The organism is Bacteroides salyersiae WAL 10018 = DSM 18765 = JCM 12988 (genome assembly GCF_000381365.1).
GTDB lineage: Bacteria > Bacteroidota > Bacteroidia > Bacteroidales > Bacteroidaceae > Bacteroides > Bacteroides salyersiae.
On sequence record NZ_KB905469.1, the window covers coordinates 1 to 57,671 of the forward strand.

At 39.8% G+C, this 57,671-nt stretch carries 44 protein-coding genes, 1 tRNA gene and 5 pseudogenes (1 of these 50 running past the window's edge); 35 read left to right on the forward strand and 15 right to left on the reverse strand.

What is annotated here, in order from left to right:
* The first annotated feature begins 994 nt into the window (after positions 1-994).
* From HMPREF1532_RS21395 to HMPREF1532_RS19130, 8 genes and pseudogenes are all read left to right on the forward strand, one after another.
* Entirely contained in the window at positions 995-1,162 is a 168-nt protein-coding gene (locus tag HMPREF1532_RS21395; RefSeq protein WP_153881790.1) for a hypothetical protein, read from the forward strand.
* A gap of 386 nt (positions 1,163-1,548) precedes the next feature.
* Positions 1,549-2,061, forward strand: coding sequence for a ferritin-like domain-containing protein (locus HMPREF1532_RS19100; RefSeq protein WP_025819276.1), 513 nt, complete (start codon positions 1,549-1,551; stop codon positions 2,059-2,061).
* 211 nt (positions 2,062-2,272) lie between these two features.
* Positions 2,273-4,051: a signal peptide peptidase SppA gene (gene sppA / locus HMPREF1532_RS19105; RefSeq protein ID WP_005933906.1), complete on the forward strand. Its 1,779-nt coding sequence runs from the start codon at positions 2,273-2,275 to the stop codon at positions 4,049-4,051.
* Between the two features lie 10 nt (positions 4,052-4,061).
* Positions 4,062-5,192: a tetraacyldisaccharide 4'-kinase gene (gene lpxK / locus HMPREF1532_RS19110; RefSeq protein ID WP_005933908.1), complete on the forward strand. Its 1,131-nt coding sequence runs from the start codon at positions 4,062-4,064 to the stop codon at positions 5,190-5,192.
* Positions 5,131-5,940, forward strand: a complete 810-nt coding sequence (locus tag HMPREF1532_RS19115) for a purine-nucleoside phosphorylase (protein ID WP_005933910.1) — start codon at positions 5,131-5,133, stop codon at positions 5,938-5,940. The genes lpxK and HMPREF1532_RS19115 overlap by 62 nt, the downstream gene beginning before the upstream one ends.
* A 40-nt stretch (positions 5,941-5,980) precedes the next feature.
* Entirely contained in the window at positions 5,981-7,012 is a 1,032-nt protein-coding gene (thiL, locus tag HMPREF1532_RS19120; RefSeq protein ID WP_005933911.1) for a thiamine-phosphate kinase, read from the forward strand.
* Positions 7,013-7,278: 266 nt separating this feature from the next.
* Positions 7,279-7,351: transfer RNA gene (locus tag HMPREF1532_RS19125), tRNA-Phe, on the forward strand.
* Between the two features lie 251 nt (positions 7,352-7,602).
* Positions 7,603-8,817 (forward strand): annotated as a pseudogene (locus tag HMPREF1532_RS19130) (site-specific integrase).
* Between the two features lie 92 nt (positions 8,818-8,909).
* On the opposite strand, the gene HMPREF1532_RS19135 reads toward HMPREF1532_RS19130, so the two are convergent.
* From HMPREF1532_RS19135 to HMPREF1532_RS19145, 3 genes are all read right to left on the reverse strand, one after another.
* The gene (locus HMPREF1532_RS19135; RefSeq protein ID WP_005933917.1) at positions 8,910-9,851 is read right to left on the reverse strand and encodes an AbiTii domain-containing protein; all 942 of its coding nucleotides are present in this window, start codon (positions 9,849-9,851) and stop codon (positions 8,910-8,912) included.
* Between the two features lie 68 nt (positions 9,852-9,919).
* Positions 9,920-10,201, reverse strand: a complete 282-nt coding sequence (locus tag HMPREF1532_RS19140) for a helix-turn-helix domain-containing protein (RefSeq protein ID WP_005933920.1) — start codon at positions 10,199-10,201, stop codon at positions 9,920-9,922.
* Between the two features lie 5 nt (positions 10,202-10,206).
* A complete protein-coding gene (locus HMPREF1532_RS19145) occupies positions 10,207-10,494 on the reverse strand; it encodes a helix-turn-helix domain-containing protein (RefSeq protein WP_005933923.1) in 288 nt (95 codons plus the stop codon).
* Positions 10,495-10,837: 343 nt separating this feature from the next.
* On the opposite strand from HMPREF1532_RS19145, the gene HMPREF1532_RS19150 reads away from it, so the two are divergent.
* The 6 genes and pseudogenes from HMPREF1532_RS19150 (at position 10,838) to HMPREF1532_RS21405 (ending at position 14,771) form a co-directional block, all read left to right on the forward strand.
* A complete protein-coding gene (locus HMPREF1532_RS19150; protein ID WP_005933926.1) occupies positions 10,838-11,143 on the forward strand; it encodes a helix-turn-helix domain-containing protein in 306 nt (101 codons plus the stop codon).
* Positions 11,124-12,112 (forward strand): annotated as a pseudogene (locus HMPREF1532_RS19155) (VapE domain-containing protein). The gene HMPREF1532_RS19150 and the pseudogene HMPREF1532_RS19155 overlap by 20 nt, the downstream one beginning before the upstream one ends.
* Positions 12,113-12,445: 333 nt before the next feature.
* Positions 12,446-13,414: pseudogene (locus HMPREF1532_RS21975) on the forward strand (toprim domain-containing protein); the annotation flags it as partial.
* Positions 13,388-13,719 (forward strand): annotated as a pseudogene (locus HMPREF1532_RS21400) (MobC family plasmid mobilization relaxosome protein); the annotation flags it as partial. The pseudogenes HMPREF1532_RS21975 and HMPREF1532_RS21400, both read left to right, overlap by 27 nt.
* On the forward strand, positions 13,685-14,602 hold the full coding sequence (locus tag HMPREF1532_RS19170) for a relaxase/mobilization nuclease domain-containing protein (RefSeq protein WP_005933937.1): 918 nt from the start codon (positions 13,685-13,687) through the stop codon (positions 14,600-14,602). The pseudogene HMPREF1532_RS21400 and the gene HMPREF1532_RS19170, both read left to right, overlap by 35 nt.
* Before the next feature lie 4 nt (positions 14,603-14,606).
* Positions 14,607-14,771 carry a hypothetical protein gene (locus HMPREF1532_RS21405; RefSeq protein ID WP_005933939.1) on the forward strand — a complete coding sequence of 55 codons (165 nt, stop codon included), beginning with the start codon at positions 14,607-14,609 and terminating at the stop codon, positions 14,769-14,771.
* 65 nt (positions 14,772-14,836) lie between these two features.
* On the opposite strand, the gene HMPREF1532_RS19175 is transcribed toward HMPREF1532_RS21405, so the two are convergent.
* The 5 genes and pseudogenes from HMPREF1532_RS19175 to HMPREF1532_RS19195 form a co-directional block, all read right to left on the reverse strand.
* Entirely contained in the window at positions 14,837-15,163 is a 327-nt protein-coding gene (locus tag HMPREF1532_RS19175; protein WP_025819287.1) for a helix-turn-helix domain-containing protein, read from the reverse strand.
* 130 nt (positions 15,164-15,293) lie between these two features.
* A complete protein-coding gene (locus tag HMPREF1532_RS19180; RefSeq protein WP_005933942.1) occupies positions 15,294-15,713 on the reverse strand; it encodes an RteC domain-containing protein in 420 nt (139 codons plus the stop codon).
* A pseudogene (locus HMPREF1532_RS19185) lies at positions 15,667-15,906 on the reverse strand (hypothetical protein). The gene HMPREF1532_RS19180 and the pseudogene HMPREF1532_RS19185 overlap by 47 nt, the downstream one beginning before the upstream one ends.
* Positions 15,907-15,950: 44 nt before the next feature.
* A complete protein-coding gene (locus HMPREF1532_RS19190; protein ID WP_005933944.1) occupies positions 15,951-16,589 on the reverse strand; it encodes an HAD family hydrolase in 639 nt (212 codons plus the stop codon).
* Positions 16,590-16,593: 4 nt separating this feature from the next.
* Positions 16,594-17,190 (reverse strand): sugar O-acetyltransferase, encoded by a 597-nt coding sequence (locus tag HMPREF1532_RS19195; RefSeq protein WP_005933946.1) that lies wholly within the window; start codon positions 17,188-17,190, stop codon positions 16,594-16,596.
* 110 nt (positions 17,191-17,300) lie between these two features.
* On the opposite strand from HMPREF1532_RS19195, the gene HMPREF1532_RS19200 reads away from it, so the two are divergent.
* The 3 genes from HMPREF1532_RS19200 (at position 17,301) to HMPREF1532_RS19210 (ending at position 20,432) form a co-directional block, all read left to right on the forward strand.
* Positions 17,301-18,140 (forward strand): AraC family transcriptional regulator, encoded by an 840-nt coding sequence (locus tag HMPREF1532_RS19200; RefSeq protein ID WP_005933949.1) that lies wholly within the window; start codon positions 17,301-17,303, stop codon positions 18,138-18,140.
* Positions 18,141-18,217: 77 nt separating this feature from the next.
* On the forward strand, positions 18,218-19,618 hold the full coding sequence (locus HMPREF1532_RS19205) for an ATP-binding protein (RefSeq protein ID WP_005933953.1): 1,401 nt from the start codon (positions 18,218-18,220) through the stop codon (positions 19,616-19,618).
* A 283-nt stretch (positions 19,619-19,901) separates the two neighbouring features.
* Positions 19,902-20,432, forward strand: a complete 531-nt coding sequence (locus HMPREF1532_RS19210; protein ID WP_005933955.1) for a phage integrase SAM-like domain and Arm DNA-binding domain-containing protein — start codon at positions 19,902-19,904, stop codon at positions 20,430-20,432.
* A 247-nt stretch (positions 20,433-20,679) separates the two neighbouring features.
* On the opposite strand, the gene HMPREF1532_RS19215 is transcribed toward HMPREF1532_RS19210, so the two are convergent.
* Together HMPREF1532_RS19215 and HMPREF1532_RS19220 are read right to left on the reverse strand one after the other, a co-directional pair.
* Positions 20,680-21,432, reverse strand: coding sequence for a LytR/AlgR family response regulator transcription factor (locus HMPREF1532_RS19215; RefSeq protein ID WP_005933957.1), 753 nt, complete (start codon positions 21,430-21,432; stop codon positions 20,680-20,682).
* Between the two features lie 3 nt (positions 21,433-21,435).
* Positions 21,436-22,464, reverse strand: a complete 1,029-nt coding sequence (locus HMPREF1532_RS19220; RefSeq protein ID WP_005933959.1) for a sensor histidine kinase — start codon at positions 22,462-22,464, stop codon at positions 21,436-21,438.
* A 144-nt stretch (positions 22,465-22,608) separates the two neighbouring features.
* Here HMPREF1532_RS19220 and HMPREF1532_RS19225 point away from each other — a divergent pair, with 144 nt between their 5' ends.
* Positions 22,609-23,511, forward strand: coding sequence for a DUF6268 family outer membrane beta-barrel protein (locus HMPREF1532_RS19225; protein WP_005933961.1), 903 nt, complete (start codon positions 22,609-22,611; stop codon positions 23,509-23,511).
* A gap of 79 nt (positions 23,512-23,590) precedes the next feature.
* Here HMPREF1532_RS19225 and HMPREF1532_RS19230 read toward each other — a convergent pair whose 3' ends face one another.
* Positions 23,591-24,238 carry a DUF4840 domain-containing protein gene (locus HMPREF1532_RS19230; RefSeq protein ID WP_005933964.1) on the reverse strand — a complete coding sequence of 216 codons (648 nt, stop codon included), beginning with the start codon at positions 24,236-24,238 and terminating at the stop codon, positions 23,591-23,593.
* A 427-nt stretch (positions 24,239-24,665) separates the two neighbouring features.
* Between HMPREF1532_RS19230 and HMPREF1532_RS19235 the strand changes: the two genes are divergently transcribed.
* A complete protein-coding gene (locus tag HMPREF1532_RS19235; protein ID WP_005933967.1) occupies positions 24,666-25,268 on the forward strand; it encodes a TetR/AcrR family transcriptional regulator in 603 nt (200 codons plus the stop codon).
* Between the two features lie 147 nt (positions 25,269-25,415).
* Here the strand turns inward: HMPREF1532_RS19235 and mdh are convergent, their stop codons facing one another.
* A complete protein-coding gene (gene mdh, locus HMPREF1532_RS19240; protein WP_005933970.1) occupies positions 25,416-26,357 on the reverse strand; it encodes a malate dehydrogenase in 942 nt (313 codons plus the stop codon).
* 257 nt (positions 26,358-26,614) lie between these two features.
* Between mdh and HMPREF1532_RS19245 the strand changes: the two genes are divergently transcribed.
* The 5 genes from HMPREF1532_RS19245 to HMPREF1532_RS19270 all read left to right on the forward strand — a co-directional run bounded on the left by HMPREF1532_RS19245 (position 26,615) and on the right by HMPREF1532_RS19270 (position 33,285).
* Positions 26,615-27,487 carry a hypothetical protein gene (locus tag HMPREF1532_RS19245; RefSeq protein WP_005933974.1) on the forward strand — a complete coding sequence of 291 codons (873 nt, stop codon included), beginning with the start codon at positions 26,615-26,617 and terminating at the stop codon, positions 27,485-27,487.
* A gap of 581 nt (positions 27,488-28,068) precedes the next feature.
* Complete coding sequence (locus HMPREF1532_RS19255; RefSeq protein ID WP_005933976.1) at positions 28,069-29,538, forward strand: TolC family protein; 1,470 nt, start codon at positions 28,069-28,071, stop codon at positions 29,536-29,538.
* 199 nt (positions 29,539-29,737) lie between these two features.
* Positions 29,738-30,730 (forward strand): HlyD family secretion protein, encoded by a 993-nt coding sequence (locus HMPREF1532_RS19260; RefSeq protein ID WP_005933978.1) that lies wholly within the window; start codon positions 29,738-29,740, stop codon positions 30,728-30,730.
* Positions 30,731-30,850: 120 nt separating this feature from the next.
* Positions 30,851-32,032: an ABC transporter permease gene (locus tag HMPREF1532_RS19265; protein WP_005933980.1), complete on the forward strand. Its 1,182-nt coding sequence runs from the start codon at positions 30,851-30,853 to the stop codon at positions 32,030-32,032.
* Positions 32,032-33,285 (forward strand): ABC transporter permease, encoded by a 1,254-nt coding sequence (locus tag HMPREF1532_RS19270; RefSeq protein ID WP_005933982.1) that lies wholly within the window; start codon positions 32,032-32,034, stop codon positions 33,283-33,285. Before HMPREF1532_RS19265 ends, HMPREF1532_RS19270 begins: the two co-directional genes overlap by 1 nt.
* A 164-nt stretch (positions 33,286-33,449) precedes the next feature.
* Here the strand turns inward: HMPREF1532_RS19270 and HMPREF1532_RS19275 are convergent, their stop codons facing one another.
* The 3 genes from HMPREF1532_RS19275 to HMPREF1532_RS19285 form a co-directional block, all read right to left on the reverse strand.
* Positions 33,450-36,179, reverse strand: a complete 2,730-nt coding sequence (locus tag HMPREF1532_RS19275) for a family 78 glycoside hydrolase catalytic domain (protein WP_244266448.1) — start codon at positions 36,177-36,179, stop codon at positions 33,450-33,452.
* A gap of 42 nt (positions 36,180-36,221) precedes the next feature.
* Positions 36,222-37,283, reverse strand: coding sequence for a glycoside hydrolase family 88 protein (locus tag HMPREF1532_RS19280; RefSeq protein ID WP_244266449.1), 1,062 nt, complete (start codon positions 37,281-37,283; stop codon positions 36,222-36,224).
* A 158-nt stretch (positions 37,284-37,441) separates the two neighbouring features.
* Complete coding sequence (locus HMPREF1532_RS19285) at positions 37,442-40,147, reverse strand: glycoside hydrolase family 2 protein (protein ID WP_025819297.1); 2,706 nt, start codon at positions 40,145-40,147, stop codon at positions 37,442-37,444.
* Positions 40,148-40,712: 565 nt separating this feature from the next.
* Here HMPREF1532_RS19285 and HMPREF1532_RS19290 point away from each other — a divergent pair.
* The 11 genes from HMPREF1532_RS19290 to HMPREF1532_RS19340 all read left to right on the forward strand — a co-directional run.
* Complete coding sequence (locus HMPREF1532_RS19290; protein WP_005933996.1) at positions 40,713-42,851, forward strand: glycoside hydrolase family 97 protein; 2,139 nt, start codon at positions 40,713-40,715, stop codon at positions 42,849-42,851.
* A 246-nt stretch (positions 42,852-43,097) separates the two neighbouring features.
* Positions 43,098-44,294, forward strand: coding sequence for a glycoside hydrolase family 130 protein (locus tag HMPREF1532_RS19295; RefSeq protein WP_005934000.1), 1,197 nt, complete (start codon positions 43,098-43,100; stop codon positions 44,292-44,294).
* A 102-nt stretch (positions 44,295-44,396) separates the two neighbouring features.
* Positions 44,397-45,455 carry a glycoside hydrolase family 26 protein gene (locus HMPREF1532_RS19300; RefSeq protein ID WP_244266450.1) on the forward strand — a complete coding sequence of 353 codons (1,059 nt, stop codon included), beginning with the start codon at positions 44,397-44,399 and terminating at the stop codon, positions 45,453-45,455.
* A 46-nt stretch (positions 45,456-45,501) separates the two neighbouring features.
* A complete protein-coding gene (locus HMPREF1532_RS19305) occupies positions 45,502-46,911 on the forward strand; it encodes a T9SS type A sorting domain-containing protein (RefSeq protein WP_227096950.1) in 1,410 nt (469 codons plus the stop codon).
* A gap of 173 nt (positions 46,912-47,084) precedes the next feature.
* The gene (locus HMPREF1532_RS19310; protein ID WP_227096949.1) at positions 47,085-50,150 is read left to right on the forward strand and encodes a SusC/RagA family TonB-linked outer membrane protein; all 3,066 of its coding nucleotides are present in this window, start codon (positions 47,085-47,087) and stop codon (positions 50,148-50,150) included.
* Positions 50,151-50,161: 11 nt separating this feature from the next.
* Positions 50,162-51,970 (forward strand): RagB/SusD family nutrient uptake outer membrane protein, encoded by a 1,809-nt coding sequence (locus HMPREF1532_RS19315; RefSeq protein ID WP_227096948.1) that lies wholly within the window; start codon positions 50,162-50,164, stop codon positions 51,968-51,970.
* A 31-nt stretch (positions 51,971-52,001) separates the two neighbouring features.
* Positions 52,002-52,391 (forward strand): hypothetical protein, encoded by a 390-nt coding sequence (locus HMPREF1532_RS19320; RefSeq protein ID WP_005934010.1) that lies wholly within the window; start codon positions 52,002-52,004, stop codon positions 52,389-52,391.
* Between the two features lie 44 nt (positions 52,392-52,435).
* Entirely contained in the window at positions 52,436-53,533 is a 1,098-nt protein-coding gene (locus HMPREF1532_RS19325; protein ID WP_005934013.1) for an SGNH/GDSL hydrolase family protein, read from the forward strand.
* A gap of 57 nt (positions 53,534-53,590) precedes the next feature.
* Entirely contained in the window at positions 53,591-54,997 is a 1,407-nt protein-coding gene (locus HMPREF1532_RS19330) for a glycoside hydrolase family 28 protein (RefSeq protein WP_005934016.1), read from the forward strand.
* Positions 54,998-55,014: 17 nt separating this feature from the next.
* Positions 55,015-56,310 carry an acetylxylan esterase gene (locus tag HMPREF1532_RS19335; protein WP_005934019.1) on the forward strand — a complete coding sequence of 432 codons (1,296 nt, stop codon included), beginning with the start codon at positions 55,015-55,017 and terminating at the stop codon, positions 56,308-56,310.
* A gap of 27 nt (positions 56,311-56,337) precedes the next feature.
* Positions 56,338-57,671: the 5' portion of a glycosyl hydrolase family 28 protein gene (locus HMPREF1532_RS19340; RefSeq protein ID WP_244266451.1), read on the forward strand. Its footprint extends 1,378 nt past the window's final position; 1,334 of the gene's 2,712 nt are visible here — the first part of the coding sequence; the start codon lies at positions 56,338-56,340; its stop codon lies off the right edge, out of view.

Sequence of the window (57,671 nt, forward strand, 5' to 3'; positions counted from 1 at the left end):
CTATAAGTATTGACGGTTCTAAATTTTAATCTGTCATAACTTAATAAGACAGAATCGTACTACTTGTATTGTTTATCAATATTTCAAAGAACTATGGTTGCTTTGTTTTCAAAAGCGGGTGCAAAGGTAAGGGGTTTATTTTAAACTGCCAAATATTTCGGAAGTTTTTTTTCGGGTTGCGGATTTTCTACTCTAAGACTCTCTTGCGAAAGGGAAAGAAAGAACCGACACACCAAACCGACCTTTTTTTTTGCGAACCGGACTGCAAAGATAACGAATTTATTGTTTTACTTCCAAAACTTTCAGGGAGTTTTTTTGTTTAAACCGTTAACTTGGAGAATGCGCTTTCAATATGTCAAAGAAACAGGCTCAGGCTCTTCAGCTAAGCGGATGCAAAAGTAGGCCTTTTTACGATACAAGCAAAAGATTTCAATGTTTATTTTTGAATAAAATGAAAATAAATATGTAAGGGGCTGATTATGAAACATGTTGTAGAACATAAAAACAGAGAAAGGGAAAGGAAGGGAAAAAGGGCTACACATTATAATATATATACGCGCGTGAAAAGGGAAAAATGAAGGAAAAAAGGGGACGATGAAGAAAGAAACGGATTGAAAGGAAGGGAAGGTTTGTGGAAAAGAATCCGTTGCCGCATGGAGAAGCATTTATCATTACACAAGGAGAAAGGGAAAGGAAGGGAGGAAAGAGGGGGATGTAACGGATTAGAAACAAGGGAAGGAAGACTCTACGGGAAAAGGACGGAAACCCGTAGAGGAAGGAAGGGAGACTCGTAGAGGAACGGGGAGATTCTCTACGGGAAAAAAGAAGAAAAGGCAAGAGGTTGGTAAACAGCACATTAAGAAAGAAGACGGATGTATCTATTTTTCAATAGAGAAAAGGAGCCTTTCAGGATGGAGAAAGGAAGAAGCCTTGTGACAAATATTGACAGGAAGGGGAAATGAAGGCCGGATACAGAAGGGGATAAAAGGAAGGAATGGGAAAAGAAAGGGAAGGCGTGCTTTTACCGGGAAAATACCATAAAGGAGAAGAAGAGCGGGAGTTTAAGTTGACGAATGGACAAATACGGGCAAAAAGGCTCCGGAAACAGGAAAGGCCGAATGATTCCGAAAAGAAGACAAAAGGGCATATATCAATCATATAAGGGAGAATTTCAGCAAGAAAAGGGATACGGATAGCCAAGGACAAGGAATGGATTTTAAGGCCATGTTAAAATCAATTCTCTACGCGCAAGAATACGTATTCCTGCAATCAGGAAATTAATTACTTAGAAGAGAGCAAAGAATATCAGGAAAAAGAAATTAACTATGTTAAAAAAAGAAAAGGATAGAAGAGGAAGTAAAAGATATGTTGAATGCATTGGAAACAGGTAAGAGAAATTTAATCTGTTCAAACAAACAAATTATCATCCAACCAACCACAGCCATTCTTCGACCATTTACTTTTGTTAAATCAGATTTATCCCAAAACAAAAGATTTTCGGCATTGTTGAATAACCAACTTAATATTTATAACCTAAACTTTAAAATTATGGCTAAAGAAAGTGTGAAAATCCTGCAAGGTAAGCTCGATGTAAAAAGTTTAATTGAACAGCTTAATGCTGCATTGTCTGAAGAATGGTTGGCATACTATCAATATTGGGTAGGCGCATTAGTCGTTGAAGGTGCTATGCGTACCGGCGTACAAGGTGAATTCGAAGAACATGCCGAAGAAGAACGCCAACACGCACAGTTAATCGCTGATCGTATTATAGAATTGGAAGGAACTCCAGTTCTCGACCCAAAACAATGGTTCGAATTGGCCAGATGCAAATATGACACCCCAACTCAATTTGATACGGTAAGTTTACTCAATCAGAATGTAGCATCCGAACGTTGTGCAATACTTCGTTACCAAGAAATAGCAAAATTCACAGAAGGAAAAGACTATACCACATGTGATATTGCCAAACATATCCTGGCCGAAGAAGAAGACCACGAACAAGATTTGCAGGATTACTTGAATGACATTGCCAAAATGAGAGAATCTTTTCTTAAGAAATAAGTAGTAGTTTCTTAAAGAGTGGGAAAGGGGGAGTAATCTGCGATAAGACGATTCCCTCTTTTTTTGCTCTATAATTCCTTAAGTTATCACATTTTTCACTCACCTCACTGTGACAAAACAAAAAACTATGCGACTTATGGGATAAATATCAACTCAATTATTTATCTTTGTTAGCTTTAATACGAGCTGGCATAAAAAAACTATAAGTACAATGAAAGATTTCTTTAAATTTACGCTTGCCACAGTTACAGGTATCATACTGTCAAGCATCGTTCTGTTCTTCATCGGCATCATGGTGATTTTCGGAATCGTTTCATCATCCGATACGGAAACAGTCGTCAAGAAAAACTCAGTGATGATGCTCGATCTTAACGGTACACTGGTAGAACGTACTCAAGAGAGCTTAGAGGGAATATTCTCGGCATTGACAGGAGATGACTCCAATGTTTACGGACTCGATGACATTCTATCTTCCATCAAAAAAGCCAAAGAAAACGAAAACATCAAAGGCATTTATATACAGGCTTCCAGTCTGAGTTCCTCTTATGCGTCCCTGCAAGCTATTCGTAATGCCTTGAATGATTTTAAAGAAAGTGGCAAATTCATTGTCGCATATAGTGACGGATACACACAAGGTCTTTATTATCTCTCAAGTGTAGCAGACAAAGTACTGCTCAATCCGAAAGGAATGATTGAGTGGCGAGGCATCGCATCTGCACCGATTTTTTACAAAGATTTACTTCAGAAAGTCGGCATTGAAATGCAAATATTCAAAGTAGGTACCTACAAATCGGCAGTCGAACCTTTCATCGCTACGGAAATGAGCCCCGCTAACCGCGAACAAGTTACCGAATTCATCGGTTCTATTTGGGGACAAGTAGTGGACGGGGTTTCAGCTTCACGCCACATTTCACCGGATTCACTGAATGCTTATGCTGACCGGATGCTCATGTTCTATCCTGCGGAAGAGAGCGTAAGTTGCAGACTGGCAGACACCTTGATCTACAAAAACAATGTACGTGACTATCTAAAACAACTGGTTGACATCGATAAAGACGACCGTCTGCCTATTCTCGGTCTGAGCGATATGATCAATGTGAAAAAGAATGTGCCGAAAGACAAAAGCGGCAATATCGTAGCCATCTATTACGCATCAGGTGAAATAACAGATCAGGGAGGTTCGGCCACTTCTGAAGATGGAATTGTCGGTAATAAAGTTATCCGCGATTTACGTAAGTTGAAAGAAGATAAAGATGTCAAAGCAGTTGTATTGCGTGTAAATTCTCCGGGTGGAAGTGCTTTTGCTTCCGAACAGATCTGGCATGCCGTAAAAGAACTGAAAGCAGAAAAACCGGTTATCGTTTCAATGGGTGACTACGCAGCATCGGGCGGTTATTACATCTCATGCATAGCCGATACAATCGTAGCAGAACCGACTACTCTTACCGGTTCCATCGGCATTTTCGGCATGATCCCCAATGTAAAAGAACTTACTGATAAAGTAGGATTGACTTATGATGTGGTAAAAACAAATAAATTTGCAGATTTCGGCAACATCATGCGCCCGTTCAACAATGATGAAAAAGCATTAATGCAGATGATGATTACGCAAGGATACGATACATTTGTTACCCGTTGTGCCGAAGGGCGTCACATGACTAAAGAAGCAATCGAAAAAATAGCCGAAGGCCGTGTATGGACCGGTGAAACAGCCAAAGAATTAGGGTTGGTAGATGAACTGGGCGGTATTGACAAAGCACTCGACATTGCAGTTAAGAAAGCTGATCTGGAAGGATATACAGTTGTGGCTTATCCAGCCAAAAAAGACCTTTTCTCTTCTTTGTTAGACACCCAACCAACAAGCTATGTAGAATCTCAACTTCTGAAAAGCAAATTAGGAGATTATTATAAAGACTTCAGTTTATTGAAGAATTTAAGCGAACGCTCCATGATACAGGCACGCGTTCCATTCGAACTGAATATTAAGTAAACTTTTCTGCATGGAAGAAAATTTTATCAAGATACATAAATGGCTATACCCTATTTCATTCCTTTATGGAATAGGGGTTACCTTAAGAAACAAACTCTTTGACTGGGGATATCTCCGGTCAAAGAGTTTTAACGTTCCTGTCATCTGTATCGGCAACATTGCCGTAGGAGGAACCGGTAAAACGCCACACACCGAGTATCTGATAAAATTACTTCGTCATAAATTTCAGGTTGCCGTATTGAGCCGGGGATACAAACGCCATACAAAAGGCTACATATTATCTACCGGCGAAAGTAATGCACGCAATATAGGCGATGAACCTTACCAAATAAAATCAAAATTCTCCGATATCCGGGTGGCCGTGGACGAAAATCGCTGTCATGGCATCGAACAACTTTGCAAATTGAATAATCCTCCGGTAGAAGTTGTTCTGCTTGATGACGCATTTCAACACCGCTATGTTAAAGCCGGTCTCAACATCCTCCTGACAGATTATCACCGTCTGTTCTGTGATGATGCATTATTGCCAGCAGGGTTGCTTCGTGAATCCGTACATGGGAAAAATCGTGCACAAATTGTCATTGTCACCAAATGCCCTCCGGACATAAAACCGATAGATTTCAATATTATTACAAAAAGGCTGAACCTATTTCCTTATCAGATGTTATTTTTTTCTGCTTTCCGCTATGGAAACCTACAGCCGGCATTTCCGGAAATAGCAGGAAAAACAGAAAGAAAACTATCCACTTTGCAAGCAGACGAACAGGTGCTACTGCTCACAGGAATTGCTTCTCCTGCCCCTATTATGCAAGAGTTGGAGAAATATACATCGCATATAGACTTGTTGGCATTCGACGATCATCATAATTTCAGTCAACGCGATATACAGTCCATCAGGGAGCGGTTCAAAAAACTAAAGGGAGAACAACGCTTGATCATCACCACCGAAAAGGATGCCACCCGTCTGGTACATCATCCGGTGATGGATAGAGAACTAAAAAAATATATTTACATTCTTCCCATTGAAGTAGAAATATTACAGAATCAACAAGATATTTTTAACCAACACATTATTGGCTATGTTAGAGAAAATACAAGAGACGGCAGCTTTTCTGAAAGGAAAGATGCACACAAGTCCTGAAACGGCGATCATTCTGGGTACCGGACTTGGCAGCCTGGCAAATGAAATTACCGAGAAGTATGAAATAAAGTACGAAGACATCCCCAACTTCCCTGTATCAACCGTTGAAGGACATAGCGGGAAACTTATTTTCGGTAAATTGGGTAATAAAGACATTATGGCAATGCAGGGACGTTTTCACTATTACGAAGGTTATTCCATGCAAGAAGTAACCTTCCCGGTGCGCGTCATGCGCGAATTGGGCATTAAAACATTATTCGTATCCAATGCCAGTGGTGGCACCAATCCCGATTTCGAAATAGGCGACCTGATGATTATTACCGACCATATCAACTATTTCCCCGAACATCCGCTTCGTGGAAAGAACATCCCATACGGTCCGCGTTTTCCGGACATGAGCGAGGCATACAACAAGGAGCTGATTCGTAAAGCGAAAGAGATAGCCAAAGAGAAAGGAATAAAAGTACAGCAAGGAGTTTATATAGGCACACAAGGACCAACATTCGAAACCCCTTCCGAATATAAGCTGTTCCACATTCTTGGGGCGGATGCCGTAGGCATGTCTACAGTACCCGAAGTAATTGTAGCCAATCATTGTGGAATTAAGGTATTCGGAATCTCGGTTGTAACCGATTTGGGAGTAGAAGGGAAAATTGTAGAAGTATCACATGAGGAAGTCCAAAAAGCGGCCGACGCTGCTCAACCCAAAATGACTACCATCATGCGTGAACTTATCAATCGTGCCTAATCCGTTCAAATCGGAAGGATCTTATCATTAATTAGATTTTATGAGAACAGAAATAGCAACCCTTGGCGAGTTCGGCCTCATCAAGCATCTCACTGAGGGAATCAAATTAGAAAATGAATCAAGCAAATATGGAATAGGCGACGATGCTGCCGTCCTCTCCTACCCTTCGGAAAAGCAAGTACTGGTGACAACCGACTTGCTTATGGAAGGTGTACACTTTGACTTGACTTACATGCCCTTAAAGCATTTGGGATATAAATCCGCCATTGTCAACTTCTCCGATATCTACGCGATGAACGGAACACCAAAGCAGATTACCGTCTCACTTGCCCTATCCAAACGCTTCAGCGTGGAAGACATGGATGAGTTTTATGCCGGGCTCCGCCTGGCATGCCAGCAATATCACGTTGACATTGTAGGTGGAGATACCACTTCTTCTCTAACGGGCTTTGCCATCAGCATCACCTGTATCGGAGAAGCGGATAAAGATAAAGTCGTCTACCGCAACGGTGCAAAGGAAACAGATCTAATCTGCGTCAGTGGTGATTTAGGTGCCGCCTACATGGGTCTGCAATTATTGGAACGCGAAAAAGCAGTATTCAAAGGCGAACAAGATGCGCAACCGGATTTCTCCGGCAAAGAATATCTGTTGGAGCGACAACTCAAACCCGAAGCTCGTAAAGACATTATTGAAAAGTTAGCTGCCGCCAATATTACCCCCACCTCCATGATGGACATCTCCGATGGATTATCTTCCGAGTTGTTACACATCTGTTCTCAAAGCAATGCCGGTTGTCGTGTTTACGAAGAACATATACCTATAGATTATCAGACAGCTGTTATGGCAGAGGAATTCAATATGAACCTCACAACCTGTGCAATGAACGGCGGTGAGGATTATGAGTTACTCTTTACCGTTCCTATTGCCGATCACGAAAAAATATCCGAAATGGAAGGAGTACGCCTAATTGGACATATCACCAAACCCGAATTAGGTTGTGCTCTAATAACACGAGACGGACAAGAATTCGAATTGAAAGCACAAGGTTGGAATCCTTTATTACAGAAATAGTATTTTTTATTTCACCGATTCCAGAAATACGTATTTTAAATATTTTAAGATACGTATTTCTTATATATAAAAGGCTGTATTTAACATTCCACCAAAGACAACTAATAAATCCTCTCCTCCTTTCTATTTAATTAAAATAAAAATATTTTTCATCTTGTATATTGCTGATAATAAACCAGGTAATTAGATATCAATGATTTTTATTTCACTATTTCTTGCAGAATAAAAAAACTTTCACTACCTTTGCATTCGCAAAATAAAAGAAAGGTGCCATAGCTCAGTTGGTAGAGCAAAGGACTGAAAATCCTTGTGTCCCCGGTTCGATTCCTGGTGGCACCACTTTTAAGAAAAGAAAAACGATGTAAATCCTTGAATTTCAAAGAAGTTCAAGGATTTTTCATTTCCAAGAATAGGCAAAATAAGTGGGATTAAAGCAAACTGTACGTCCTTATTCGGGGGACGGTTTTAGAAAGCCCTGAATGTTCCACTACGCAATAGTTACTTCACTATTTTACAGCACGTTGCACTACTTTACATAACAGAGTCCTCAGTTCGATTTCCTAACTTTGTATCATTAAAAATTGAGCAGTATGGAAAGAAAAAGATTCAGCGTGTTGTTCTTCATCAAGCGTAGCAAACTGTTAAAAAATGGGGAAGCACCCGTGCGTGTGCGTGTCACTTATGACCGCTTATATGTGGAACTTTAACTAAAACGAAGTGTCAAAGTCCCACTCTGGTTGCAGGAAAAAGAGAAATAGACAGGCAAAGATCGAAATTCTGTAGAACTTAATCATTACATTGATACCCTGCGTGTGAAATTCTATCAGATTTACCAAGACTTGGAACTGGAGGGAAAGATTATCTCCGCACGTGCCATAGTGAACCGCTATCAGGGAAAGGATGAAACTTTCAAGACATTATATAATGTATTCAAGGAGCATAACGACAACTGCCGGAAGCTAATCGGAACGTGTTATGCCGACATTACCGTAAGACGTTATGATAATTGCCTAAAATATCTCATGGAACTGGTAAAACGGAATTATAAGGTGGATGATATGCTGTTGCGTGAAGTGAACGGAGAACTGGTGCGCAAATTCGACCTGTACCTAAAGGCAGAAAAACATTGCGCACAGAACACCGTTATCCGGTACATGAAATGCTTCAAGAAAGTGATAAACCTTGCCATTGCCAACGAATGGCTGGCGAAGAACCCGTTTGCCGGAATCAAGTTTCACGAGGTGGAAGTAAACAAACAGTTCCTTAGCCAAACTGAAATTAATAAGATATGGCAGAAAGAATTTAAGATAGAACGGCTGGAACTGGTACGAGATGTATTTATCTTCTGTGTGTACACTGGACTGGCGTTTATAGACGTATATAATTTACGTCCCGAACATATTTCAGAGGATAGCAACGGTAATTTGTGGATAGTGAAAGCCCGTGAAAAGACAAACAATCTTTGTAATATTCCACTTTTGAACATTCCGAAACAGATACTTGAAAAATACAAGGACAATCCGTATTGCCTTGATAAAGGTGTTATGTTGCCTGTTCCTTGCAATCAGAAGATGAACAGTTATTTGAAAGAAATTGCTGACCTGTGCGGAATTAGAAAAAATCTGACCACGCACACCGCCCGGTACAGCTTTGCAAGCGTCATCGCACTGGCTAACAATGTATCACTTCCGAATGTGTCTAAAATGTTGGGGCATTCGTCTACGAGAATGACACAGCATTATGCCAAAGTATTAGACCAAAGCATTTTGAAAGATATGAAAGAGGTTGAAAAACTTCTTTCTTGATAAAAAGCAATCAGTCCTGCGATCTTGTTTTATTGAAAGCAAGATTACAGGATTGATTAAATATCCTTTTTAAATCTATATATAAAGAACATCTATATAATTCCAAGAATATTAGAAATACCTTGTATTACATATGGGGTAGCTTGATTTCCTACAACTCCAATAAGTATTTCTTTAATTGTTGAAAAAGCCACTTTCAAAATAGAGGATTTGGGCTCAGTTCTACTTAATTGAGATTGTATTATTTTCAATTGTAATTGTATATCTTCAATATCCTCTTTTCGATTCAATGTTTGTATACAATTATTTATTTCTTGACACAACGAATTTATATTTTCTCTAACTAACTGTGTTATTTGATTGCCTTTACCAGCAACAACTATCGTGTCTGATATTGAAATATGAGAATTACCTGTTGCCACTATTCCTGGATTAATTATTTGCGTAACTAAGTTGTCTATATCATTTCTTTTTGCCATAACATCAAAATTTATCTCATTATTAAATTGGCTATCAATTTCCAAAAAGAATTCTAGCAATCTAGATTTTATTGATTCTATAATTGCTGTAAAAACTCTGGGAGATATTATTTGCCATGCAGACTGTACATATCCATATTGCAGGATGTTATTTATTGTATTATATGCGGCACCAGATAAATACACTCGCAAATTATCATTTTTTTCCAATGATAATTTTTCAATCTCATAAATAGAATCATAAAAAAGAACCGTTCCTAAAATGGTTCTTTCTTTTTGATTAAACTGATCCAACGGGATTCTATATTTTTGCCACATCCCCGTTGGCGTTACAATATTAGCAAAAATTTCGCATGTACTTTTTCTATAGTCAGGTAATTCATCAACTTTTTGATAATCTCCTTTCGTCTCATTCTTGAGCCATAAAGAAAATTGTTCATTATGCAAATAATGAGCTATAGCTTGCACTTTGAGCAATATAGAAGTTAGTGGCTGATTTTCTATCAAATCTTGAACTACACTTTCTATTAATGCCTTTACATTTAATTTTTCCATATGAATGTTATTATATAGCACAAAGATAAAGTTTTAGACATCAAACAGAAAATACAACCTTACATATTTTATTTATGATAATTCTTTTCCAACAATTCTATTACATCTGACTCCTTATATATAATTTTCCCCGGAAGCTGTACATATCCCAACAGCCCAGTATCTCTGTAATCCTGCAAAGTCCGTTTACTGATACACAGTTTTTGGCAGACTTCCTCACCTGTCAAGTAATGTTCGCCACCCAGTACCGGACGACAATTCGTTATCATGTATTCCACATTCCTCAACACCCGGTCAAGGGATGAAAACAATACTTGTGTAGTATTGGAATCTTTCGTTATCAAATCCATAAATTCTATTTTTTAGAGTTATTCTTCACGTGATTTTGCATAAAGGTTCCCACATCCGAAATCTTATAATAAATCTTGTTATTGATTTGCGAATAAGGTAATTTGCCCATATCACGATAGGTTTGCATCGTCTGGGCAGACACATTCAGCAAACGGCAGGTTTCGCAGTTATCCAACCACTTATCCTGTTTTCTCCGCAAAGGAATACACAGGGCATCCATACGATTGATAAAGTGCTTAAACTTTTCCTGCCAAAGTTCGAATGTTTTCTTTTCAATGGTTACTATTTCCATATTTCATTATGTTTTGATATTACTTCTTTTTTCTTGTTTGATGCAAATATATAGCCTTGAATAATAGCTTATTTCAGACTGTCCGCAGATGTCCTTATATGTCCTCACTTGTCCCACTTGCACAGAGAAAAGAATAAGAAAAACCGAAAAAGGTAATCGATATAAAGAACTTCGTTCACGTTTCATTCTCTATTATAATAAGGTGAAGAACACAAACGAACTTTCACGGTCTGATAGTATTTTGAAGCAGAGCCGAGCAAAGCAATTCCAAACGCCTGACACTTTGTTTTTTTACCATTTTTTCTTATTTTATTTGTGGTGCTAATTCAAAAAACAAAGCATCATGAACAATCCTTTTGAAGAAATTTTCAAGCGGCTGGAAAACATCGAAAAGATGATTTCCCCCGTAATCAGTTCTTCATCCGAAGAACCGGACAGCAGGCAATCTGTTTTAGTCAAAATATCCGTAGCCAGCCGGATAACCGGATATTCAGTTAATTACCTCTACCACTTAGCCAGCAGCGGAGCAATACCATGTGTCAAGCGTGGACGCTCCTTACGTTTCGATGTGGACGAGTTGCAGCGGTGGATGCAGCAACAATATGTACCAGCTTCCAACAAACTATCCGATGAAAGAGAAAAGAGATAACGAAGCGGAACACATCGAGGGTAGGCTATCCAAGAACGAGCGCATCGAAAGGCAGCTTAATTCCTTATACGACTTCCGGTTTAATATTGTGAAAAGCAGGACAAAATATCGGGCTGCAAATACTTCCGGTTTGTATCAGCCAGTCACAAAGTTTACTTTGAACTCTTTCTGCCGAAAACATCCGTATGATATTGGAAAGCGATTTCGCAAATAAGGTGCATCCCATACGGGAAAACATGGTGGCTGGATAACCTTTGCCCGTCACCGCTAAAAAATTATCTATTTACCGGGAAGATAGACCCACAGAGCAAAGATATTCTGACACTGATAGCCGAATATCTGTTTATCAACATTGACGACCAGATAAAGGAACTCAACAAGCAGAATGAAAACGCATTAAAGAACCTGATAACCACCCCGGCAGTTAAATACCGCAGACCGTATGATATTTACATAGAGGAATATCCGCATTTAGCCAGCTTCATGGCTTCAGTGAACGGTAACGAGTTCTTGACAGACCCGACAGGGAACAGACGATTTCTGCCTTTTGAAGTCCTGCACATTGATAAACCGACAGCAGAAAGTATCAACATGGATAATGTCTACTCCGAAATCATGTACTTGTATCGGCAAGGTGTACGCTATTGGTTTAATGATGCGGAGATTGAAGAACTGCACCTGACAAATGCGGAATTTGAGGTGTAAACAATTGAGTTTGAAATGCTGATGCAGTATTTTGAAAAGCCCACAGAGGAAGAAGAAAGTCTATTCTTTATGACAACAGCGCAAATCCTCACTTGTTTACGGGATGTCTGCCCTATGCAGCTATCTGAAAAGCGGTTGGGGGAAGCATTGCGGAAAGCCAGATTCAAACGGGTACAAAAGCGCATCAGTAACTGCAATTATTCGGTATATGGGTACAGAATAAAGCCTGTTTCCATACCCTACACCGATAACGATTACGGTTAATACAGCGTTTTATAATTGGTTGGTACTGCTCATGCAGTAACTACCTAAAAACATCTTACTGTAATTTATTCATTGAATACCAGTTATTTATACAATACGCGGTAAGGAGTAAGATAAAACCCTGAACTTTCAGGAAATTTGAGAAAAAAGAAAAGTCAAAAAACAACACAGGTAACATTTCTATCTCTCTTGTATAGAATGACTTACTTATCTTACTGCATAGAGTATAATCCGTTGAGAGAAAAAGAGATAGGTGCAGAAAGTTGACAGTTTTTCTTCTTACTCGCTTCTTACTTCATTACTACGATTTACAAACATTCAAAAATAAAGATTATGACTTATCAGGAAGCTAACCATATCAGTATCAAAGACTATCTGAAATCATTGGGCATTCTACCCGCAGTGGATAAATATTATTACGGCATGTACCACAGCCCGTTCCGTCAGGATGATACGCCCAGTTTCAAGGTAGATTACGGTGTAAACCTGTGGTGTGACTTCGGGACAGGCGAGGGCGGTTCACTCATTGACCTTGTGATGAAGCAGCACGGGTGCAACGCCTACGGTGCTATCTGTCGGCTGGAACAGTATTCATCCGGAAATTCTTTTTCTTTTCAAGGGAAAGAGGTTTCAGAAAAGAATCAGCATGAAAGGAAACAACCGACCAGCCCGATAGAACTCCGTAAAATCCAGCCGTTGCAGAATCCGGCACTCATGGATTATTTGAGAAGCAGGAACATTCCACCTCAAATGGCAGCACACTATGTGCAGGAAATGTATTACCGTATCGGTGACAAACCTTATTTTGCACTCGCTTTCAAGAACGATGCCGGAGGTTACGAGCTTCGCAATCCACGTTTCAAAGGTAGTACATCACCCAAAGACATCACACATATACGGCAGTCGGGCAAAAAGAACGATAGCTGTTTTGCTTTCGAGGGAGTTGTGGACTATCTTTCTTTTATCGCCATCCGGCAGAAAACAAATCCTACCTATCCTTGTCTTGACTGGCAGGATTATGTTATCCTGAACTCAACCACAAATGTAGATAAAGCCCTATACCCGTTAGCCGAATACGAACATATCCACTGCCTTTTGGATAATGACGATGCAGGGCGTAAAGCTACCCAAGCCATACAAAAAGAATATTGTTGGCATGTACGTGATTCATCACATCTGTACAGTGAATACAAGGACTTGAACGATTATCTGTGTGGGAAGAAGTTCAACCAAGCAGAGAATAGGATACAACAATCAACCCAACAAACGCAGCCGGAGAAACAAAAACAGGTAGTCAGTACGAAGCTGACAGAGTTACAGTACTACGCCATCAAGAAACGAGCCGGAGAATCCGGTCTACCTATTAGCGAATACGCCCGGCAAGCGGTTGTTCCGGCAGAAGTAATCCCCGGCTGAACAGACAGGATGCAGACACTATCCGCAAATTGGCAGGAGAAGCCAACAACCTCAACCAGCTTGCACACCGTGCCAATGTAGGAGGTTTTGCACTCGTGGCTATGGAGCTTGTGAAACTGAAAAACAGGATTATTGAAATTATAAATCAGTTGTCGGATGATTGGAAAAATAAAAAAGGGAAGCGGATTTAAAAGCTGCGTGAACTATATACTCGGCAAGGAAAAGGCAGTTTTGCTTCATGCGAAGGGAGTGTTAGCCGAAAGCAAGCAGGACATTATCCGTAGTTTCTGTATGCAAACAGAAATGAATCCCGGTTTGAAGAAGCCAGTCGGACATATTGCCCTAAGTTATTCGGTAGTGGATGCCCCAAAACTAACAGACGAGAAAATGATACAGTTGGCACAGGAGTACATGCGTGAAATGAAAATCACCGATACGCAATATATTATCGTGCGGCATCAAGACCGGGAACATCCGCATGTACATATCGTATTCAACCGGATAGATAATAACGGCAAAACCATTTCAGACAGCAACGATATGTACCGGAACGAGCAAGTTTGCAAGAAGCTGAAAGAAAAACACGGACTGTATTTTGCCAAAGGGAAAGAACAGGTAAAACAACACCGTCTAAGAGAGCCGGACAAAACGAAATACGAAATTTACACGGCTGTAAAGAATGAAATCGGAAAATCAAGGAACTGGCAGCAGTTACAGAAGCAGTTAACGGAAAAAGGTATCAGCATTCAGTTCAAACACAAAGGGCAGACGGATGAGATACAGGGTATTTCCTTTTCCCAAGGTGAATACACGTTCAAAGGCTCGGAGATTGACCGCAGTTTCAGTTTTTCCAAATTGAATAAATATTTCGAGGATGCAAGGTTGACAACAGCCGGAAGCAACAAACAGATGATTACCGCACATACACGAGAGCCAGCAATAAACAAAAGTGATAATTTGCTACTGGCAGGTTTAGGCGGTCTGTTTTCTGTTTCGTCCTCTCCTGTTGATGAAACGCCCGACAATCCCGATTTGAGAAAGAAGAAGAAAAAGAAACGACAATTTAAGTTATAAGCGTATGGAAGAGAATTTAATTTTAGAGGGGCTTCTCTCTATGGTTACGGAACTGAAAGAGAAGCAGGAACAACAGGTGACACCAGCCAGCCGAGAGGAAACGATAAACCGACTGGATATTATCGAGCAGCGTATTTTGGACCAAATAGTTAAAAAAGGAAGCGGATAAGTTAGGGAAGCCATAGAAACGAGAGAACCGGAGCAAGTGATACCCACTACTCCGGCTTACCCGTCTTACTTCTTTTCCCAAAACTGTTTTTCAAAGTTGCGGAGCATGACCGCATTAAATCGTTCCTTGATGAACTTCCGGACATCCGAAGCCCGATAATAGACTTTTCCGCTAATCAACATATAGGGAAGCTCGTTTTTGCTTCGCAGACGTTGTAAAGTTCTAATGCTAACTTTAAACAATAGGCATAAATCTTGATTATCCAGTAGGTTATCATCTTCGGGCAGCACTTTATCTGCATTGCGCAATATTCGTACATCCTTGCAAAGCTCATCCAATTTGTCAAATAGCTTTTGCATCCATTCCTTGAAATCATAGTTTTCTATATACATATTTGCTTCATTTTTCAGATTATACATTCATGATTATCAATTGATTGATGAAGCAAAGTTCGGAAAACCAGTGCAAAGAAATCACGGGGTAGCACATGGAATCCCCTATAAATTAAAGCTAAATCATTGATTATCTATATCCTTTTTTATCATGTTCGTTTCGGATAAGGTCAGATAGTCCATTAAGAAATTCGGTTATTTTGCCCGGCTTGCGTTTTATTACGTCCTCATGCTTTTGGTGATAGTCTTTCAGTTGGATGTTAAACACCCATTCAAAGGCTTTAGACAAGTCGGACAAGAAAGCAGGTTTGCCATTTTTATAGACGATACATTTGGAAAGGAATAAACCGCTGACAATTTCCATTATATCAATCAGGTTTGTTTTGTCTGCCAAATAAAGAGGGGAAAAAGGTTGTTTGTTAAAGTATGATTTAAATTGTTCCGGGTACTTGATGCGCCATTCAACAAGGCGTATTTCATTGTTCAGTAATCCTATCGCTTCATCAACAAGATACAAATAAGGCATTTTTTTCTTGCTCAAACCGTACATGATACGATTTAAGTCTATGCAATCCGAATGAAAAATAGCGTAATAAAACGCTATTATCCTATTCGCTGATACTGAAATCAGCCAATTGAATAGCCAATTCTTCAATAGCTTCTGTAAACTCTGATACGGAAACTTTACGTTGTGAGCATTCCGATAATAATCGAAAGAAACTCAAATCTGATATTTTGTTCATGCAATAGAAATACTAAATGTTTCTTTATTAAGCATATATATTTGTCATCCCATTAAATAGCATTCAAGTGAAGCTATTGAATTAAAAACATTTCCAGCATTGTGAGCTTCTAATTTTTGTACATCTAAGCAAGAAGTTACCCATGAAGCAGATAAACATCGTATTCCAACTTCCCTACAAGACACAATATCTGAAACTGTATCACCTATATATATCATTTCATCCGGTTGTAACTTATAATCTACAAGCAATTCCCTAAAATTCTCTGCTTTATTATTTTTGAAAGGATTTCCAGTTTTTACTTTATCAAAACACGTGTCCATATTAAATTGACGTAATGTTATCGCACAGCTCTTTTCTCCTTTTCCTGTAACCAAAGCAATAGGAATAGATTTCTTTTTTAACTTCTCAATCAGTTCTGTTATACCGTCAAAAGGACGAGGGCACATTATATGCATTTGTTCGTATATCACGTAGAAGTCATCCAAGGCTTTTTCCGAATTATTACCAACAAGTTTTTTTATCATCCCTTTTTCATTTAGTCCAAAAGTTTCTAAAATATCATTCTCGGATACATCATTAAGAGTAACATAGGGAGTTACTGCTTTTTTTAAGGCTTTGAGGCACATGGGAATTGTATCTCCAATTGTACCGTCTAAATCAAAAGCTACTAATTTAATCATAACCTTACATTTGATTGATTTTCCGTATCACCCGACAAGTATTTCCCACCGCCAAGCTATTTGCCGGAATATCTTTGGTTACAACACTTCCTGCACCAATCACACTTTTTTGCCCTATTGTCACACCCGGTAAAATAATTACTCCACCGCCAATCCAGCAGCCATCCTCTATCATGACAGGGAGGGCAAAAGTTCGACGGACATATTTACAGCCATCCGGGGTTTCTGTCAATACAAGCCGTTCATTAAACTCTACCGGGTGAGTTGCCGTATAGATTTGTACATTAGGTGCTACCAGCACATTGTTCCCTATGGTAATCTTATTGCAATCGACAAATGTACAGCCAGTATTTACGGTGACATTATCACCGATATGTATATTGCATCCATAATCACATATAAACGAATGACCGACAGAAACATTTGCACCTATGCTTCCAAACATTTCCTTTAGTACGGCATGTTTTTCAGTCTTTTGTTCATACGGCAAAGAATTGTATTTCATCAACAAGTGATGAGCTTTACTTTTCAAATCCATAAAAAATGGGTCGTGGCAATCATACCATTCACCAGCCAAACATTTTTCCATTTCTGTTTTCATAAGCTATAATTTTAAATATGTTGCAAAGTTATACCGATTTTCCGGCTGATTTCAGGTATTATTTTTCGTCATTTTGGTATTAATCCATTTTTTAGGGCTATATTTATGGCATGAAAAGAGAAAACCTATATCAACCATTCGAAATTAGTTTTAGCGAGCTTGACGAATCCTTGCTAAAAGAGCATAAACATTCCTTTTTTGAATTAGTATATATTCTTTCAGGAACAGGCATCCAATGGATTAACAACAATAAGTTTCCTTATCATGACGGACATTTGTTTATGATTACTCCCGGAGATACGCATTCTTTCGAAATCCATACAACAACTAAGTTTGTCGACATCAAGTTTAACGACATATATATACATTCTTCTGTTTTCGGTGCTGAAAATATCCAAAGACTGGAGTTTATTCTTCAACATGCTAATCATCAACCCGGTTGTATACTAAGAAATAAAGTAGATAAGTTACTGGTGAAACCCATGATTGAAGCGATTATCAGGGAATATATTAACCGAAATTTATACAGCAAGGAGATTATAACACAAATAATTAATACGATTATTATTGTGGTAGCACGCAATATCGCAATGTTCTTGCCTGAACAGGTGGATGAATGCTCTGAGGACAAATCGCTTGACATATTGCAGTATATTCAAGCAAATATCTATAAAACAGGTAAAATCAGAGCAAAAGATATTAGCCAACATTTTGGCATTTCGGAGAATTATTTAGGACGATATATCAAAAAACATACTAATGAAACTATGCAGCAATACATTTTAAACTACAAACTAAAGTTAGTAGAAAATAGATTATTGCATAGTCAAATGAGAATTTGTGAGATCGTTGAAGAATTAGGATTTACTGATGAGAGCCATCTTAATAAGTTTTTCAAAAAGTATAGAGGATGCAGCCCCTCTAATTTCAGAAAGAACAATTTGAAGTAAACCATATGCATATCCTTGTTTTTAGAGTTATTGAAACAGTAGAAATGACTATTTTTGCATTATATTTATAGATGTCTATGACAAATACAGAAACCATACAATCACTCATCGATAGCGGAGAAGGCTATAATGTAGAGTTTAAAGTTCGTGTACCTTCAAAAGTTCGTGAACTAACAGAGGAAATTTGCGCTTTCGCTAATGCTGACGGAGGATATTTGCTTATCGGCGTAGATGATAACGGACAGATTATTGGTACAGGTTTGGAAAATGACAAACGTTCAGCCATTCAAGGCTCTATCAGTGAAATATCTCCGGCTCTCCATTGTGATATGTATGCGGTAAATATCGAGGATAAGACAGTTTGGGTAATTGATGTTCCGTCAGGGAAAGATAAACCTTATATATTTTCCGGTTCTATCTTTGTGCGTGAGGGAGCAAACTCACAAAAACTTCGTACTGTCGAAGAAATGCGCAGTTTCTTTCAGGAATGCAACAAAATATTTTTTGATGCTATCCCTTGTTCATGGTTCAACATTTACACAGATGCAGACGAACAAGCGATAAAAGACTTTCGCACGGAAGCAAAGCTAAGTCCATCGACTGCCAACAAACAGATATTTGAGAATTTAGAACTGTTTACGGATAAAGGAGTAGCCAAGAATGGAGCAGCCATGTTCTTTGGGAAACAGCCTGAACGAAAGTTTCCACACGCAGTAACAAGATGTATCCTTTTCAAAGGAACAACCAAAGTATATATCATTGATGATAAAACCTTTGGCGGTCCACTATACCAACAATATTTGCAGGCTATGGCATGGCTGGAAAGTAAACTGCAAGTAGCTTATAAAATTGAGGGAGCAGGACCAAGAGAGGAAATTTGGGAAATACCTCTGACTGTATTTAAAGAAGCCATTATAAACGCCCTGTCGCACCGTGATTACTATGAACAAGGCGCAAGCATTATGATAGAAATGTTTGATGACCGGGTAGAGATTTCCAATCCCGGAGGACTTCTGCCTGTTGTGGCTAAAGATTTCGGGCATAAAAGTATGACACGTAATCCGCTAATTTTCGGTTTATTTACCCGTATGCACTTGGTCGAAAGAGTTGCATCCGGTATTCCTCGTATGCAGGAAGCCATGAGGGAAGCAAATCTGCCCGAACCGGAATTTCATACAGAAGGGATATTTACAGTAGTATTCAAACGTCAAATCACTAACTCTGCCAACTATGACACAGCAAATGGCACAGTAAATGACATAGTAAATGATACTATAAACGAGAATGAACAAGCTATTCTCAATCTGCTGGCAACTACTCCCGGTTTGAATGCTTCTGAAATTAGTAAGCATATCAACAAGAGTTTAAGAACGACTATGCGATATATTAAAATTTTACAAGACAAAGATTTAACTGAATTTAGAGGTGCGCCCAAAAACGGAGGATATTTTTTGAAAAACGATAGTAATCTCAAATAAATCACTAACTTTGAATTCAGAAATCGTACCCAAGATACAAACTGATGTCGAACGGTGCAAAGTTGTGAAAACCTTATTCAAGGGACTTACATCGTAGCAAAGATACAACTCACTGAAAGATAGTGTCATAACAACCCGTTTTCGGTTGCTGGTGGCACCACCTTAGAAATCAGAGAGCTACCTACTAAAGTAGCTCTCTTTTTATTTGTAGCAGGCTATGGTTTACATGGAGTTTACGCAGGTTGTGTAAACCAAGAAGTAAACCATAAATGTGACCGTAAACGTGATTTGTTACAAATCTAAAGTACTCAAGAACAGTGAATCACCACTAATGATTAGTATGTGCAAAGACAGGAAATGTAAGTACATCAGCATTGGATTGTCTATCAACCCCGTCCACTGGGATTTCGCCAAGAATGCTCCTAAACCTAAATACCCTAACAGAGAAGCTCTGACTACCCTAATCGCCCAAAAGCTACAAGTATACTCTGAACAGATTATGGAGTTTAAGGCAATGAACAGAGACTTCACAGCAACGAGCTTAGTCGAGAAAGTCTGTAAACCCAGCAACTTAAAGACTGTAGGAGACGTGTTTACAGAGCAGATACAGGCTCTTAGGGACGCACAACGGTTGAACTATATGTTCTCCATCCGGCAAACTTATAACTCACTCTTGGAGTTTAACAGGCATCTAAATCTCTACTTCGTGGATATAGACGTACCGTGGTTGAAGAAATATGAGACTTGGCTACGTAAGCATGGATTGTCTGCAAATACCATCAAGGGTAGGTTCGTAGATATTCGCACCATATAGATACAATCAACGAGTGGATAAGCTTGGAACGAGCTCTACAACGTTTTCTACTAAAAGCAACTGAGATTGGAGTTTCTTATGCTTTCTTGAATCAGCCGTGCGAAGTCTCATCATTAACTTCTGAAATTGACAGGAGTATGCTTTACGTAGCAGTAACCAGAGCGATGCACAAACTGTCACTAACTTATTGCGGCATACCAAGCCTATTCATTGAAGTATAAATGATATCTACCGAAACATCCACCCGTTATTTGCTTATCAAATTCTTGTATACCACCGTACTAAGCAATTCCTCCCGCCTTTGTTTGGAAACCGGCAATTCCTTTCCGTTAATAAACAAACGGCCACCCGAAATTGAATCTATATGAGACAGATTGATAAGAAAAGAACGATGTATTCTAAAAAAAGACTCTTTCGGCAACATTTCTTCCAAAGAAGTCATTGTCTGGTGGATTGTTAACACCTTATCTTTGAAATACAGTCTCACGTAGTTCTGCATTCCTTCGGCATAGAGAATATCCCTCCAGACAATCCGTTGGAAAGCATCTCCTTGCCGGACATACATACTGGATGCCGTCTCATCATGCTCACTCCGCAACACCAATTGCGAGAGAAACAGATCGCGTGCTTTCGAAACAGCCTGAAAGAAACGTTGAAAACCAATAGGTTTCATCAAATAATCGACCACATGCAAGCGGAAACCATCGAGTGCATACTCGGAATAAGCCGTAGTAATAATGGTTAATGGCGGTTTTTCCAAAGACTCCAACAATTCAAGCCCCGAAAGGTGCGGCATATTAATATCCAAAAACATGAGATCTATCTCCGTTGTCTTGAGAATATCAGCAGCTTCCAATGCGGAAGAACAGGAACCGGCAACTTCCAGAAAATCCAGTTTACTTATGTAGTTGACTATTCCCCTGATCGCAATCGATTCATCATCAACTACCAGACATTTCATTTTATAACTTCCCTTATGTTTTAGTACAACCTCTGCCATTAATTAAATATTGATTATAAGTTTAGTCCGATAAACGGCATCCGTTTCTTCTATTGTCAGGTTATAACATCCAAAATATAATATTTCCAAACGTTCTTTTATATTTTTAAGTCCCAAGCCACCCGTATTAATCTTCTTCCCGGAGAATGTAGATTTCGAATTTTCAATCTTCAAGCAAAGCGTATCTCCCTCTTGCCTAAAATCAATATCGATATACCCTTTCTCAAAATCCGACTTTGATACATGCTTAAATGCATTCTCAATAAATGTGATGAAAAGCAATGCCGGTATCTCTTTCTGCGGTTGCTCTATTTTCCACGAAGAAGTCACCACCAACTTATCGCCCCAGCGAATCTCTTCCACAGCAATAAAGTCTTTCAAAAATTGTATATCCTGCTCCAGTATTACTTTCTGTTTATCGCCATTATATAGCTGATAGCGCAATATTTCCGAATATTTTATCAACAGATCGGATGCTAAATCCACATCTGTCTGCATCAGAATATGGATGTGATTCAATACATTGAACATAAAATGAGGAGTTACCTGATGCTGGAGCGTACGTAACTGATACTCCACAAGTATCTTTTGAGATTTAATATATTCCAGAAAAAAACGCAAACCGCAAATCGTAATATTTATAATAATTCCGGATGAAAGAGGGATAAAAAAGGCATAAGGTGCCAAATCTGTCACATCAAAATATTCAGAGCCGGAAGGAAACACCCCCGAGTTCTCTAACCAGAAAAATAAATTAATATATGCAAGAAAAGCAAATCCGATGAGCAAAGAGAAAAAAGAAAACTGGAACATAAACAATTTTACTCCTTTTTGTTTCATCGCCTTGAGCAGAAGCGAGCCACTCAAATAGTTTGCAATGGGACATATCGTGAGCACAAGAAGAACAGAAAACAGGATCGACTCCCATATCGACTTTACTTGCGGCAAAACCTGAAGCCAGAAAATAAAGAATATCAGTATCCAAAAAGGAATGATAACAAGCTTATCGTTTTTAATCAGATCTACTTTCATGGTTGCAAAGTTAGTATATTAATTAATAATTATATTCCCATTCGTCAAAGGCAAACCTGCCATTCGTCAAAAAGATTTCAGTGAAGAGATCGAAAAGAGGAATTTTGGCATCGAATTACCAACTACCCATTAAAACTTTACAATATGAAGAAAGTCTTGTTTTTGCTACTTACATTCCTCGTTTATTCAAGCATAAATGCTCAGATTATGTTCAAAACCGAATATTTCGGTACATCCGGTTATCGAATGACAGAAGGAGATACGGATCAAAAAGTAGGCGACAGTAAAGGATCGGCAGTCGTTTATCAAGGTGGCATCAACATCCCCTTGTCTATGAAATCGGATGAGAACGATCGCCCCATCATCTGGGCAGTCAGCTTAGGCGGGGCATATGCCAAGCTTGATAACAGAAACTTTACGGAGCCATTCGTTATTGACGAGATCATGAACATCGGATTCAGTATCAGTCATTTAAGGCCTTTAAGCGGAAAATGGTCCATATTGATTGCTGCCGGTGCGGGGATTTATATGCCCAATACCCGTTTTTCCCAAATCAATTATAAAAACATCTTGGGGAATATGGGAGTTATTTTTATCCATCATTTCAAATCGAATCTCGAGTTGGGAGGCGGCCTTGCCATGAATAATTCTTTTGGGTATCCGATGTTGTTTCCCGCTATCTATTTCAATTGGAAAACCGAAGGCCGTTACACCGTGAAGATAGCTATGCTCAAAGGTATCGAGATATCGGCAGGGTACAACATCCACAAAAAACTAAGCCTAAACTTTATCATAGAAATGAATGGGCAAATGGCCTTGTTGGAACAGGAGGGGAAAAATAAAATATTCACTCACCAATATATCGTGACCGGTATCCGTCCCGAAATAAAAATAGGAAAACGTCTATCGATACCCATTACAGCAGGCATTCATGCCATGCGCCCGGCAGAGATGGTGGATAGAAAACTGAAAAGTATGTTCCAAGACAAAGGGTATTATTTCCAGATAGCCCCTTACGTTTCAACCGGATTACAAATCGGATTTTAAAGTTGAAGAAATACAACCGAGTCGGAGGTAAATGCCAATTATCGGTGTTTATCTCCTACCCGATTGTCATTAACCGATTCTATTTAAAAACAGTAGATTCAGCCTTAGTCTGATTCATATCAAAATTGAAAGTTATCGGAGCGAATTCCGGCAACTTACTTTGCTCCTCTCCTTCACCCAATAATACTTCTGTCGCTGCAAAATTAAACTTCATGTTCGCATTTTCCACAGCATATCCAGCAATTTTTCCCGGTTCAACCTTCACCTCAACAACCAATGTCTCCGGTTCTCCATCTTCCGTAGCTGATGGCATGGTAATCGATAAGCTCAGAGGTTTTGGATCCAGAATGAAATTAATGCTGTCTTTGGCAGTTGTGAGTGTCGGCTCATATCCCACTTTGTAGCTCACATCTCCTATGGCTTCCATTATTTGATCTGTCAATCCTTCATCCTTGACGATGGACAGAATAATATCCCTGACAGGAAAACTTTCAAAATGAATAGTATCATTGTCGACTTTGGCAGCAACATCCGTTCCAGAGGAGGTCAGCGGAGATACGATAGTGGTAAACATTTTACCGTCATAGTTTCCGAACATTGTTTCCGTTGTGACTTCATCCGGAAGCTGCGGAACATTTTCATCATCGTTACAAGCAACAAAAGAGAAAGAACATCCGAGTAACAATACTAAAACAAACAATTTCATCAGCTTAAAAACTTTTTTCATTTTCTTTTAATTTTTAATTAATACTAAACTTATCAAGTTATCATCCTATGACCACTTTTGCATGCTAAATGATATACCCTCTCAAATGCTGCATAAAGGAGTTGTTAATATTTGTTTCATCACTGATTACCAGATTCATGAACACAGTAATTAAATAAAGAAACCCAATTTCTAATTCAGGTTTCCTTTTTAAAACAGTAGCAAGTCATACTGGCCTAAATGAATATATATCACCGGATATTGTTTTAAATTCATTTGTTACATGCAGTATTTTCATCAAAGTGTTATTTTTCTTATATCCAGGTACGGCAATCCTGCTACTTTCCTTATAATTAAAACAAGTAAAGAGTAATTGTAATGTTCGGGATTGCTTGATTAAAATAAAACAATGTTTAACTAAACAACCAAGCCCAATAGGCAAAACCTTATGAATGAGTATACAGAGAAAAGGATAGTGGCATTCACTTCACAATCCTTGAGACAATATGGAATACGTGCAGTTCGTATGAACGATATAGCCAAGAATATGAACATTTCGAAACGAACCATATATCAGGTATATAATACGAAAAATAATTTGATCAATACCTGTTTGGATGCCTATTTAAGCAGAATAGAGAATCTTTTTTATATCATCAGGTATAGTTCTTCGGATGTACTCTCGTGTCTTTGGGAAATCTCCTTGGCTTATATGGATAATTTATACAAGGGTGAATGTGCTTTTTGGCTTGATATAAACCGGTATCTTGAGTATAAATACATATATACCGCACACAACCGTATGTGGCGGGACGGATTGGGAAAAGTTATTTCAGCCTGTCAACAGGAAGATTACGTTGTTCCGGATTTAGATATACAAATGTTTCTTGAATCATTTACGACACTGCTATATAACGCCAGAATTGCCGAATGTCCCCCTATCGTATTACACAAATCAGCTTACTTTATGCTTAGAGGAATCATGACGAGTCAAGGCGCTGAACGCTTAGAAAAAATCGAGAATCAGTTTGCAGAGAGTATGAAAAAGTAGTAAATGAGACTAAAAAAACGATCCTCAATTACCTATTCCCTGATGGTTTGTGCTAAATTACACTAAAAAGGGCGGCTTCCCTTTTGGAAAACCACCCTTCACTAAACAATATTTTTCTCAAAACTAAATAACAATTAAAGAAATCGATTAGAGAGCACCTACTTCTTTAAGAGCAGCATTTGTTTTACGAACAGCAGCAGCACTTGCTTTGAATTTAGCCATTTCTTCTTCATTCAATGGAAGTTCAACAACTTTTTCAATACCATTCTTACCCAAGATTACAGGTACACCACAGCAGATGTCTTCTTCTCCGTATTCTCCTTCAAGAGCTACTGAGCAAGGAACCATCTTCTTCTGGTCGTGGATAATAGATTCCACAACGAAAGCTCCTGCTGCACCCGGTGCATACCATGCAGAAGTACCCAACAGTTTGGTCAGTGTAGCACCTCCTACCATTGTATCGGCAGCCACTTTCTCCAACTGTTCTGCTGACAGGAAGTTAGAAACCGGCATACCTTTGTAAGTGGCGAAACGAGTCAAAGGAATCATAGTAGTGTCACCGTGACCACCGATAACCATACCTTCTACTTCATTAGCATTGCAACCTAAAGCCTGTGACAAGAAATATTTGAAACGTGAACTATCCAAAGCGCCACCCATACCGATAATACGGTTTTTAGGCACACCCAAAGCCTTCAATGACAAATAAGTCATTGTATCCATCGGATTAGAGATTACTACAATAATTGCATTTGGAGAATATTTCAGGATGTTTTCAGCTACCGATTTCACGATACCGGCATTTACACCGATCAACTCTTCACGAGTCATGCCCGGTTTACGAGGAATACCGGAAGTTATAACAACAACGTCAGAGTTTGCAGTTTTAGCATAATCATTGGTGCAGCCTACGACAGTAGTGTCGAATCCCAACAACTGAGCTGTCTGCATCATATCCATTGCCTTACCTTCTGAAACGCCTTCTTTTACATCCAGCATTACTACTTCGTCTGCTACTTCATTGAAAGCAAGTACATTTGCACATGTAGCACCTACGTTACCTGCGCCTACTACGGTTACTTTTGACATAATACTTATATTTTAAAAAGTTGATAATTAGTTCTATACTTTTTGCGCCACAAAAGTACAACGATAATCGTAATTAAAGAAATATTTCCGTAATAAATTTAGTTAAACCGACAACACTTAATGGTATAAGATTTCATAAACCGGTCATTGATCTGCTATGACATTTGTGTATGGAAATAAAAAACTAAGTGAAACTCTGCGCTACTCTGTCACTAAATGATTAAATTTGCGGCGAATTATCATCTAACTAAAGAGACATGAATAAGAAATCCCTTCTCATTATCGCCGTATCGGTGCTGGTGATAGCCCTCATCGGTATCACTTATTTACTATTTACCGAAAAGCAGAGTAATCGTGAACTAATCGAAGAGTTTGCCCTTGAGAAAGAAGATCTGGAGAATGAATATACACGTTTTGCACAGCAATATGACGAGTTAAAACTGACCGTATCCAACGACTCCTTATCGATCCTGTTGGAACAAGAGCAAATCAAGACCCAACGGCTGCTCGAAGAATTGCGTACCGTTAAAAGCAGCAACGCCACTGAAATACGCCGCTTAAAAAAAGAACTGGCTTCACTCCGCAAAATCATGATCGGCTATATCAACCAAATAGACTCCCTCAACAAGCTTACCAACCAGCAAAAGCAGGTAATTGCGGAAGTAACACAGAAATACAATGCTGCTTCACGCCAAATCAGCAACCTGTCAGAAGAGAAAAAGAATCTGAATAAAAAAGTAACTTTAGCAGCCCAATTGGATGCTACCAATATTTGGATCGAGCCCAAAAACAAACGTGATAAAAAAGTAAAGAAAGTAAAAGACATCGTCAAGTTTGCCATCGGCTTTACAATTGTCAAAAACATCACGGCAGAAACCGGTGAACGTACCCTGTACGTCAACATCTATAAACCCAATAACGAAGTACTGACCAAGAACGCCGCCAATACTTTCGAATATGAGAACCGTTCACTTCCCTACTCCATCAAGAAATACATCGAATACAACGGAGAAGAACAGTCTATCACCGTGTTCTGGAATGTGGAAGAATATCTTTCCGCCGGTACCTACCGCGTAGACATCTTCGCCGACGGAACAATGATCGGTTCACAACGGTTCGAATTGGAATAGCCAGTTCTCCGCACAGAAAAAATATGCCGGGCCAGTAGTCCCCTTCCCACTCATCCTTACATAAAGAAAATAGTAATATACATCCCCCCCTTATATTATATGTTACCCCAAATAACAATATATGTAAGGGGGCATTTCATATCCCCTAAGCACCCTTCTCACCACCCCTAAGCATCCTTCCCACCGACCATAAGCACCCTTCCCCTCCTCGGCCTTATTTTTTCTCCGCCAAGCGATCGCCCGTAGTGTAGCGTCCAAAGGGGCGATTGTCTGAGCGCAGCGAGTTCGAGCCCCTTTAGCGAAACGCAGGAAGAGAGTAGGAGAAAAAATACAGCCTTGATCCTTTCTTTTGGTATCTTTTCTTTCGTATCAAGACGAAAGAAAAGTACATCCCCCATCATTATACTCAAAAAACCTTAAATCATTTTGCCAATTCACCGAAACCCCATACTTTTGTTTCGTTGTTTATGCAATCATTATTCTGCAAATCAAAAGTAAGAAACAGAAAATATCCATAAACAAAAATCTCTATATTTGTGTTGTAAAAAAAGAAGTATCACCTTTATAATACGCGAGATGCAATGAAAAAATTATTCATTCTGACAATTCTGCTAATCAATCTCTTTTCAACAAAAGCACAGAACATACTCAACTTAGATAGTTGCCGTGCATTGGCTTTGGCCAACAATAAAGAGTTGCTCATCAGTAATGAGAAAATAAATGCAGCACATTACCAGCGAAAAGCTGCTTTCACCAATTACCTGCCCAATATTTCGGCCACAGGAGCTTACATGCGAAACCAAAAAGAATTCTCATTGTTGAACGATGCCCAGAAAGGAGCTTTATCCGGTTTAGGAACCAGCATAGGTGGTCCGTTGCAACAAGCCGGAGAGGCCGTATTGGGCCAGCTTCCTCCCGAACTGGCACAAAAATTAGCTCCGGTTCTCACGCAAGTGGGCAACGAGCTTGTACCCGCCCTTAACGGAGCAGGGGAATCATTAATCGACGCTTTCCGTACCGATACCCGAAACGTATATGCCGGTGCCATCACGTTGACACAACCTCTTTATATGGGAGGTAAAATCCGCGCTTACAATAAAATCACCAAATATGCCGAAGAACTGGCACGCCAGCAGCATCATTCCGGCCTACAGGAAGTGATCTTAAGTACCGACCAAGCCTACTGGCAAGTCGTTTCGCTGGTAAATAAGAAAAAACTGGCAGAAGGTTATTTGAAACTTCTTCAAAAATTAGACAGCGATGTAGAAAAAATGATTGCTGAAGGAGTGGCAACCAAAGCGGACGGACTATCCGTGCGCGTAAAGGTAAACGAAGCCGAGATGACACTCACTAAAGTAGAAGACGGACTCAGTCTTTCCAGAATGTTGCTTTGTCAACTATGCGGTCTCGATTTGACCACCCCGATCGTATTAGCAGACGAGAATATAGAAAACCTGCCCTTATTAAAAACGGAAACACAATTTGACATGGCCACCGCTTATGCCAATCGTCCGGAGATACGTAGTTTGGAACTTGCCAGTCAGATATACAATCAGAAAATAAACGTAACCCGTGCCGAGCATCTCCCCTCCGTAGCTTTCATGGGAAATTACATGGTTACCAACCCCTCCGTATTTAACGGATTTGAGAATAAGTTCAAAGGTATGTGGAACGTAGGTGTCATGGTACAACTCCCTATCTGGCATTGGGGCGAAGGCATATATAAGGTAAAAGCTGCAAAAGCAGAATCTCGTATAGCCCAGTATCAGTTACAAGATGCAAAAGAGAAAATAGAATTACAGGTAAACCAAGCCGCTTTCAAGGTGAACGAAGCTGCCAAAAAACTCGTCATGGCTGAGAAAAACCAGGAAAAAGCAGACGAGAACCTTCGATATGCCCGGTTGGGCTTTGAAGAAGGAGTGATAGCCACCAGCAATGTCCTTGAAGCGCAAACAGCTTGGCTGTCTGCCCAATCCGAAAAGATAGACGCCCAGATTGATGTCAAATTGACGGAAATCTATCTGCAAAAGTCATTGGGTACACTTAAATAAAGGAAGAGGTAAAAAGGGAGAAGGGAGAAGGGAGAAAGGAGAGGGAAGAAGAAAAATTCGTAATTGAATACCGACCTAAAAGTACTGAATAAGAAACTGATAGAACAAAAACTTGATAGAACAGGAAGTTCATAAATAATAAAAACATAAGAAAGAGTTATTTCAATCGTAAATCGTAAATTGTAAATTGTAAATAAAAATGGCATCACAAAAATCACAGAACAGCAATATGCTGCTTGCATTCCTTACTCTTTTGGGAGTTATCGCTCTGGTTGCAGTCGTTGGTTTCTTCATGCTTCGCAAGGGACCGGAGATTATCCAGGGACAGGCTGAAGTGGATGAATACCGGGTATCAAGCAAAGTACCGGGACGTATACTTGAATTCCGCGTCAAAGAAGGACAAACCGTACAAGCGGGAGATACCCTTGCCATCCTTAAAGCACCGGATATCACTGCAAAAATGGAACAGGCACGTGCTGCAGAAGCTGCCGCACAGGCACAAAACGAAAAAGCCATTAAAGGCGCCCGTCAGGAACAAATACAAGCTGCCTATGAAATGTGGCAAAAAGCCCAAGCCGGGGTAGTAATTGCCGAAAAATCGTACAAACGCGTTAAAAACTTGTTCGAGCAAGGAGTAATGCCTGCACAAAAACTGGATGAAGTAACCGCACAACTCAATGCATCCATTGCCACCGAAAAAGCCGCTAAAGCCCAATACACAATGGCAAAGAATGGGGCAGAACGGGAAGACAAGATGGCAGCAGCCGCTCTTGTGGAACGTGCAAAAGGTGCTGTTGCCGAAGTGGAATCTTATATAAAAGAAACTTTCCTCATCGCACAATCAGCAGGCGAAGTTTCCGAAATATTTCCCAAGGTAGGTGAACTGGTAGGAACCGGAGCACCTATTATGAACATTGCCATACTCAAAGACATGTGGGTCACTTTCAATGTACGTGAAGACCTGCTGAAAAACCTTACAATGGGAGCTGAATTCGAAGCCTTCGTCCCGGCACTGGACAATAAGACGATCAAACTGAAAGTGGATTATATGAAAGACTTAGGTACTTATGCCGCTTGGAAAGCTACGAAAACAACCGGGCAGTTTGACTTGAAAACATTTGAAGTCCGCGCACGCCCACTGGATAAGGTAGAAGGACTGCGCCCGGGAATGTCGGTGATTATCAAGAAATAATTAAATAATGTGTCAATGTGCCAATATGCCAATTGGCTGCGCTATGCCAACATGCCGCATGGTAATTGGCACATTGGCATATTGGCACATTGACACATTATTCATTCTCATTACTAAATTATGAAAGAAAGAGAAAAGAAATACATAGCCTTGTGGCTCGTCATGAAGCGCGAATGCCGCCGTCTCGTGTCGCGTCCGCTTTATCTCTTTTGCATGGTGATTGCACCGTTATTCTGTTATATCTTCTTCACCACACTGATGGATTCCGGTCTACCGACCAATCTGCCTGTCGGTGCAGTGGATATGGATCAGTCTGCCACCTCGCGAAACCTGATCCGCAATCTGGATGCCTTCGGACAGACGGGTGTAGTGGCACATTACGGTAGTATAGCCGATGCCCGCATTGCCGTGCAAGAAGGAAAGATTTACGGTTTCTTTTATATCCCCAAGGGGTTATCGGCAGATGCCCAAAGCCAACGCCAGCCCAAGATTTCATTTTACACCAACAACTCTTATCTCATAGCGGGTTCTTTGTTATTCAAAGACATGAAGATGATGAGTGAACTGGCAGCAGGAGCAGCCGGACGTTCGGTTCTATATGCCAAAGGGGCTACCGAAGACCAGGCAATGGGGTTTCTGCAACCGATTGTAATCGATACGCACCCATTGAACAATCCCTGGTTAAACTACTCCGTATACCTGTGCAACACATTAGTGCCGGGCGTACTCATGCTGATGATATTCATGATAACCGTATACTCCATCGGCACGGAAATCAAAGACCGCACAGCCCGCGAATGGTTACGCATGAGCAATAACTCCATATACATAGCCTTGGCAGGCAAACTGTTGCCCCACACGGTGATATTCTTCATTATGGGTATCTTCTATAATATATATCTGTATGGATTCCTGCACTTCCCGTGCAATAGCGGCATCCTGCCGATGATATTGGCTACCCTTTGTCTGGTGCTCGCCTCCCAATGCTGCGGCATCGTGATGATAGGTACTCTGCCCACCCTGCGTCTTGGATTAAGTTTCGCTTCATTGTGGGGTGTCATCTCCTTCTCCATCTCCGGCTTCTCGTTTCCGGTAATGGCGATGCATCCCGTCTTGCAGGCATTGAGCAACCTCTTCCCGTTGCGTCACTATTTTCTTATTTACATAGACCAGGCACTCAATGGTTATAGCATGATCTATTCCTGGCCCAACTATATGGCATTACTGATATTTATGATGCTTCCTTTCCTTGTGGTTCACCGCTTGAAAGAAGCATTGATATACTATAAATACGTACCCTGATGAAAGAGATTACATTCAAAGAAAGAGTAAAGCAAGGCATCAATGACCTGTTTTACATCTGGTTGCGAGAGTTCCGTACCACTTTCCGCGATCAGGGGGTACTCATATTCTTTATACTCGTGCCAGTGGTATATCCGCTTATCTACGGATTTATCTATACAAATGAGGTGGTACGTGAAGTTCCCGCCGTTGTAGTGGATGCTTCACGCAGTTCCTTGAGCCGCGAATATCTTAGAAAAGTAGATGCAACCCCCGATATCAACATCGTAGCTTATTGTGCCGACATGGAAGAAGCCAAACTGATGTTGAAAGACCGCCTGGCTTATGGTATTATCTATATCCCTTCGGAATTCAGTCAAGACATCGCACAAGGCAAACAGACCCAAGTAAGCATCTATTGTGATATGAGCGGGCTGCTTTATTACAAAAGCATGTTGCTTGCCAATACTGCGGTATCACTGGATATGAACCGGGATATCAAGATAGAGCGTGCCGGAAACACAACCGCCCGACAGGATGAAATCACCGGTTATCCGATAGAATATGAAGATGTTGCCATGTTCAACCCGACCAACGGCTTTGCCGCTTTTCTCATCCCGGCTGTATTAATTTTGCTGATTCAGCAGACCTTATTGCTCGGCATCGGCCTTTCGGCAGGAACAGCGCGCGAACAGAATCGTTTCAAAGACCTTGTACCTATCAACCGGCATTACAACGGTACGTTGCGTATTGTCATGGGAAAGGGTTTGAGTTATTACATGGTCTATTCGCTGGTATCGGTATATGTACTATGTGTCGTCCCTCGGATTTTCAGTCTGAACCAAATAGGACAGCCGGGCACGCTCGCCCTGTTCATGCTACCCTATCTGGCAGCCTGCATCTTTTTTGCCATGACCGCTTCCATTGCTATCCGCAACCGGGAAACGTGTATGCTGCTATTCGTGTTTACCTCCGTCCCTCTGCTGTTCATCTCGGGAATATCCTGGCCGGGTGCTGCTATCCCTCCGTTCTGGAAATACTTTTCCTACGTCTTCCCATCGACTTTCGGCATCAATGGTTTTGTACGCATCAATAACATGGGAGGTACCTTGAGCGAAGTTGCATTCGAATACAAAGCCTTGTGGCTACAAGCCGGATTTTATTTCCTTACCACCTGTCTCGTATACCGTTGGCAAATCATAATGAGCCGCAAACATATCATCGAGAGATATAAAGAACTGAAAGAAAGGGAAAGAATGATACAAGGAGAATAAACAAAAGGGAAATAATTCCCCGATTATATTATATATAGCGATCTACGGATAATTAACAAATGTAGATAAACATAGACAAGCGCAAATTATCGTAAGTGTAATCCAACCTATGCGATAATTTGCGCTCATTTATTGTAAAATGCCCACAACACCAATAAACCAAATCAATTCATCCTTGCCGAAAATCGATAAGTACCAGATTGTAATGAGAAGACAACCGTATTGTCTCTTTGGGAATCCAAACGAATGCCTTTTACCTTTTTCCATTCGCTCCCTCCTTCCTTTATTGAATCGAAACGAACACCCGGCAGTTTCAAAAGAACTGTAGTATTGGCTGGTACCACCACTTCAATATCTAATTTGTCGTCTGTAACTTTCCAATTGGAAACAATTGTTCCATACATGGAATTATAGTGTGAACGTACCTGTCTGGGGCCTTTCTCATCTATCCAAGGCGCTATGACAAATTCTTTGAATCCGGACTTCGGACGTTGAATACCCCCCAACGATTCCACAAACCAACTCCCTATATATAAATAAGAGCTATGCAAAGCAGATCCTCTGCACTCCCAATCTTCAAAGAAAGTGCCATTTCCATTCTTTATCATATTCCCCCAACTTGGAAAGTCTTCTTTGGTAGCCATTTCACAAATCAAATCATTGCGCTGGTTATCCAATAAAGTATGGAAGAGGAAAGAACCGGCCGTGATACCTCCCCAAAAATGTCCTTTACGATTCACCAATATCTCATACTCCAGACGTTTCCAGACTTTAGCCTTCAATTTTTCAGGTGGTAAGTCCACCATAAGTGCAATAGCTAAATAAGCAGGATAACCGTTCACATAACTATTGTCATCCGGATTGAAGAAAGTTTTATGCACAGCCCTTCGCACCTCTTCCGCCCTTTTGCGCCAAGCGACAGCCATTGTTTCATTCCCCAAAACATCCGCTATACAGGCAGCCGTTTCCAAACTATAAATCCAATGGCAGTTATTAAAGAACAATGTCTCGCGGGTATCTCCCAAAGACTTTCCTTCTTTCTCCATCGCCGATCGTTCCGGCCAGGCATCCGGCCACAGCCAGTCTCCCAGAAAACTCCACTTTCCACCCCAACGCACCAACATATCGTCTTTGGATTTAGTTTCTACAAAATTGAGCCAACGCCGGATGGTCGAGAAGCTTTCTTCAAGAATGCGCACATCACCATACTGGCGATAGACCTCCCAAGGCAAAGTAATACAAAAACCACTCCAGGAAGGACCGCCACCACCAATATAGGTAGGAGCCGTATATGGTACATTTCCATCTTCTCCCTGCACATCGCGCCAATCTTCCATCCATTTGGTATAAAAAGCCCCCAACTGATAATTATCCAAACCGGTACGCGTAGTAGCCAATGCGTCACCACCATACCCCCTACGTTCACGATGAGGACAATCTACAATATAATTACCCAGACTCAAGTTTTCAAAAGTCCATAATGTGGTACGATAAAGATCGTTTAAAAGCGATATATCACATTCAAATCCGGACGACCGCCGAAAATCGGGACGAATCATCCATCCACGTATCTGTTTCAAATCGGGTGCAGACCGTAAGCCGGTAATCTGAACCCAACGTCCGGTCATGTAGTTAAAGCGATTACGGAAAGTACCCTTCCCGTCAGGCCCTATTTTATAAATACTATGTATTCCGTAGCTGCAAGCATCTTTTTCTCTCTCCGAAAAGCGGAAAACGACCGAATCTCCCGGTTGTCCGACAAGCGGCATTTCAAACCATCCGGCATAATTAATTCCCATATCCACACGATACACGCCCGGGCTCACCTCTTCGACCGCAACCGGTTTAATCTCATCCATCAGCAGATTGGACTCCGCTTTATCGGCGGAAACTATAATCTGCGGTTGGTAAACCTTTGCTTCCGCCCATTCAGAGTCGTCAAAACCAGCTTCATTCCATCCATTGATCTCCAAAGAAGCATCATAAAACTCACCGGCAAAATGATGTGCATCCCAATATCCCATCAGCACATTGGGACTTGCATGCGTCTTCCAACTGCCGTCTGTTATCACCCGAACTTTGCTGCCGGAAGTCAACGTTATCTCAGCCTGTGCCAACGCCATTGGAATAGCTGGCTTGTCATTACGCTGATAAGCAGGAAATACAGCCCAAGAAGTACCCAACCACAAAGCAATTACATTCTCCCCTTTTTTCAGATAATGACTGATATCATACGTCACATAACGGGCACGCGATTTATGATCTGTCACAGACGGAGCAAGTACGGCATTTCCAATCTTACAACCATTCACATACAATTCATGATATCCGATAGAGGCTACGTAAATCAGTGCCTCTTTAAGGCTCTCTGTTAAAGTAAAAGTCTTACGAAACCACGGATCAAACATTTTATTATCTACCGGCCGGCCACCCACACTTTGGGATTCCATTTCAGCACTCCCTATCCAATGGGCACTCCAATCATCGGCAAACAATCCCATCTGCCAATAAGCCGGTTCACTCCATGATGTCCAGTTGCCCTGTTCATCAGCCAAACGAACTTTCCAAAAGCACTTTTGCCCTGTAATCAGTGTTTTTCCATCATAAACAATATGGACCGATTCATCTGAATGTACTTGCCCGCTGTCCCATAAATCTCCCTGTTCTTTATCTAACAACTCCCGGCTACTTGCTACCAGAACCTGATAAGCAGTCTGTCTCTGCCCACGCACGGCAACCGTCGTTCCCATTTTCCAACTCAAACGCGGATGAGGAATATCCAACCCTGACGGATTATGCAAATATTCACACTGCAATCCGACCGGTTCAATATTTTTCTTCCCTTCCTTCACTCCGTACGCTGTAAGAAGATACGGTGAAGTTAATAAAAACATAGTCAATAGTATTGTTTTACATCTACTTATCATAACATTCAACTATTTATTCGTTAATGATTTATACCGGCACAATGCCTCTACAAAATAGTAATCTGCATACGTTAATGGTGCATCTACTTCTGTCCCAGCCGGCATATTACCGACAGAATGTTTCAAAATAAATCCACCGTTAGTACCTACTTCTGCCATATACTCGGATGAAGATAATTCCTGTAACATTTTCTCGGCAGCTTCAAAATATTTCTGTCTGGAATTTTCCGAAACATACCGACATAACTCGAATAACCCGGCACAACTAATAGCAGCTGCTGAAGCATCCCTCAAAGTATTCGGTATATCAAGCGCATTATAATCCCAATAAGGGACCAAATCTTCCGGCATATTGGGATGATTCAATATAAATTCTGCTATTTTTACTGCTTGTTCAAGATATCTGGTATCTTTTGTAAAACGATACATCATCGTATATCCATATAATCCCCAAGCCTGCCCACGAGCCCAAGCTGATTTTTCCGACACACCTTGTCCGGCTTGATAATGTTGAATTCCTCCCGTTTCCGGATCATAATTTATCCCATGATAAAGACTATTATCAGCCCTAAAATGATTCTTCATAGTCGTATCGGCATGCTTTACTGCGATATCATAAAAAGAATTATCACCAATAGCTTGCGCCACCCAGAGCAACAACTCTAAATTCATCATATTATCAATAATAACCACATAATCATTCGGTCCGCGATTATGTGACTTAATACAACCGACCATCGGACTAAACCGGGTAATAAGAGAGAGCGCACTGTTAACAATTATATCTTTATAGCCGGACTGCGGAACTATACGATTGGCATTACCATAACTACAATACATCATAAAGCCAATATCATGCGTACTTACATTATATTGCTCGGGCTCCAATAACTTCAACATACGTACCCCCTCCATATATAGCTCTTCATAGCCAGTTTCTTCATACAAATAAAACAAAGTACCCGGATAGAAGCCACTACACCACCATTTAGAAGAACTATTCTCCGGTTTATGCTCTTTCACATCATATGTTTTCGGGAACACATCCGTTCCTTTTAATCTATCTGCCATATATAGATATTGATGCGCAGCACTTCTCAACACTTTGTCTACATTAACTCTCCTCTTGAGAGTAAGCGTCGGACACGCCTGTATAGGATAAACTTTTTCTACAACAAGCAGAACAAAGGTTAATAATATAACGAATTTACATATTTTCATTTAATACATTATTTTTCCAAATTAATCTGCTTTCGCTCTATATTCCATCCCTTTATGACTAAAACAGGTGTATTCTTCAAATTCTGATCAGCCGTTTCTATTGTTACCAATTTACTTTCACCCGGCATAAGTGAGAAAAAGTTATCTGTATAAAACGACGGACGAACCGGACTCAGATTTTGATCTAAAAATTGTAGTTGATTAAAAAAAGCAATAGAATTAGAAACATTTCGCAAAGTGACATCTACCCAAAATTGTCCATCAGTTTTCCTTACCTTGCAAGAGCTGACAAGCCTTGCCCGTTTCATTTTTACCAAATCCTCAAATCCCGAAGCCGCCGGGCCAGTAGTTGTATCTTTACCTTCGTATTTGTCATTAGAACGCCAATAAAAATTAGAAGATACCTCCCTCCCTCTTTCATCCGTCAGTCTCAACTTTATAAAATGTATTTGTGAAATATCCTCGGGAAAACAGATAGTAAATACATCGTTGATAACTCCGTCTGATGGCAGATTTATTTTAGCAGACTTTTCAAAAACTTTCCTGCTATTTATATCATACACCTGTGCCATCACCGTATAATTGCTGAAAGACTTGTAATAATCGTTAATTACAGATACCGTATTCTTCAAATAATCAAATTGTACATGTAGCGGTTCAAGGGCATTCGCTGTATGATAAAGTGATGCTGTCGGTTCCAACGACCAATCCCACATACGAGCACTCACTTGACGTACAGGACAGTTATGATACCAAAAGAGTAACCCCGAACAAAATCGATCTCCATAATCCAATTTGTTATAATTCCACACCTCCCATATGCTCTTTGAGTTAATAGCACCAACGAACTGCCCTTTTTGAGCAAACTCTTCAATAGAAGAAGATTTTCCATAGTTATCAACCAGTTCTTTATACATGGTAGACATCAAATGGAAGCCATTACCATCTAAATAATCCCATACCTCTCTATTAATAGGCCATAAATCCTTCTCATCCATCATTTCTTTCAATATTTCTACTGTAGGAAGCGTAGGAGTTCCATACTCCGGATTAAAACCATCTACCCGACTTCCTCTGGACGATGCCGTATTTTCATAATGTTGCATCGGATTAACTTGCTTATACGGACTACCGTCGTGTACTCCTTCGCATTCCGACTGCATCTGATACCCACGCGTCCCGTCAAGTTTCATTAATAACTCTCGCGTACCAGTTACTTCCGAACTTTCATTAGAAGCTACATAGTAGGCTAAAGACGGATGATTACGAATACGTTTTACCGTAGATTCCACATTATTCAGATAAACTCCCTTATCCTGCGGATGACGCGTGTCCCCTGTCATCCAGAACTCTTGCCAAATCAACAATCCCATTTCGTCGCAAAGTTGAAAAAAATAATCAGATTCGGCAATACCGCCACCCCAGAAACGAATCAGGTTAATTCCGGCCTGTCTCGTGTATCGTAATTCAGCATAAGTGCGTTCATCCGAACTACGAAGCATGGCCTCCGGAATCCAGTTTGTTCCCCGAATAAAAATGCGTTTTCCGTTTATATAAAATACGCGTGAATGATCCGGAGTATTCATATCAGAGGTTATTTCACGAATACCGAAGCGCGTCTTTACAGAATCACAAACGACACCATCGACAGACACGGTCATCTTTAACTCATATAAGTTCTGCGGGCCCTTATTGACGGGCCACCATAAACGGGGATTTTCTATAACCAACTGCGGAAACTCTTCAGGGGTAAATACAACTGTTTTATTTTCCCCTCGTAAAATACGGAGAGGTTTCTTCACTATAATATTCTCACCCACGATTTCACTACTGATTACGCAATCAATCGTATCCGTAGAATTAAGCGCATTATTCACCTCTACAGAAATTGTCTCCCGAGCTATATCGTACTCCGGCTTTCTCAACTCTGACTTAATAAACGGATGCCGCAAAGCCACTGCACCCGTTGTATATAAAGAAATACTTTTCCAAATACCTGTATTACGGTCACGGATGCCATCCATAAAAGTAAAGTCCCACCCTACACTCATCAACATAGTTGTATTCAAGCCAATATTTCCATTGCCTCCGTTATGGAATTCTCCGGTAGCTCCCCAACTTTTCGGCATCGTAGTACCTGGCACATCGACCGGATATACCTTGACAGCAAGTATGTTTTTACGACCTACCTTAACAAAATCCGTCACATTTATGTAGTCGCTTATAAACATACCATTCAGCGTACTCAATAAATTACCATTCACCCATATTTCTGCCCGATAATTAACACCGTCCGGTTGCAACCATATTGTTTTTCCAGCAAAAGATTCAGGCACATCAAACTCAGTACGAAACCAATAAGTATAAAACTCACGCCCTACTTTAGAGATATCAGGAATCTTACCGGATTCCAACTTATTATTCACTCCATAATAAGGTTCCGGATACTCCTTATTATAAACAAGAGAGTTCAGTACAGTTCCGGGCACTATGGCGGAGAGCCAATCACTTGTATCATACCCTAAGGTCGAGACCTTTTCCGCAGAAGAGATCACATCGCCTGCTTTCTTCATTTTCCATACATACTCTCCATGATGGATTTCCTTAGAATCCAACCAAATCCGTTTACTATCTCTGGCATAATTAGCATTTCTTCCTTGTAGACCACAAGAGATTGACAGAAATAATAAAAGAGAACACAATACCTTATTCATCATAATATTCACTACTCAAAATTATTGGAGGCGAATATAAGCAAAGAATCGCGTACGTAATATACCCATCTTAGCCATATATAGATACATACAAGACAAATACACCAATAATACACTTTTGGCACATATGTATACATATGTACATACATTACATATCTAAAATATATAGCAAACATTAAAAACCAAGAGACATATATTCTATGATTGAAATACAAATTCGAAAAACAAAGAAAAGAAATATGGAAAAGAATTGATTTACAAACAAATAAGTATCCCGTTTCAAGAAATACAATGAAATGATAAAAAAGTATCATTTTATTATTTAGATTCGCCTTATATTTGCATCGTCATTACAATAAAATACTAATGAAGAAAAACAGTTAAATAAATTCTATTCACAATATATACATACTAATAAGAAACAATCAATCGTATCAAAACGGTTTAAAACAATATAATAAGAATATAAATATAGCTTTAATTATTAATCTGTTCCATTCTTATTATTCTCTACGACATTTATTTTTTTAGTAAAATACAATATTCAATAAAAAATTATACAAACATGCAAAAAAAGTATATTATTAGCTGCATTTATATGTTATTATGCAGTACTCTAATCGCAGCAGAAAGCTTAACATCGCCTGATGGTAATCTCAAACTTCTTTTTTCATTAAGCAAGCAGGGTGAGCCTGTATACGAATTGTTTTATAAAAGTAAAGTAGTCATAAAACCGTCGAAATTAGGAATAGAAATAAAAAATGATAAAGGATTAATGAACGACTTTTCATTAATGGATACCAAACGCACAACATTCGATGAGACCTGGACTCCGGTTTGGGGAGAAGAAAATCAGATTCGCAACCACTACAATGAATTGGCTGTCACATTGGAGCAAATAACGAACAGCCGATACATTACCATCCGTTTTCGTCTTTTTAATGATGGCTTAGGGTTTCGTTACGAATTCCCTCAGCAAAAGAATCTCAACTATTTTATTATTCAAGAAGAACACTCACAATTCGCAATGGCAGATGATCATAAAGCTTTCTGGATTCCAGGTAATTATGATACACAGGAATATGAATATACCGAATGTCGTTTGAGCGAAATACGCGAAACAATGAAAAAAGCAATTACTCATACTCCAAATAGCTGCTTCTCTCCCACAGGTGTACAAACCTCTATTCAGATGAAGTCTAAAGACGGATTGTATATTAATCTGCATGAAGCAGCTTTAGTAGATTATTCATGTATGCACCTAAACTTGGATGACCGTAATTTGATTTTTGAATCTTGGCTTACTCCAGACGCCATAGGTAATAAAGGTTACATGCAAACCCCTTGCAATTCTCCCTGGCGTACGGTAATTGTCAGCGATGATGCCCGAAATATATTAGCTTCCCGTTTGACACTCAATTTAAACGAGCCATGTGCATATAAAGACGTATCGTGGATCAAGCCCGTCAAATATATAGGCATCTGGTGGGAAATGATTTCCGGTTACAAACGATGGGCTTACACTTGGGATTTTCCATCAGTAAAGTTAGGTAGTACAGATTATTCTAAGGCAAAAGCAAGCCCCAGCCATGCTGCTAATAATAAAAACACAAAATACTATATAGATTTTGCAGCAAAGCACGGATTCGACCAGGTATTAGTAGAAGGTTGGAATGAAGGTTGGGAGGACTGGCATAATAAATCAAAGGATTATGTTTTTGATTTTACCACACCTTACCCTGATTTTAATGTTCAAGAATTACAAGCCTACGCAAAAAGCAAAGGCATACGTCTGATGATGCATCACGAAACCTCTTCTTCCGTCCGAAATTATGAACGCCACATGGACAAAGCTTATCAATTTATGGCCGACAATGGTTATAATACTGTGAAAAGCGGATACGTGGGAAGCATTATTCCACGGGGAGAATACCATTACGGTCAATGGATGAATAATCACTATTTGTATGCAGTAAAAAAAGCAGCAGATTACAAAATTATGGTAAATGCCCACGAAGCAGTACGTCCTACCGGATTATGCCGTACTTATCCCAACCTGTTGGCTAACGAATCGGCTCGAGGTACAGAATATGAGGCATTCCAAGGTAACACCCCCTCCCATACTACCATTTTACCATTTACCCGCCTGATTGGCGGACCGATGGACTATACTCCCGGTATCTTCGATACAAAAATTTCTTTCGTTTCCAAGAAAAGAGGTTGGGTACATACTACTTTGGCAAAACAACTGGCACTTTATGTAACCATGTATAGCCCTCTACAAATGGCAGCAGACCTTCCAAAAAATTATGACCTATACATGGACGCCTTTCAGTTCATTAAAGATGTTGCAGTTGATTGGGATGAAAGTAGATATCTGGAAGCTGAACCGGGAGACTATCTGACGATAGCCCGTAAAGAGAAAGGAAAAGAAAACTGGTTTGTCGGGGGAATAACAGATGAAAACAGTAGAATATCCTCTTTTCAACTAAACTTTTTGAAGCCAGGGAAACAATACGTTGCTACTTTATATCATGACGGAAAAGACGCCGATTATGATACAATGCCCACTTCTTATGAGATAAAGAAAGGCATAGTAACCAACAAAACAAAAATCACCGTAAAACTGGCTCGTAGCGGCGGGTTCGCTTTAAGTCTGACAGAAGCCACCGATCAAGATAAAAAGATCAAAAAATGGAAATAAAACCAATTAGCAAGTAAATTATCAGCATTCGTTTAAAATGTATATCAGTTATAACATTCGTTATCACAAACATATTTATTGCATTAAAAATCAATATTTTACAAAACACTAATACGATAAAGGCAAAAGAGTTTATCAAAAAATCTTTTGTTCAGAAAGTATAAGTTTTGGATAACAAAGTACTTTTTTTGATATATATCAACCCGTATATTTGCAAATATTAAAATATTAAAACAACAGATAATTATGAATATTCTTTTTGATCAGAGATTAAAGGAAATTACGCAAGAACATGAAACATTGTTGAAACGTAAAAACGAACCGATCATACCGGGAAATGGAATTTATACACGTTATAAATATCCAGTTTTAACTGCCATGCACACTCCTTTGATGTGGAGATATGATTTCAACCCTGCAAGTAATCCTTTTTTAATGGAGCGATTTGGAATAAACGGAACATTCAATGCAGGTGCAATAAAATGGGATGGTAAATATATTATGGTAGTTCGGGTTGAAGGTAATGACCGAAAATCCTTTTTCGCAATTGCAGAGAGCCCGAACGGAATAGATAATTTCCGTTTTATAGATTATCCGGTAGCAATCCCGGAAACAGAAAATCCCGATATTAATATATACGATATGCGTTTAACGGCACATGAAGATGGTTGGATATACGGTATTTTCTGTTCTGAACGAAAAGATCCTGACGCACCGGAGGGAGATTTATCGGCTGCTATTGCCACTGCAGGAATTGTTCGTACAAAAGATCTAAAGAAATGGGAACGCCTGCCCGATTTGAAATCGAAAAGCCAGCAACGAAATGTAGTCTTACATCCCGAATTCGTGAACGGTAAATATGCACTTTATACCCGCCCTCAAGATGGTTTTATAGATGCCGGTAGCGGAGGTGGTATCGGCTGGGCATTAATTGACGATATTGAACATGCAGAAATAAAAGAAGAAACAATTATCAACTTCCGTTATTATCATACCATTAAAGAATTAAAAAACGGAGAAGGTCCTCATCCTATAAAAACCTCTAAAGGTTGGTTACATCTTGCGCATGGCGTAAGAGGATGTGCCGCAGGATTGAGGTATGTATTGTACCTGTATTTAACAGACTTAAAACATCCCGAAAAAATAATCGCAGAACCTGCCGGCTATTTTATGGCTCCAATAGGAATGGAAAGAATCGGCGATGTTTCCAATGTATTGTTCTGTAATGGTTGGATACCAGATGAAGACGGAACTGTTTTCATCTATTACGCCTCTTCTGATACACGCATGCATGTCGCAGTTTCCACAATAGATCAATTACTGGACTATTGCTTAAATACAAAACCGGACGGATTGCGTTCAGCAACTTCCGTGCAGACTCTACGCACCTTAGTTGACAAAAACTTCGCATGTATAGAAGAAACAACATTTGTCAATTCTTAATATATTACAAATTACAGAATTAATATTAATATTTTTTAATCCATGAAAAACAGTTTTTTAATAGGTATAATTATAATAAGTTTCTTCTCGTGTAAAACACCGATGAAGAATAAAATGCCAACTGACCCACAAGCGACTCATGAGACTGTCGCATTGTATAACCGTTTATTTAATCTGGCAGAAAAAGGCATTATGCTGGGACATCAGGATGATCCGTTGTACGGGCATGGCTGGTATGGAGAACAGGATCGTTCTGATGTCAAAGGCATGATTGGAGACTATCCCGCCATATTCGGTTTCGAACTGGGACATATCGAATTAGATTCTGAATATAGTTTGGATTCTGTATACTTTAGCCAGATAAAAAAGCACGTAAAAGAACATCATGCACGAGGAGGTATTTCCTCCTTTAGCTGGCATGCCGATAATATAGCAACAGGAAATTCTACTTGGGATTGCGCACAAGACACAGTTGTACGCTCTATCCTGCCCGGAGGTAGTTTACATAAAGAATATCTGGTATGGTTGGAGCGTTTAGCTAATTTCTTTCTGGATTTGAAAGATGAGAATGGAACGTATATCCCTGTTATTTTTCGGATGTATCACGAGCATACAGGAGACTGGTTTTGGTGGAGTAGCCAACAATCTACTCCCGAAGAATATAAACAGCTGTGGATAATGACATGCGATTATTTACAAAAAACGAAACAAGTACATCATCTACTTTATGCTTATTCTTCTTCCAACGTTCAGAGTGAAGAACATTATCTGGAACGATATCCGGGTGATCAGTACGTCGATATTCTGGGATTCGACCATTACTTGAAAGGACGGGAACAAAAAAATGTCGAACAATACAAAATCGATTTTGAAAGAAATATCAAAATAGTAACAAAATGCGCAGAACAGTCCGGCAAACTGCCGGTAATTGGCGAAACCGGGGAAGAATCGATATGGGATCCTACCTATTTCACCAATGTAGTTTATCCGATAATAAACAAATATAAACTCGGATGGATTTTATTTTGGCGTAACGCTTGGGAACCCGACAAACCTAATCATTACTACCTACCCTATCCGGGACACTCTTCAGAATCTGATTTCAAACAATTTGTCGATCAGCCTTTAATCCTCACAAATAAAGATGTATACCAACAATAGAATTTTATTACAAACCAATATGTTTAATCTTGAAAAAGTTGAAATTATGAAAAAAGTATTCTACAAAAGTTTGATTCTGGCATTTTCTGCCACAATGTTATCAGCAAATGTAAATGCCCAGTTCGCAGGTGGTACGGGAACAGAAAGCGACCCGTATATTATCCAAACAGCAGAGCAATTAAATGAAGTACGTAATTATTTGGACGGAAACAATTTCCGACTGGACAATGACATTGATTTAACCAGTTACCTCGCTGCCAACTCAGCAGAAAACGGTTGGTTACCCATTGGAAGTGATCCGGAAGGTATAACAGGATCGTTTGATGGTAACGGACATGTCATATCCGGATTTTACATTAACCGTCCCGAAACTTCGAATGTCGGATTATTCGGTTTTATTAAATCAAGCGGAATATTTAGTGTAAAAAAATTAGGGCTTATTATTGCCGATGGCAAAGAAGTAAAAGGATTGGATAATGTAGGCGGAATAATCGGTCAAGTTCCCTACACCGGACAAACTATCAAAATTACAGAATGCTTTGTAATTGGCAATATCACCGCCGAAGGTAATGGTGCCGTTACCGGTACAGCCACAGGAACCGCCGGTTCTATAATAGCTATGACGTCTGCATTAGGGCGCGTTGAGTTGCTAAATTGTTATGCTGCAGGAAAAGTTTATGGTTTTTGTAAAGCCGGCGGTTTGGTAGGACAAGGATACCGTGGTATCAAAATCGAATCTTCCTACTCTACCTGTGAAGTAGAAGCCGGTACAAACAAATCTCAGTCAAAAGCCGGTGGTCTTATCGGAGAATGCGGTTTTCCCAATGGCAATGCAATCCGCCACGATGTGATTTATTCCATCGCATTGAACCCATCCGTAAAAGCGCCCAATTCTCCGGATTTACACATTGGACGTTTAGTTGGATTTGAAAAGCCGGACAACACAGGTAAGTACAATTATGAAGTATCTTACGCTTGGGCTGATATGCTGGTAAACGACGCAGCTGTTACAGACGGACAGGAAACCAATAAAAACGGATTAAACCAATCTTCAAATGATGTCATACAAGAAACAATTTATTTTGGAGACAACAACAACGACTATTTATTCTGGGATCCAGCTATCTGGTCCATGGGAAACGGTAAATATCAACTACCCATTCTAAAAGCTTTTGCAGCGGACAAGCAGCCTGATACCAAAGTAGCTCACTTACCGGAAAGAACCAGTACGGGCATAACAATGTCATCTTCTGAAAAATTATCAGTTTATCCAACTCTAACAAAAGATAAGATTACAATAACAAATAAAGCAGATAATGCCAAAGTTTCAATATACGATCAAGTTGGCAAGTTGGTAATGACAAGTTTTGATTCGGAAATCAGTATAGCCACCTTAAATTCCGGCATATATTTACTGAACGTCCAAGGAACTGTAGTAAAAATTGTAAAAGAATAGGCTTCTATATCTTTTAAATAAGAGTGAAGAACTAACAATAAAGACTAAGTAATAACAGACAAAAAATTTATCCGTCAAAAACACTTTTATTGTTAGTTCTTCTTTTGAAGAGAAACTATATTAATTTTAAGAATAACATGACTAAAAATGTAAAAGCAAAAGTTTCTGACACCATGAAAAGCAGAAGACAGATTGCCGCACTAATAACCTTATTAATGCTGATAACTGTATCATCTGTATTTGCTCAAGGGACAAAGAAACTCACAGGAATAGTAAGTGACCTGTCCGGTGAGCCATTGATAGGAGTGAGTATTGTTGTTAAAGGAACTACCATCGGCACAGTAACCGATCTTAATGGGGGGTACTCATTAAACATACCCGATGAAAATAAAAAAGCCACTTTAATCTTCACTTATGTCGGTTATCTGAAGCAAGAGATATCTGTAAACAATAAACATACATTAAATGTCATCATGAAAGAAGACGACAAATTACTTGATGAAGTGGTAGTCGTTGGTTATGGTGTACAGAAACGAGTGAACATGACAGGCTCTGTAGCTTCAGTAAAAAGTGAAAAAATGACAACTATGCCTGTTGCCAATGTTTCCAATGCATTGGGTGGCCGGGTTTCGGGATTAGTCACGCAACAAGCTACCGGTGAACCCGGTAATGACGCCTCGACATTATATCTCCGAGGAAATAAAAACCCTCTTGTTTTGGTCGATGGTATTGAAAGTGAATACAATATGATCAATATGGAAGAGGTTGAATCCGTAACTTTACTAAAAGACGCATCGGCAGTGGCCCCTTATGGTTTAAAAGGAGCTAATGGCGTTGTCTTAATTACAACAAAACGTGGAGGTAACACACAAGGAAAGATTTCTTTCAATTATAATGGTGAATTCGGTTGGCAGAAACCGACCAATACACCTGAATTTATGAGTGCAGCTGAAGGACTACGCCTGAAAAAACAAGCGTATGAAATGGATGGCATGAAAGATGAAGCAAATGCAATTACCGATGAAATACTTGCTGCACATGAACAAGGAACAGATGCTTATCCCAATACTAATTGGGTGAAAAACTATATGAATACTTCTACCAGCCAAAAACACAATATAGTACTTAAGGGTGGTAATGATCTGATTAAAGCTTACGTAGCTTTGGGATACATGAAGCAGGGCAGCATGTTTAGTGACGACCAGTATTACCGTCGTTACAATGTACGTGCCAATCTTGACCTAAAGCCCACTAAAACAACAACCGTTTCAGCCGATTTAGGCCTTGTATATGATCGTAAAAGGACAAACTCTTCTTCTGCAGAAGCGGCTATGCTAAATATCTACCGGGCAAAAGCAACTGAGGCTGACGTATACAGTAACGGATTACCTGCCTTTCAATCGTCTATCGGTGGTAGTATGTACCAAACAATATATGGTGGTGGAGAGAAACGCAATGAAAACAACTATCAGAATTTGAGTTTGTCGGTCAATCAGGAGCTACCTTTCATCAAAGGATTGTCAGTAAAAGGCTTGTTCAATATGAATCGCAAAGATACATATTCCAAAAACTGGGGCCATCCTTATGAATATTACGTATATGATGCCGCCAATAACAAGTATAATAAATCAGAATTACAATCCGATGCAGATCTATCCCAATCTACTAAAGTAAATGCTTATTATACAGTGCAGGGTTATCTGAATTATGCCAATTCCTTTGGCAATCATAATATCTCCGGTTTATTTGTTTACGAACGCCGGTGGGGAGGACGCAAAATAGATTATAGTGCTCGACGGACACAATTCGATGTCTCAATACCCGAATTGGATATGGGATCGAAAAATAATCAATACAACTCCGGTACCTCTTCAGCCGAAGCTCAAGACGGTTTTGTATTCCGTGTCAATTATGATTATGCACAAAAATATCTGATCGAGTTAGCCGGACGCTATGACCGTACCTATCAATATGCTCCTGATCGTCGTGCTGCATTTTTCCCTTCGGTATCATTGGGATGGCGCATTTCAGAAGAGGCATTTTTGAAAGACATTCACATTATCGATAATTTGAAAGTCCGCGCCTCTTATGGTAAATCCGGAAATCCGGTAGGAAACCCATTCCAATGGAGCCCTACCTATACGGTAGGTAACGGATATGTATGGGGAACAGGCTCCCAATCTACGGTCTCCGGCTTATACGAAAGTGCAGAAGCAAATCCTTTTCTGACGTGGGAAACCGTCTTAAAAGCCAACATAGGATTTGATCTTTCCATGTGGAACGGGTTATTGGGAGTAGAATTCGATGTATACCGTGATTTAAGACGAGATAAAATCATCATTCCGACCGACGATTTTCCAACAGAATATGGTATTAAGCCTTCGCAATACAATGCAGGAAAGGAAGAACGTTATGGTGTAGACCTCACCGTCTCCAACCATACGAAGATCAATCGGGATTTCTCAATAGACAATTCATTTGTATTCGGATTCTCCCGCGATAAGCAAATAGATATCGCCGAGTCAATGGGTACTTATAGTATTCCACGTTTCCGCAGAACCGGTAAATCCGCATCACAGTTAAGAGGATATATTGCCGAAGGATTGTTTGCCAACCAAGAAGAAATTGACAATTGGGCTTACCAAAGCGCTTCAACCCGCCCTGGTGACATCAAATATCGTGACATCAACGGTGACGGTAAAATTGACAATGAAGACGAAACAATTATCGGTCGTACCCGTGTACCGGAAATCATGTACGGATATACATTCAGTGCAAAATATAAAGGCTTTGACTTCAGCCTGTTTTTACAAGGAACCGGACATTCCGATTTCTATATCGGACAAGACGCAAGCGGTGCTTCTGACCGTGGAGTACGTTTCCCATTCAAAAATGATAAACCCCGGAAAGACCATATTCATTCATGGACAACAGACAATCCCGATCCGAACGCCAAATACCCACGTTTATCCACTATTGAAGGAATGAATTATGTGTCCTCTTCCTTCTGGGTGGTAAATACAGCATATTTAAAACTAAAATCTCTGGAGATAGGATATAACTTCGAGCAACGTCTATTAAAGAAACTCCATGTAGATAATCTGAGAGTATACCTAAACTTTTACAACTTGTGGACTATTTACTCTGATATGCCGAAAGATTTCGACGTAGAAAATCAAAATTACAATGCATATCCACAGCAATTTGTAACCTCTTTGGGGGTTAATATTACATTCTAATGAAAGCAATCATGAAAAAAATAATGATATTTATTACTGCCGGGATAATAGCGTTCTTCAGTTCATGTACCGACTTTATGGACATAGAATCCAGAACATCTATTACCGATGAAGCCGTTTGGTCAAGCAAATCAGCTACCGGCCTATACGTAAACGAAACCTACAACAAAACATTAGATGGTCCTTTATACTGTATGACTAAAGGGATCAGAGACTGGTATTCGTTCGATCACGCTTGGACAGACGATATGGGAATCTCAGGATTTATCTCCCTATCGGAATTCAGTTTCACAGCAGCAACACTGCCCGAACCTTTTAAAAGCAGATGGGATGCTTTATATGAAAACATCCGCAGGACAAATCTCGGATTGGAAAAAATAAAAGTTTCTGAAGTCCTGACTGAAGCCGAAAAAGAACGTTTCATGGGAGATATGTATTTCCTACGTGCTATCAATTATTTAGAACTCTGGCGTTTTTGGGGTGGTGTACCACTGATAAAAAAGACACTGAATAAAGACGTAGACGATATTTACTATTCGAGGAGTTCGTCCAAAGAAACTTTAGAATTCATTATCGAAGACCTTAAGGAAGCAGCAAATCGTTTGCCTAAACGTTCGGAACTTCCGGCCGAGGAGTATGGTAGGGCAACCAAAGGGGCAGCTATCGGTTTCCAAGCCGTTGCTTATCTCCATGCAGCCGGTGTTATTGACGCTAAATATTATGAAGATGCAGCAAATACCGCCGACATATTAATAACCGGTGAACTGAAAGGAGAGTATCGTTTGTTTCGCGAAAACGATGGAGATCCTAATGAAAAATCTACAACCAAAAAGCTAAGTAAGAAAGCAGAGAATTTTGCCAATCTTTTTTTAGAAGAATACGAAGGTAACGAAGAAGTTATTTTTGATGTACAATACAAAAACCCTGATCGCCATCAACAAGGATATCAAACTATTGCAGCTCCAGGTTATCCGGGTATCGGCAGTGATTACGGCTGGGGATGTTCCAATCCTTCACAAATGCTGGTCGATGCTTTCGAAATGCAAAACGGAACACCTTTCGACTGGAATAATCCCGAACAAGCAGCACATCCATATGAGAATCGGGATGCCCGATTCTATGCCTCCATTTTATACGATGGAGTAGTATGGAAAGATTCGACACTCTCATTCAGCGTCAACCGTTATATATGGGATGAGAACGACCGGAGAAAATGGAAAAATATAACAGACAATCTACCCAATGGAATGTACTGTTCGAAAGTAGAATCCACCAAAACCGGTTATTTCATCCGTAAACATCAAAACGAAACTGTCAGTTGTGGTACCAAGAACAGGTACATGAACATGGATGGAGAGGGAGGCAATTTAATAGTGCTACGTTATGCCGAAATATTATTGACTTATGCTGAAGCTAAAAATGAAGTATCAGGCCCTGATCAGTCAATATATGATGCTATTAATGCAGTGCGCCGTCGCGCCGGACAACCGGAAATTTCCGGATTGGGACAAGAAGATATGCGTAAACAGATCCGCAATGAACGACGTGTAGAACTGGCCTTTGAAAATAAAAGATATTTTGACATCATGCGTTGGAAAATTGGGGATAAAAGCCTGACAGGTCCTTTCTATAAAATGGAAATTACCTATCAAGAGCCGCCAGAAAAAGTACCGACCTCTGTTTCAACTCCACTCTACAACCCTCGTGCTATATATTTTGAAAGGATTTTCGACACACAGAAAAATTATCTGTTACCTATACCACAACATGCGATCAATCGTAATCCTAAATTGGTAGGACACCAGAATCCGGGATGGTAAATAGCTAATGAATAAACAAAAAGAAAAAGTTATGAAAAAGTTGATATATATATTATTCACTTCCCTGTATGTGGCAGTGACAGCTTGCTCTAAAATCGACTATAAAATTAACGATGCTTATGAGACTGCTGCAATAACCGGTATCACCCTTTATGCTGTAAGCGATAAACCTGTTAATATCATTGAGTCTTTCGAAATAGACACAGAAAATGCATCGGTATATGCATTCGTACCCGAAGGAACCGATCTGACTCATTTGAGATTAGTATTAACCATATCTACCGGAGCTTCTCTCACTCCGGTAATAAATGGTTTTACTGACTTAAGTTCTCCCCAAAAGTATACGGTTACCTCACCAAACGGAATTGTCCAGAAAAGCTGGACGATCCATGTGGCCACATCGCCTCAAGATGGTCAATGATGATATGCTAACATTTAACAAAATGATAAATAAATCACCATCCGATGGATAAAGTTTTATATAAAAAAGTCTGTTTAGGAATTGTGCTTTTACTACTTTCCGGTGAATTCACAGCACAAACATTAAAATATGTCGATGCTCAAAAATTACTGATGGTTGGTAAAGCACAGCCTAACACGGAATATTATCATCGAATCGATACGGCTCTGTATAAAGATTTGTCTCCAAAGGTTAAATATCTCTCTACACTCTCATGTGGATTAGCTATCGGATTCAAGACGAATAGCCCGATTATTGCAGCTAACTGGGAAGTTAAACCGGACAAGCCCTCACAAAACTTATCGGACATTGCCCATAGCGGATTAGACTTATATATAAAACGAAATGGAAAATGGGAGTTTGCAGGTGTCGGTAAACCGACACCGCAAAACACCCGAAGCGAATATGTGATTGTGCAAGAAATGGATAATACAGAAAAAGAATGTTTGCTGTACCTACCTTTATTTAGTGAAATCAAATCATTAAGAATCGGTATAAAAGAAAGTGCAAATATATCGGCAATCGATTATCCATTTAAAAAGAAGATTCTGATTTACGGTTCAAGCATTGTACATGGTGCAGAAGCTTCACGTGCGGGAACAACCTATGTAGCAAAATTATCGCGCCGCACAGGTATTAATTTCATCAACTTGGGATTCAGCGGCAATGCCCGTATGGAGAACAGTATGGCCGACTGTTTAGCTGACATAGAAGCCGATGCCTATATATTAGATTGCGTTCCCAATGCAACTGCAAAACAGATTGCCGAACGCACGGGTTATCTGGTCAGAACCATCAGAGCAAAACACGCGAAAGCTCCTATTATTGTCATGCAAAGCATTGCAATGGATATAGGAAACTTTAATTTGAAAATAAAAAACGATTTACGCATAAAAGACAAAACAATCCAACAACAAATAGAACAACTTCAACATGATGGCATCAAGAAACTTTATTTCATCAGAGGGGAAGATTTAATAGGCCATGACCATGAAGGAACCGGTGATGGAATACATCCCAATGATTTAGGCTTTCAGCGAATGGTCAACTTTTTGGAACCGGTATTAATGAATATATTACAAGAGAATGAATTGATATTTTAAAAACATCAAAGTCGTCCTGACAGTATTAATCTTATATTATAAAAATAAAATCAGCTTATGATGAGAAGAATTTTAATAACATTGATTGTTTGTTTTTACATACTACCAACTTTTGCATATACGGTTGACATTACCACACTGGGGGCAAAAGGAGATGGAATTACTGACAACACAGCTTTCATACAAAAAGCGATAGACGATTGCTCAGCCCACAAAGGGGGAACCGTAGAAATTCCATCCGGGCATTTTTTAACCAGAACCCTCTTTTTAAAATCAAATGTGAACCTGCACTTACATTTTGGAGCAGAACTTTTAGGTAGTATCGATTTGGATTCTTACCATAAAGTATTTCCTGAATTGAAAGGCAAAGAAAGCCCGGCACTAATTTTTGCACGTGGAGTCGCCAACATCGCTATTACGGGTTCAGGTACTATTAACGGACAGGGCGCACATCAAAATTTCCAACACGGAAACGATTCGAAAGGAGGTCCCAGACGTCCCAAAATCATTTACTTTATCGGTTGTAATAATGTTCGGGTGCAAGATGTTACTCTGCGCAATTCGGCTTATTGGACACAGGACTATGAGAAGTGCAACGGTGTTATTGTACGTGGGGTAAAAGTTTACAGCCATGCAAACTGGAACAACGACGGTCTTGATATTGACAGCCGCAACGTAGTGGTTTCAGATTGCTACATCGACTGTGACGATGATGCATTATGCCTGAAAAGCGACACAGATACTCCATGCGAAAATGTTACTGTCACCAATTGTGTTTTAAAATCAAACTGTAATGCTATCAAATTCGGGACATCTTCTTATAGCGGATTCAAAAATGTCACAATTTCAAACTGTACAATAGACAGAGCATCCGAAGATCACATTCGCCAATGGTACAAAAATTATCCATGGATTGGAACTAAACATAAAACAGTAGTAGCAGGTATTGCATTAGAATCTGTAGACGGAGGGATCATTGAGAATGTTTCTATTTCGGATATAGCGATGCAAGGAGTACAAACTCCGATATTTGTCCGCTTAGGTGATCGCAAAAGGACTTTCAGCAAGCAAATGAGTCGCATTAATGATGTAATGATAAGCCGCATCATTGCTCGTAGTGAAGGAAAAATAGCCTGTTCAATAACAGGAGTTCCGGGTGGTGATATCAAAAACATTGTTATCAGCGATGTAATTTTAGTTACCGATGCTGAAGTAGCAAAAACAGATATTGATTTAAAAGTCCCCGAAGCAATTGATAAATACCCCGAAAACAGAATGTTCGGAACGATCTTACCGGCTTCCGGTTTCTACGTACGCCATGTAAATGGTATTGCTTTTAACAATATAAAGATGACTACAACAAATAAAGACGAACGTCCGATGTTCCATCTTAACGACGTAAAGAACTTCACCCAACAAGGATGTACGCTCAACAATGCAAAGGTAACATTAAAAAAGGAATAATATAACAATTACAAATTATGAAAAAATTAAATATATTATTTCTTTTTATCTGCTATTCATGGGGTTGTATCGCACAGCCCATGAAACAGATGATTCAGGTTTCAGTGGTTCCGAACAGTGAAAACTGGCTTTATAAATTAGGAAAAGATGCTGTGTTTACCGTCACTGTAACCAAGAACGGTATTCCAATGAAAGGAATAAAAATACGCTATGAGTTATCCCAAGATATGTTAGAGCCTTTTAAACAAAAAGAACTCCTATTAAAAGACGGAATAACCACTATCAATGCAGGAACTTTACGAAAGGCCGGTTTCTTACGCTGCCGGGCTTTTGTAACGATAAAGGGAAATACATATGAAGGCAGAGGTACGGCCGGATATGAACCGCACACTCTCTTGCCAACAACTGAAATGCCGGCCGATTTCCAACTTTTCTGGGAACAGGCAAAAGCCGGGAACAAAGAGATAGCAATGAATCCCTGTTTACGTCTACTTCCCGAAAAATGTACCTCCAAAGTAGATGTATATGAATTAAGCGTACAATCTTTCCAGCGTGGCAGCCGTATGTTCGGAATACTTTGTATACCTAAAACCGAGAAAAAATGCCCTGCTCTATTGCGGCTTCCGGGAGCCGGTGTCCGTCCCTATGAAGGACATATTGCCGAAGCGGAAAAAGGATACATAACATTGGATATCGGAATACATGGAATACCTGTGACCATGCCGGCTTCCGTATACCACAACCTACGGTCCGGTTCTCTCGATAAATATTGGAATTTTAACTGGGAAGATCGAGATATGGTGTATTATAAACGTGTATATCTCGGCTGTATCCGTATGATCGACTATATATACTCTATGCAAGAGTTCAATGGTGACCTTATTGTTTATGGCGGTAGCCAAGGCGGTGCACTATCGCTCATAACAGCTGCATTGGACAACCGGGTAACAGGCTGTGTCGTTTTTTTTCCTGCATTAGCAGATCTGAACGGCTATCTACACGGAAGAGCCGGAGGTTGGCCACACTATTTTAAAGATAAACATATAAACGATCCCATTATTAGAAAGAAAGAGCAGGTAATGGCATATTATGACGTTACCAATTTTGCCCGGATACTAAATAAGCCAGTGTTCTTCTCTTTCGGATATAACGATATGGTATGCCCTCCTACAACATCATACGTTGTATATAATAGTATTTCCTCACCCAAGACTTTTATACCGGCACCGGAAACAGAACATTATAACTATCCGGAATTATGGGAAGAAGCATGGAAATGGGGTGAAGAACTATTGAAAGCCCCCAAAAAATAATTGTTTAATTTTATATATTTAAGTATTATGAAAAAGATAAAAATGTTTGAATCTCTAAGGTATTGGGGGACGTCCCTCATTCTCTGTACTGGTATATCGTTCAATACATGGGCTATCGATTTTTCTTCCGGTACAGGAACAATGGAAGATCCTTTTGTCATCAGCACGGCTGACGAACTGAATAATATGAGAAATAATTTGGCCGCCCATTACAAATTAGAGACTGATATCGACTTATCGACATGGATTGAAACAAATTCCCCAGAAACCGGTTGGCAACCTATAGGAACATCTGCCACACCTTTTACTGGAAATTTTGATGGCAATGGACATGCTATCGAGAATATCTGGATAAGTATGGATTCTGAAAATGTAGGCTTCTTCGGAGCTGTCGGCGGTAACGTCACCATAAAAAGATTAGCAATAATCATTGCAGACGGCAAAAGAATTACCGGAACCAGTAATGTAGGTATCCTTACCGGACTTTCTACTGTGGTGGAAGGTAATAAACATACCCGGATAGAAGAGGTATATGTAGCAGGAAATGTAGAATCAAAAGGAAACTTAGTAGGTGCTATTGTCGGAAGGAATAATAACCAAAACATCTCAATCGTCAATTGTTATGTAAAAGGAAATGTTTTTGCAACGGCCGATGGAGTTGGCGGTATCATGGGAAGTTCTTACGGAGCATGTACAACTCTCATTGACAAATGCTATGTTTTAAACAATATTCAAGTAGATGGCGGTGGATCTACCGGTGGCATATTAGGTACAGTCAGCGCACCGGATGCTTCCATCGAACAAATGAATGCAACAATCTCCAACTGCGTTGCCATTAATAAAACAATCACTGTGCGTGACGCAACTCCCAGCCGTATCTTTGCCTGGGCCAAACAAGATAAAATAACACTAAGCAACAACCTCGCTTTTTCAGGATGCACCATCAATGACGCTCCTTTCTCAAGCACTGATGCCAATGGCAAGAACGGGCAGGATAAAGATGCAGAAGAATTAGCAATACAATCAACTTATGATGGTTGGGATTTTGAGTCGGTATGGACTTTGGGAAATGAAGCATACCAACTTCCTGTACTGAAAACAGTTTCATTATCCAAACAGCCCGTTGACGAATATAATTTAGGAGTAGAGTCGGATAATCCATTTGTCGACCTGGTTCCTAAAGGAGGAGAACTGAATGTAGTAGAATCTTGTGGGGTATCAAATAATGGACGAGATGATGTCACAGAGTTAATGCAACAGGCTATTGATGCTTGTTCTATGAAAAAAGCAACGGTTATCGTGCCTAAAGGCCGTTACTCGATCCGTCCCATCTTTTTACGTTCCAACATGACATTAAAACT

Coding starts and splice junctions, on each gene's coding strand:
- HMPREF1532_RS19180 (WP_005933942.1), bottom strand. CDS start 15,713: ATGTACGGTTTGAGCAAGAAAAAAATGCCTTATTTGTATCTTGTTGAT.
- mdh (WP_005933970.1), bottom strand. CDS start 26,357: ATGTCAAAAGTAACCGTAGTAGGCGCAGGTAACGTAGGTGCTACATGT.
- HMPREF1532_RS19205 (WP_005933953.1), top strand. CDS start 18,218: ATGACAAATACAGAAACCATACAATCACTCATCGATAGCGGAGAAGGC.
- HMPREF1532_RS19215 (WP_005933957.1), bottom strand. CDS start 21,432: ATGGCAGAGGTTGTACTAAAACATAAGGGAAGTTATAAAATGAAATGT.
- HMPREF1532_RS19175 (WP_025819287.1), bottom strand. CDS start 15,163: ATGTATATAGAAAACTATGATTTCAAGGAATGGATGCAAAAGCTATTT.
- HMPREF1532_RS19275 (WP_244266448.1), bottom strand. CDS start 36,179: ATGTTTTTATTAACTTCACCGTATCTTCTTACAGCGTACGGAGTGAAG.
- HMPREF1532_RS19140 (WP_005933920.1), bottom strand. CDS start 10,201: ATGGATTTGATAACGAAAGATTCCAATACTACACAAGTATTGTTTTCA.
- HMPREF1532_RS19325 (WP_005934013.1), top strand. CDS start 52,436: ATGGATAAAGTTTTATATAAAAAAGTCTGTTTAGGAATTGTGCTTTTA.
- HMPREF1532_RS19145 (WP_005933923.1), bottom strand. CDS start 10,494: ATGGAAATAGTAACCATTGAAAAGAAAACATTCGAACTTTGGCAGGAA.
- sppA (WP_005933906.1), top strand. CDS start 2,273: ATGAAAGATTTCTTTAAATTTACGCTTGCCACAGTTACAGGTATCATA.
- HMPREF1532_RS19195 (WP_005933946.1), bottom strand. CDS start 17,190: ATGAAAACAGAAATGGAAAAATGTTTGGCTGGTGAATGGTATGATTGC.
- HMPREF1532_RS19315 (WP_227096948.1), top strand. CDS start 50,162: ATGAAAAAAATAATGATATTTATTACTGCCGGGATAATAGCGTTCTTC.
- HMPREF1532_RS19235 (WP_005933967.1), top strand. CDS start 24,666: ATGAATGAGTATACAGAGAAAAGGATAGTGGCATTCACTTCACAATCC.
- HMPREF1532_RS19135 (WP_005933917.1), bottom strand. CDS start 9,851: ATGGAAAAATTAAATGTAAAGGCATTAATAGAAAGTGTAGTTCAAGAT.
- HMPREF1532_RS21395 (WP_153881790.1), top strand. CDS start 995: ATGGGAAAAGAAAGGGAAGGCGTGCTTTTACCGGGAAAATACCATAAA.
- HMPREF1532_RS19310 (WP_227096949.1), top strand. CDS start 47,085: ATGAAAAGCAGAAGACAGATTGCCGCACTAATAACCTTATTAATGCTG.
- HMPREF1532_RS19335 (WP_005934019.1), top strand. CDS start 55,015: ATGAAAAAATTAAATATATTATTTCTTTTTATCTGCTATTCATGGGGT.
- HMPREF1532_RS19230 (WP_005933964.1), bottom strand. CDS start 24,238: ATGAAAAAAGTTTTTAAGCTGATGAAATTGTTTGTTTTAGTATTGTTA.
- HMPREF1532_RS19280 (WP_244266449.1), bottom strand. CDS start 37,283: ATGGCAGATAGATTAAAAGGAACGGATGTGTTCCCGAAAACATATGAT.
- HMPREF1532_RS19220 (WP_005933959.1), bottom strand. CDS start 22,464: ATGAAAGTAGATCTGATTAAAAACGATAAGCTTGTTATCATTCCTTTT.
- HMPREF1532_RS19190 (WP_005933944.1), bottom strand. CDS start 16,589: ATGATTAAATTAGTAGCTTTTGATTTAGACGGTACAATTGGAGATACA.
- HMPREF1532_RS19170 (WP_005933937.1), top strand. CDS start 13,685: ATGATTGGAAAAATAAAAAAGGGAAGCGGATTTAAAAGCTGCGTGAAC.
- HMPREF1532_RS19260 (WP_005933978.1), top strand. CDS start 29,738: ATGGCATCACAAAAATCACAGAACAGCAATATGCTGCTTGCATTCCTT.
- HMPREF1532_RS19305 (WP_227096950.1), top strand. CDS start 45,502: ATGAAAAAAGTATTCTACAAAAGTTTGATTCTGGCATTTTCTGCCACA.
- HMPREF1532_RS19100 (WP_025819276.1), top strand. CDS start 1,549: ATGGCTAAAGAAAGTGTGAAAATCCTGCAAGGTAAGCTCGATGTAAAA.
- HMPREF1532_RS19270 (WP_005933982.1), top strand. CDS start 32,032: ATGAAAGAGATTACATTCAAAGAAAGAGTAAAGCAAGGCATCAATGAC.
- lpxK (WP_005933908.1), top strand. CDS start 4,062: ATGGAAGAAAATTTTATCAAGATACATAAATGGCTATACCCTATTTCA.
- HMPREF1532_RS19245 (WP_005933974.1), top strand. CDS start 26,615: ATGAATAAGAAATCCCTTCTCATTATCGCCGTATCGGTGCTGGTGATA.
- HMPREF1532_RS19300 (WP_244266450.1), top strand. CDS start 44,397: ATGAAGAATAAAATGCCAACTGACCCACAAGCGACTCATGAGACTGTC.
- HMPREF1532_RS19150 (WP_005933926.1), top strand. CDS start 10,838: ATGAACAATCCTTTTGAAGAAATTTTCAAGCGGCTGGAAAACATCGAA.
- HMPREF1532_RS19330 (WP_005934016.1), top strand. CDS start 53,591: ATGATGAGAAGAATTTTAATAACATTGATTGTTTGTTTTTACATACTA.
- HMPREF1532_RS19290 (WP_005933996.1), top strand. CDS start 40,713: ATGCAAAAAAAGTATATTATTAGCTGCATTTATATGTTATTATGCAGT.
- HMPREF1532_RS19285 (WP_025819297.1), bottom strand. CDS start 40,147: ATGAATAAGGTATTGTGTTCTCTTTTATTATTTCTGTCAATCTCTTGT.
- HMPREF1532_RS19200 (WP_005933949.1), top strand. CDS start 17,301: ATGAAAAGAGAAAACCTATATCAACCATTCGAAATTAGTTTTAGCGAG.
- HMPREF1532_RS19320 (WP_005934010.1), top strand. CDS start 52,002: ATGAAAAAGTTGATATATATATTATTCACTTCCCTGTATGTGGCAGTG.
- HMPREF1532_RS19255 (WP_005933976.1), top strand. CDS start 28,069: ATGAAAAAATTATTCATTCTGACAATTCTGCTAATCAATCTCTTTTCA.
- HMPREF1532_RS21405 (WP_005933939.1), top strand. CDS start 14,607: ATGGAAGAGAATTTAATTTTAGAGGGGCTTCTCTCTATGGTTACGGAA.
- HMPREF1532_RS19265 (WP_005933980.1), top strand. CDS start 30,851: ATGAAAGAAAGAGAAAAGAAATACATAGCCTTGTGGCTCGTCATGAAG.
- HMPREF1532_RS19225 (WP_005933961.1), top strand. CDS start 22,609: ATGAAGAAAGTCTTGTTTTTGCTACTTACATTCCTCGTTTATTCAAGC.
- HMPREF1532_RS19295 (WP_005934000.1), top strand. CDS start 43,098: ATGAATATTCTTTTTGATCAGAGATTAAAGGAAATTACGCAAGAACAT.
- thiL (WP_005933911.1), top strand. CDS start 5,981: ATGAGAACAGAAATAGCAACCCTTGGCGAGTTCGGCCTCATCAAGCAT.
- HMPREF1532_RS19115 (WP_005933910.1), top strand. CDS start 5,131: ATGTTAGAGAAAATACAAGAGACGGCAGCTTTTCTGAAAGGAAAGATG.